Origin of the sequence: Paenibacillus konkukensis (assembly GCF_023523925.1) — a bacterium.
Lineage (GTDB): Bacteria > Bacillota > Bacilli > Paenibacillales > NBRC-103111 > Paenibacillus_S > Paenibacillus_S doosanensis.
Map to the genome: position 1 here is coordinate 7692966 of NZ_CP027059.1, position 57671 is coordinate 7750636.

General features: G+C 53.5%; 52 protein-coding genes, 1 tRNA gene and 1 pseudogene (1 of these 54 only partly in view). 45 read left to right on the forward strand and 9 right to left on the reverse strand.

From position 1 onward, the window contains the following. Together SK3146_RS33680 and SK3146_RS33685 are read left to right on the forward strand one after the other, a co-directional pair. On the forward strand, positions 1-122 hold the 3' portion of the coding sequence (locus tag SK3146_RS33680) for a helix-turn-helix transcriptional regulator (protein ID WP_249862897.1). It extends 706 nt beyond the left edge of the window; only the last 122 of its 828 coding nucleotides appear in the window; its start codon lies beyond the left edge, outside the window; it ends in the stop codon at positions 120-122. Positions 123-258: 136 nt separating this feature from the next. Next, positions 259-654, forward strand: a complete 396-nt coding sequence (locus SK3146_RS33685; RefSeq protein WP_249862898.1) for a VOC family protein — start codon at positions 259-261, stop codon at positions 652-654. A gap of 214 nt (positions 655-868) precedes the next feature. Here SK3146_RS33685 and SK3146_RS33690 read toward each other — a convergent pair whose 3' ends face one another. Then, positions 869-1909: a sensor histidine kinase gene (locus SK3146_RS33690; RefSeq protein ID WP_249862899.1), complete on the reverse strand. Its 1041-nt coding sequence runs from the start codon at positions 1907-1909 to the stop codon at positions 869-871. After that, positions 1906-2607, reverse strand: a complete 702-nt coding sequence (locus tag SK3146_RS33695) for a response regulator transcription factor (protein WP_249862900.1) — start codon at positions 2605-2607, stop codon at positions 1906-1908. The genes SK3146_RS33690 and SK3146_RS33695 overlap by 4 nt, the downstream gene beginning before the upstream one ends. A 225-nt stretch (positions 2608-2832) precedes the next feature. On the opposite strand from SK3146_RS33695, the gene SK3146_RS33700 reads away from it, so the two are divergent. The 8 genes from SK3146_RS33700 (at position 2833) to SK3146_RS33730 (ending at position 9019) form a co-directional block, all read left to right on the forward strand. Beyond that, complete coding sequence (locus SK3146_RS33700; protein ID WP_024982794.1) at positions 2833-4134, forward strand: IS1380 family transposase; 1302 nt, start codon at positions 2833-2835, stop codon at positions 4132-4134. A gap of 253 nt (positions 4135-4387) precedes the next feature. Beyond that, the gene (locus SK3146_RS33705; RefSeq protein WP_249862901.1) at positions 4388-5500 is read left to right on the forward strand and encodes a tetratricopeptide repeat-containing glycosyltransferase family 2 protein; all 1113 of its coding nucleotides are present in this window, start codon (positions 4388-4390) and stop codon (positions 5498-5500) included. Next, positions 5487-6347 carry a glycosyltransferase family 2 protein gene (locus tag SK3146_RS35205; protein ID WP_349655176.1) on the forward strand — a complete coding sequence of 287 codons (861 nt, stop codon included), beginning with the start codon at positions 5487-5489 and terminating at the stop codon, positions 6345-6347. Before SK3146_RS33705 ends, SK3146_RS35205 begins: the two co-directional genes overlap by 14 nt. 14 nt (positions 6348-6361) lie before the next feature. Then, positions 6362-7048, forward strand: a complete 687-nt coding sequence (locus tag SK3146_RS35210) for a glycosyltransferase (protein WP_349655177.1) — start codon at positions 6362-6364, stop codon at positions 7046-7048. A gap of 25 nt (positions 7049-7073) precedes the next feature. Beyond that, complete coding sequence (locus SK3146_RS33715; RefSeq protein ID WP_249862902.1) at positions 7074-7940, forward strand: hypothetical protein; 867 nt, start codon at positions 7074-7076, stop codon at positions 7938-7940. Positions 7941-7944: 4 nt separating this feature from the next. Continuing rightward, positions 7945-8691: a class I SAM-dependent methyltransferase gene (locus SK3146_RS33720; protein ID WP_249862903.1), complete on the forward strand. Its 747-nt coding sequence runs from the start codon at positions 7945-7947 to the stop codon at positions 8689-8691. Between the two features lie 78 nt (positions 8692-8769). Then, positions 8770-8931: a hypothetical protein gene (locus SK3146_RS33725; RefSeq protein WP_249862904.1), complete on the forward strand. Its 162-nt coding sequence runs from the start codon at positions 8770-8772 to the stop codon at positions 8929-8931. A gap of 14 nt (positions 8932-8945) precedes the next feature. Continuing rightward, positions 8946-9019, forward strand: a tRNA-Arg gene (locus SK3146_RS33730). Between the two features lie 85 nt (positions 9020-9104). Here SK3146_RS33730 and SK3146_RS33735 read toward each other — a convergent pair. The 3 genes from SK3146_RS33735 to SK3146_RS33745 all read right to left on the reverse strand — a co-directional run bounded on the left by SK3146_RS33735 (position 9105) and on the right by SK3146_RS33745 (position 9905). After that, the gene (locus tag SK3146_RS33735; RefSeq protein ID WP_249862905.1) at positions 9105-9284 is read right to left on the reverse strand and encodes a hypothetical protein; all 180 of its coding nucleotides are present in this window, start codon (positions 9282-9284) and stop codon (positions 9105-9107) included. A 58-nt stretch (positions 9285-9342) separates the two neighbouring features. Beyond that, positions 9343-9519 carry a DUF4025 domain-containing protein gene (locus SK3146_RS33740; RefSeq protein WP_249862906.1) on the reverse strand — a complete coding sequence of 59 codons (177 nt, stop codon included), beginning with the start codon at positions 9517-9519 and terminating at the stop codon, positions 9343-9345. 80 nt (positions 9520-9599) lie between these two features. Continuing rightward, positions 9600-9905, reverse strand: coding sequence for a hypothetical protein (locus tag SK3146_RS33745; protein WP_249862907.1), 306 nt, complete (start codon positions 9903-9905; stop codon positions 9600-9602). A gap of 149 nt (positions 9906-10054) precedes the next feature. On the opposite strand from SK3146_RS33745, the gene SK3146_RS33750 reads away from it, so the two are divergent. Then, a complete protein-coding gene (locus SK3146_RS33750) occupies positions 10055-12319 on the forward strand; it encodes a PAS domain S-box protein (protein WP_249862908.1) in 2265 nt (754 codons plus the stop codon). A 90-nt stretch (positions 12320-12409) separates the two neighbouring features. Then, positions 12410-13330: an aldo/keto reductase gene (locus SK3146_RS33755; protein ID WP_249862909.1), complete on the forward strand. Its 921-nt coding sequence runs from the start codon at positions 12410-12412 to the stop codon at positions 13328-13330. 437 nt (positions 13331-13767) lie between these two features. Here the strand turns inward: SK3146_RS33755 and SK3146_RS33760 are convergent, their stop codons facing one another. After that, a complete protein-coding gene (locus tag SK3146_RS33760) occupies positions 13768-13911 on the reverse strand; it encodes a hypothetical protein (protein ID WP_249862910.1) in 144 nt (47 codons plus the stop codon). A 277-nt stretch (positions 13912-14188) separates the two neighbouring features. Here SK3146_RS33760 and SK3146_RS33765 point away from each other — a divergent pair, with 277 nt between their 5' ends. The 3 genes from SK3146_RS33765 to SK3146_RS33775 all read left to right on the forward strand — a co-directional run bounded on the left by SK3146_RS33765 (position 14189) and on the right by SK3146_RS33775 (position 16807). Continuing rightward, the gene (locus SK3146_RS33765) at positions 14189-14557 is read left to right on the forward strand and encodes a helix-turn-helix domain-containing protein (protein WP_249862911.1); all 369 of its coding nucleotides are present in this window, start codon (positions 14189-14191) and stop codon (positions 14555-14557) included. Between the two features lie 93 nt (positions 14558-14650). Next, entirely contained in the window at positions 14651-16039 is a 1389-nt protein-coding gene (gene fumC, locus SK3146_RS33770) for a class II fumarate hydratase (protein ID WP_249862912.1), read from the forward strand. A 135-nt stretch (positions 16040-16174) separates the two neighbouring features. Then, entirely contained in the window at positions 16175-16807 is a 633-nt protein-coding gene (locus SK3146_RS33775) for an NUDIX hydrolase (protein ID WP_249862913.1), read from the forward strand. Between the two features lie 171 nt (positions 16808-16978). On the opposite strand, the gene SK3146_RS33780 is transcribed toward SK3146_RS33775, so the two are convergent. Next, positions 16979-17245, reverse strand: a complete 267-nt coding sequence (locus SK3146_RS33780; RefSeq protein ID WP_249862914.1) for a YpbS family protein — start codon at positions 17243-17245, stop codon at positions 16979-16981. Positions 17246-17659: 414 nt separating this feature from the next. Between SK3146_RS33780 and rocD the strand changes: the two genes are divergently transcribed. From rocD to SK3146_RS33815, 7 genes and pseudogenes are all read left to right on the forward strand, one after another. Beyond that, positions 17660-18853, forward strand: coding sequence for an ornithine--oxo-acid transaminase (rocD, locus tag SK3146_RS33785; RefSeq protein ID WP_249862915.1), 1194 nt, complete (start codon positions 17660-17662; stop codon positions 18851-18853). Between the two features lie 22 nt (positions 18854-18875). Continuing rightward, positions 18876-20425 (forward strand): annotated as a pseudogene (gene pruA / locus SK3146_RS33790) (L-glutamate gamma-semialdehyde dehydrogenase). 72 nt (positions 20426-20497) lie between these two features. After that, a complete protein-coding gene (locus SK3146_RS33795) occupies positions 20498-21421 on the forward strand; it encodes a proline dehydrogenase family protein (protein WP_249862916.1) in 924 nt (307 codons plus the stop codon). Between the two features lie 35 nt (positions 21422-21456). Beyond that, entirely contained in the window at positions 21457-22386 is a 930-nt protein-coding gene (gene rocF, locus SK3146_RS33800; RefSeq protein ID WP_249862917.1) for an arginase, read from the forward strand. Between the two features lie 393 nt (positions 22387-22779). After that, positions 22780-24582 (forward strand): ATP-binding cassette domain-containing protein, encoded by a 1803-nt coding sequence (locus tag SK3146_RS33805; RefSeq protein ID WP_249862918.1) that lies wholly within the window; start codon positions 22780-22782, stop codon positions 24580-24582. 23 nt (positions 24583-24605) lie between these two features. Beyond that, positions 24606-26450 carry an ABC transporter ATP-binding protein gene (locus SK3146_RS33810; protein WP_249862919.1) on the forward strand — a complete coding sequence of 615 codons (1845 nt, stop codon included), beginning with the start codon at positions 24606-24608 and terminating at the stop codon, positions 26448-26450. Positions 26451-26530: 80 nt separating this feature from the next. Continuing rightward, positions 26531-27016, forward strand: a complete 486-nt coding sequence (locus tag SK3146_RS33815) for an NUDIX hydrolase (protein ID WP_249862920.1) — start codon at positions 26531-26533, stop codon at positions 27014-27016. 114 nt (positions 27017-27130) lie between these two features. Here SK3146_RS33815 and SK3146_RS33820 read toward each other — a convergent pair whose 3' ends face one another. Beyond that, positions 27131-30055: a glycoside hydrolase family 38 N-terminal domain-containing protein gene (locus SK3146_RS33820; protein ID WP_249862921.1), complete on the reverse strand. Its 2925-nt coding sequence runs from the start codon at positions 30053-30055 to the stop codon at positions 27131-27133. Between the two features lie 313 nt (positions 30056-30368). Next, positions 30369-31481, reverse strand: coding sequence for a GntR family transcriptional regulator (locus tag SK3146_RS33825; RefSeq protein WP_249862922.1), 1113 nt, complete (start codon positions 31479-31481; stop codon positions 30369-30371). 300 nt (positions 31482-31781) lie between these two features. Between SK3146_RS33825 and SK3146_RS33830 the strand changes: the two genes are divergently transcribed. The 23 genes from SK3146_RS33830 (at position 31782) to SK3146_RS33935 (ending at position 57586) form a co-directional block, all read left to right on the forward strand. After that, positions 31782-32702: a histidine kinase dimerization/phospho-acceptor domain-containing protein gene (locus SK3146_RS33830; RefSeq protein ID WP_249862923.1), complete on the forward strand. Its 921-nt coding sequence runs from the start codon at positions 31782-31784 to the stop codon at positions 32700-32702. A gap of 1 nt (position 32703) precedes the next feature. Beyond that, positions 32704-33180, forward strand: a complete 477-nt coding sequence (locus SK3146_RS33835; protein WP_249862924.1) for a sensor histidine kinase — start codon at positions 32704-32706, stop codon at positions 33178-33180. A gap of 75 nt (positions 33181-33255) precedes the next feature. Next, positions 33256-33459, forward strand: a complete 204-nt coding sequence (locus tag SK3146_RS33840; protein ID WP_249862925.1) for a VOC family protein — start codon at positions 33256-33258, stop codon at positions 33457-33459. Between the two features lie 45 nt (positions 33460-33504). Then, positions 33505-33756, forward strand: coding sequence for a YolD-like family protein (locus tag SK3146_RS33845; protein ID WP_249862926.1), 252 nt, complete (start codon positions 33505-33507; stop codon positions 33754-33756). Between the two features lie 300 nt (positions 33757-34056). After that, positions 34057-35601 carry an ATP-binding protein gene (locus SK3146_RS33850; RefSeq protein ID WP_249862927.1) on the forward strand — a complete coding sequence of 515 codons (1545 nt, stop codon included), beginning with the start codon at positions 34057-34059 and terminating at the stop codon, positions 35599-35601. 456 nt (positions 35602-36057) lie between these two features. After that, positions 36058-38373: a helix-turn-helix domain-containing protein gene (locus SK3146_RS33855; RefSeq protein WP_249862928.1), complete on the forward strand. Its 2316-nt coding sequence runs from the start codon at positions 36058-36060 to the stop codon at positions 38371-38373. Between the two features lie 157 nt (positions 38374-38530). Beyond that, a complete protein-coding gene (locus tag SK3146_RS33860; protein WP_249862929.1) occupies positions 38531-39481 on the forward strand; it encodes an ABC transporter permease in 951 nt (316 codons plus the stop codon). Between the two features lie 15 nt (positions 39482-39496). Beyond that, positions 39497-40363 (forward strand): carbohydrate ABC transporter permease, encoded by an 867-nt coding sequence (locus SK3146_RS33865; RefSeq protein WP_249862930.1) that lies wholly within the window; start codon positions 39497-39499, stop codon positions 40361-40363. A 37-nt stretch (positions 40364-40400) separates the two neighbouring features. Further along, positions 40401-41936 carry an extracellular solute-binding protein gene (locus SK3146_RS33870; protein ID WP_249862931.1) on the forward strand — a complete coding sequence of 512 codons (1536 nt, stop codon included), beginning with the start codon at positions 40401-40403 and terminating at the stop codon, positions 41934-41936. Positions 41937-42006: 70 nt separating this feature from the next. After that, positions 42007-43437 carry a sulfatase family protein gene (locus tag SK3146_RS33875; RefSeq protein ID WP_249862932.1) on the forward strand — a complete coding sequence of 477 codons (1431 nt, stop codon included), beginning with the start codon at positions 42007-42009 and terminating at the stop codon, positions 43435-43437. Between the two features lie 108 nt (positions 43438-43545). Then, on the forward strand, positions 43546-44460 hold the full coding sequence (locus SK3146_RS33880) for a Rossmann-fold NAD(P)-binding domain-containing protein (RefSeq protein ID WP_249862933.1): 915 nt from the start codon (positions 43546-43548) through the stop codon (positions 44458-44460). A 344-nt stretch (positions 44461-44804) separates the two neighbouring features. Beyond that, complete coding sequence (locus SK3146_RS33885) at positions 44805-44981, forward strand: hypothetical protein (protein ID WP_249862934.1); 177 nt, start codon at positions 44805-44807, stop codon at positions 44979-44981. Continuing rightward, positions 44974-45153 (forward strand): hypothetical protein, encoded by a 180-nt coding sequence (locus SK3146_RS33890; protein WP_249862935.1) that lies wholly within the window; start codon positions 44974-44976, stop codon positions 45151-45153. The genes SK3146_RS33885 and SK3146_RS33890 overlap by 8 nt, the downstream gene beginning before the upstream one ends. 133 nt (positions 45154-45286) lie before the next feature. Continuing rightward, entirely contained in the window at positions 45287-46300 is a 1014-nt protein-coding gene (locus tag SK3146_RS33895) for a S66 family peptidase (protein WP_249862936.1), read from the forward strand. Between the two features lie 59 nt (positions 46301-46359). Next, positions 46360-46605 (forward strand): DUF6953 family protein, encoded by a 246-nt coding sequence (locus SK3146_RS33900; protein WP_249866523.1) that lies wholly within the window; start codon positions 46360-46362, stop codon positions 46603-46605. Between the two features lie 387 nt (positions 46606-46992). After that, positions 46993-47661 (forward strand): HAD family hydrolase, encoded by a 669-nt coding sequence (locus SK3146_RS33905; protein WP_249862937.1) that lies wholly within the window; start codon positions 46993-46995, stop codon positions 47659-47661. 125 nt (positions 47662-47786) lie between these two features. Then, positions 47787-52322, forward strand: a complete 4536-nt coding sequence (locus SK3146_RS33910; protein ID WP_249862938.1) for a DEAD/DEAH box helicase — start codon at positions 47787-47789, stop codon at positions 52320-52322. Between the two features lie 117 nt (positions 52323-52439). Continuing rightward, complete coding sequence (locus SK3146_RS33915; RefSeq protein WP_249862939.1) at positions 52440-52784, forward strand: helix-turn-helix domain-containing protein; 345 nt, start codon at positions 52440-52442, stop codon at positions 52782-52784. Further along, the gene (locus SK3146_RS33920; protein WP_249862940.1) at positions 52781-53461 is read left to right on the forward strand and encodes an ImmA/IrrE family metallo-endopeptidase; all 681 of its coding nucleotides are present in this window, start codon (positions 52781-52783) and stop codon (positions 53459-53461) included. The genes SK3146_RS33915 and SK3146_RS33920 overlap by 4 nt, the downstream gene beginning before the upstream one ends. Before the next feature lie 82 nt (positions 53462-53543). Next, positions 53544-55940 (forward strand): PolC-type DNA polymerase III family protein, encoded by a 2397-nt coding sequence (locus SK3146_RS33925; protein WP_249862941.1) that lies wholly within the window; start codon positions 53544-53546, stop codon positions 55938-55940. Between the two features lie 370 nt (positions 55941-56310). Beyond that, positions 56311-56469 carry a GNAT family N-acetyltransferase gene (locus tag SK3146_RS35385; protein WP_434006924.1) on the forward strand — a complete coding sequence of 53 codons (159 nt, stop codon included), beginning with the start codon at positions 56311-56313 and terminating at the stop codon, positions 56467-56469. Positions 56470-56614: 145 nt separating this feature from the next. Next, positions 56615-56965, forward strand: coding sequence for a low molecular weight protein tyrosine phosphatase family protein (locus SK3146_RS33930; RefSeq protein WP_249866524.1), 351 nt, complete (start codon positions 56615-56617; stop codon positions 56963-56965). A 246-nt stretch (positions 56966-57211) separates the two neighbouring features. Beyond that, positions 57212-57586, forward strand: a complete 375-nt coding sequence (locus tag SK3146_RS33935; RefSeq protein ID WP_249862942.1) for a hypothetical protein — start codon at positions 57212-57214, stop codon at positions 57584-57586. Positions 57587-57671 lie beyond the last annotated feature (85 nt).

Here is a 57671-nt window from a genome sequence, read left to right on the forward strand (position 1 = left end):
GATATTTCGACCAGTCCCATTTTAATCATGATTTTCGCGCTTTCTCCGGGATAACCCCGGGTGAGTACCGGACCCTCCGGGGACCCTTCCGCAACCATGTGCCGATTCGGGAAGGCGGGTAAAATTTTTACAATCGATCTTGCCTCCGTATTGGTATTATGAAGGGGAACGATCCGATGACGGGGCGAGAAAAGCTGCGGATGGAGCTCCTGAGCCCGCCTTCGCTCCCCGACTTCGGACGGAATGGAGGGAAAGAGAATGAAATTGACGAATGACGGTTTTCCATCGGTACGGCCTTATTGCATTGTGGAGGGGGGAGAGCATTTTATCGCCTTCCTTGTCCGTTCTTTCGATGCGGAGGAGATGAAACGGCACCTGACGCCGTCCGGTGACAAGATCATGCATGCAGAGATTCGGATCGGGGACTCACTAATAGCAGCATCAGATGCCAGCGAGGCATGTCAGCAGGCCCCGAATACGATTCATTTGTATGTGCGGGACACGGACGACTGTTACCGTCGCGCGCTCGAAGCGGGTGCGCGTTCTCTGAATCCGCCTGCGGACAAGGAGTACGGGGAACGAAGCGCTGGGATCGTCGACCCGTTCGGGAATACATGGTTTCTGGCTACGCCGCTTGGGCCGCGCAGTGAGTAAGCGAAGATAAGACAACCCCACAAAGAGGGGCCGTTGCTTCAAGTGGCAGGCATCCGCCTCGCTGCATTCCTGTAAAAGCAGCTACACAAAAAAAGGCTGGACGAAAAATCTTGTGTTTTCTCGCCCAACCTTTTTATTTTGGGGACTTATTGGACAGCCCTTTTATTAGTGAATTGGCGCGGTAGACCTAAAGTCGAAGAGAATAATTCCCGTTCTAAACTATAGGCAGCGTAAAGCTGAAAGTTGTTACGATATTCGGAGTGCTTTCTACCCATATTGTACCGCCATGATTTTCAATTGTTTTTTTGCATATGGCAAGCCCAAGTCCTGCGCCGCCATAATGGCGAGAGCGTGATTTCTCGGCGCGGTAAAATTGCTCAAATACATACGGCAAATCCTCCGGCGATAAGCCGGAACCGTTATCTGACACCGATACGGTCAAATATCGATCATCGGCGTTTGCCAGAACGGTAATTGCTCCGTTTTCCCCGACATAACGTTTGGCATTTGCAATCAGGTTATCAAACACTTGAGATAGACTGTTTTCAGATGCAAGAATCTCAACCTTTGGGAATGGACGAACAATTTCAAACCGTATTTGGCAGTCGGTAAATTCTACCTCGTAGGGTCTAAGGATCGCTTCGAGCAATTCTTCCGAGTTTCGTCTGCATAAATTTTGGATGCCACCGCTCAGCTCGAGCCTGGAATATTGAAAGAGATTTTCAATCTGGTTATCCAGGCATTCGGTTTTGTTCTTAATGACAGCGATATACCGGCTGAATTTTTCCCGGTCACGGACAATACCGTCTTCGAGGCCCTCGACATAGCCGCGAATCGAAGAAAGTGGCGTGCGCAAATCGTGAGATATACTGGCAATGAGCTCTTTACGGGAATGTTCAAGAGCGGCTTGCCTTCTCAGGGATTCTTTAAGCTGCACTCGCATTTGCTCGAACGCCTGACAATACCTACCCATTTCATTGTTTTTCTTGTATTGGATTTCATAATCCAGGTCACCGGACATGATTTTTTCCGTTGCTTGATGAAGCTCTTCCAGAGGCTTGAGAACGCTGCGTATGATAATGCTGGAAACAATCGAGGTACAGGCAATAAGCAAGACACTCTGAGCGACGATGAGCGCTAACGCGTTTTCCACCCCGCCGCTTTTACTGCTCCCTTCAGCCAAGAACACAAGTACAGGGATAACGACCGTTGCTTCAAAAGCAAGAACCAGTTTCGTACGAATCCCAAATCTCATTTTTTACCTCCGTCAAACCGATAACCGACACCCCAAACGGTTTTAATATATTGCGGGTTTGAAAGGTTGATTTCAATTTTTTCGCGTATTTTCTTGATGTGTACCGTTACCGTGTTCAAGTCGCCAATATGGTTGAATCCCCAGACGTTCTCAATGATTTGCTCTCTGGTAAGCACCTGACCGGGATGCAAAGCCAAGAGACGTAATATTTCGAACTCTTTCGCCGTAAATTCAATGGGCTTGCCGTTCATGGCGACCGTGTAGCCTTTCAGGTCAATCTCCATCTTATTGAATCGCAGCAGTTCTTTCGGCGTTTCCGCGGACGAGAGCATATGGTAACGCCGAAGCTGTGCCTTGACCCGCGCGACAACCTCTCCGGGACTGAATGGCTTTACGATATAATCGTCGGCCCCCAGTCCCAAGCCTACAATCTTATCAACATCCGCTTTTTTGGCGCTCAGCATAATGATGGGAACATTGGATTCGGAGCGGATGGTCCGGCAGACCTCCATACCGTCAAGTACAGGGAGCATGATGTCCAATACCACCAGATTCGGCTGGTGGGTTCGGAACATTTCTACTGCTTCCTTACCGTTCGTGCTGATCATAACGCTGTACCGTTCTTCTTCCAAATAATCCTTAATGAGTTCTGCAAGCTCCACTTCATCATCGACCACCATAATTTTCATGTCTACCATAAATCGACTCCTTCCCGGGAACCTTATGTTAACAGATCTTTTTTGCGAAAAATTAGAATGCTCCCTGTATAAAATATCGTGATATAGGCGGCAATCACCGCAACATTAATTATAACCCTGAATTTCGAAAGTACTGCGCATTAAAAACATAAAAAGGGCTCCAAATCTTTGGTAGAATGGTGTTTGTCCAGGACAACATCACCCAAAGAGAGGAGCACCTTTTAGGTGAAGTCTACCACACCGGTCAGCAAAATCAAGAGCGAATTTTCGCTGCAGAACGCCACGAGTTTCGGCGGCGTCAAAATCTTTTTGGCCTATCTCGAAAAAATCAAGCTCGCCGAGGCCATGCAGCGCCTTTCCGGCGGCAAAGCGCACAACGCCATTTTTCCTGTTCATCGCATCCTGCTCTATCTAATGGTTGGCTGGATGCTGGGCTGCGGGCGTATTTTTCATTTCCGCAAGTTACAGCACGATGTGTTGCTTTGTCGTTTTCTGGGAGGCCGTCTGCCGCATCACAGTTTGCTGTACAAGGAGCTCGCGCGTCTGGGCAGATCCTGCCCGCAGCTCCCGACGGAACTGCGCAAGCTGAATATGGAAATCATTCATCTCTGCTTGCCGTCCAAGCCAATCCTTGATCTGGACTCCTCGGTGGAGACGGTATACGGGGAGCAGGCCGGCGCGGCCAAAGGCACCAATCCGCATAAGCCCGGACGAAACAGCTACCATCCGTTGCTGGCTTTTGAAGGGCAAACCCACTTGAATCTGAATGCGAGGCTTCGCCCCGGCAACACGCATTCTTCAACCGACGCAATCGACTTTTTGCAGCAAACCTTCGCACTGCTCGGCGAGCGCCAAGTGGCGTACGCCCGGTTCGACAAAGGCTTTGGCGGCGAGGATTTCTACCAACTGTGGGAAGGCCGCAAGATCGGTTACGTCGGCAAAATGAAATGGACCAAACGCCTCGCAAGCGACGTGGCGGCTTGTCGCTACTGGACGCGCTATGTCGACGAGGACTGGATCATCGAGGGCATCACTTTGATTTACAAAGCTACGTCCTGGAAAAAGCCCCGTCGCGTAGCGGTCATTCGTAAGACGCAAGTCTGCGAAGACGGTCAAGGCCGCATCGTATTCGACGAGGACTGGCAGTATGAAGCGATTGTAACCAACCTGGAGTGGGAACCAATTGACCTATGGCGCTTTTACAACCAGCGTTGCTGCATGGAAAATTACATCAAAGAGGCGAAAGACGGTTTTTCCATGGACCGGATCGCGACCAGTGATTTTGAAGCGAATGAAGTCGATCTGCTGATCAAGTTGCTGGCCTACAATTTGTTCGAACGCTTTAAGCGCGATTGTTGCGAACCGATGCATCAGGGTTATACGATTGCAAGATTCCGACTGGAGTTCTTTCATTGCGCGGCGACGCTTGTTCGGCATAGTCGCGCGGTCGTGCTCAAGCTGATCAAGGATTTCGACGGTCGTCATGCATGGAAACGAATCGAAGCCAAAGTGGTTCAATTGGAGTGACGGCTTCCAACATTTCACATGGAAAACAACAATGCCCCTTTCTGGGGAGGGGGGAGTTATCCCCATGTGGATATTGGTTTCAAAATTTCGCTGGTCCCACTCCCACTTATTCACAGTTGTTGATCCGCTCCTGGATGATCGCCACCGCATTCTTATGCGCTTTCGAAATTCAGGTTTAAATTCTAAACTGTTTTTTTTGAATATATTTGAATATATATGTAGAAACGGACTTCGGAAGGTTAGGAGGGATCGTGTGATTACGGTCAGCCTTTGCATGATCGTCAAAAATGAGGAGGATGTCATCGGGCGCTGCTTATCCTCCGTCGCCTCGGCTGTGGACGAAATCATCATTGTCGACACGGGGTCTACTGATCGCACGAAGGAGATCGCCGGTTCCTTTGTGCAGCGCATCTACGATTTTGAGTGGATTGATGATTTCGCAGCCGCGCGAAATTATGCGTTTGGCTTGGCGACAAAAGATTACATTTTATGGCTGGATGCGGACGATGTGATCCAGAGAGATCAGCTTGCCGCATTCGTATCGCTGAAGGAAACGCTTGATCCGTCTGTCGATTCCGTCACTATGGCGTATCACCTTGCTTTTGACGAATTCGGCAACGTGACCTCGAGCGTCCGGCGCAACCGACTTGTGAAGAGAAGCAACAACTTTCGGTGGATCGGCGCGGTTCACGAGTACTTGGAAGTATGGGGACAAATTTACAACAGCGATATTGCCGTCACCCATAGCAGCCTTCGCCACGACAGCGATCGCAACATAAATATTTACGAGCGCAGATTGGCCGCAGGGGAGCAGTTCTCTCCGCGCGATTTGTATTACTATGCCAACGAGCTTCTTGACCACAGCAAGCCGGAGATGGCGACTCGCTATTACGAGCAGTTTCTCGCCACAGGAAAAGGGTGGATCGAGGACAACATCTCCGCTTGCGGCAAATTGGCGGACTGCTATCATCAGCTCGGAAATGAGCAGCTGGAATTCGAATCCGCATTACGCTCTTTTCGATATGACCGCCCGCGTCCTGAATTTTGCTGTCGGCTGGGCTACCACTTTTTGAACAAACAAGAATTTCAAACCGCGATCTTCTGGTATAACCTGGCCACATTGTTCGAACCGTCGGAGCAGCAGATGGGTTTTCGTAACGAGGCATGCTCAACCTGGCTTCCTCATTTGCAGCTGTGCTTGTGTTACGATCGAATCGGCGAATACAAGCTGGCTTATCTGCATAACGAGCGGGCGCGCCGCTACCGGCCCAAAGACCGGAGCATACTGCATAACAAATCGTATTTGGAAGGCGTACTGAAAAACAGCGAATCGATAGGCCGAGGAGAAGCATATGACGGAAAGTAAAAAAAAGGTGTTGGTCGGCAGTCCGATTCATCAGAAGCCGGCGATTTTGCACGAATTTTTAAGTTCGCTGCTTCGTCTTAAGCAGGAAAACGTCGAGCTCTCTTATCTTTTCGTCGACGATAACGAAGACCCGCAATCAACGGAGCTTCTTCACCGGTTTGTCGAGGATGCCAAGCGGGTGTTCATCATTTATTCGGACCAGAGAAACAATTATGAGTGCAACGAAACGACGCATGTATGGCACGACACTTTAATATGGAAGGTTGCCGAATTTAAAAACGCAATGATTGAGCATGCAGTGAATCTCCAGTACGATTACTTATTTTTGATCGATTCCGATTTGGTTTTGCACCCGGATACGATCGAACATTTGGCAGCAGCGGGGAAAGATATCGTCTCGGAAATTTTCTGGACCCGGTGGCAGCCAGGCGCTTCCATGCAGCCTCAAGTATGGCTTCATGACGAATATAAGCTGTGGGAATATCGGCCGGGAGAGTATCTGAGCAGCGAGGACATCGCCGCGCGTACGGCTGCATTTATCGCCAAGCTAAGGATTCCGGGGATCTATGAGGTGGGCGGCTTGGGCGCTTGCACGTTAATCAGCCGGCATGCCCTGTTGTCCGGTGTCCATTTCAAGCCGATTAAAAACCTCTCCTTCTGGGGGAGGACCGGCACTTTTGCATTCGGGCAGCGGCTCTCGGATTTTCGTTATTCGTCGACACGCATTATCCTGCGCTGCATTTGTATAGGGATTCCGATTTGGAACGAGTGGAAGCGTTCAAGAGGGAAGCTGGGATTGCAGCCGGCGACCGTAATCCGCTTCCCGCCTTCCTGGGTACGGAGGTGAGGCGGACGCAGAAATTGACATTATCCATGGTCGTTAAAAATGAAGCGGACCGGTTTCTGAAAGAGGCGTTGTCGGAGCATCGGAAATATATCGACGAGGCGGTAATTATCGATGACGGCAGTACGGACGGTACGGCCGAGCTTTGTCTCGAAATGCTGCATGGAATCCCTGTAAAGCTCATCCGGAATGAGCAATCCAAATTCAGCAATGAGATCGAATTGCGCAAGCAGCAATGGGAGGAGACGCTGGCAACGAATCCGGATTGGATTCTGAATCTGGACGCGGACGAAATATTCGAGCGAAAATTTGCCGACAGCGTCCGCCGGTTGATCGAGGACTCCGGTACCGATTTGTTTTGCTTTCGGCTGTATGATTTCTGGAATGCGACGCATTACCGGGAAGACCATTTATGGCGGTCGCACTTTTTTTACCGTCCGTTCTTGCTTCGTTACCGGAGCGACAGAACGTACACGTGGAAGGAAACGCAGCAGCACTGCGGCAGATTTCCGGAGAACATCTTTGCACTCCCTCATCGTTTATCCGACTTGCGGTTGAAGCATCTGGGCTGGTCCGAATCCAGTCACCGGCGGGAAAAGTATGAACGGTACTTGAAGCTCGATCCCGATGCCAAGTTCGGGTGGAAAGAACAGTACATGTCGATTCTGGATGAAAATCCGAATTTGATCGAGTGGATGGAATAATCGGGTCCTTGGGAGGGTGCAAACGTTGTCTTTGAACATCATTCATACGATGCCGCTGCTGATCCGCAGCGACGATGCGCTCGGTTACGATGTTGCGATGCTGCGCCGTGCGGCCGAAAGCTTGCGGGCGTCCGACGATCACACGCTTGTCGTATATAATCAGGGCGGCTTAAGCAATGCGCAGCTGTCCGGGCTGTTCGGCGCATTCGGCTTGGCTCCCGTTATACTGGGCGACGGCGCCAATGTCGGGATCGCGCAAGCGAGGCAGAGCTGTTTCCGCTACGTTTGGGATCGATTTAAGGAAGTGCCCTATATTTCTGAAATTCATGTCGATATGGCATTTCCTAGAAATTGGCATGTGCCGCTCATCGCATATTTGGAATCTTCCGACGATCCCTTAGTTTGTCCGGGCATACTGACGTCCGGCGGCGAGCTGCAGCCTCTCGGCCTGTACGGCACGGTGCCGCAACAGACGGACGAATTGATCGCGTATTTGGAGAGCTTATCGAGGAACGAGATCAGAGAAGGCTTCGTGCATCCCGTCGTTCACAAGTCCGCCGCTCTGCGCGAAGTGGGCGGGTACGACACCCGGTTTATGAAAGGGAAGCAGGGGTATGAGGACGACAGCTTGCTCGTCGGCTACTCCTTTTATATGGGAACGCGGAATCGGTGGAAGCCGAAATGCTGCTTGCATTCATGGGTGTATCACGCCACGATGGCGCAAAGAATGTCGCTGCCTGACAGACATGCGGATTTTACGTTAAATGAAACAGGCTTATTTCAAAAGTACGGCGCTTACGGGCTGGAGCAGCTGTCGGCGCTTTATCCGAACTCGAAGGTATTCGAGCAGCTGCTGCAAAAATTCGTGCCGCAGGGCAACGGACGGGAGTGAAAGGATGTCTGACCAGCAGAAGAAAGTGTGGGACGGGATTTGGTCGGGGAATGTTTCGTATTCGTGGGACCCGCTCAGTCAATCCATATATGAAACGATGCGGGAGCTGGCCGGCGATTTCCGCGACAAGGATATACTGGAGGCGGGCTCGGGAAGCGGCAAAATTTCGCTGCGTCTGGCCGGAGAGGGAGCGCGCGTGACATTGGTCGATTACTCGGAAAAAGCTCTCGCCAACAGCAGGGCCGCGTTTCGCAGTGCAGGCTGCGAAGGGAGCTTCGTGTTGTCGGACATCCGATGCATGGAGGTGTCCGGGCAGAGCAACGATCTTACCTGGAATGCGGGGGTGCTGGAGCATTTTACTTCGGATGAGAAGGTAGCCATTCTGCGCGAAATGGCCAGGGTGACCCGGCCCGGAGGCATGGTCGTTACGCTAACTCCTTATGCCAAATGTTTGCCGTATCGCGCCGGCAAAGCGTATGGCGAGCGTCAAGGGACGTGGATGTACGGTATCGAGGAGCCGGTGCTGACCGTCGAAGACGAATTCCGGAGGAGCGGCATCGAATGGATCGGAGAAACGAATATCGGATTTCTCAATAGTTTGGACTTTCTGGATTATATACCGGAGGCGCAGCCGGTCAAGCAAGCGATACGGCAATGGTATGAGACGCTGCCGGCAGAAGAACAGCGGCTGTTTCCGGGATATTTGCTCGTCAGCGCAGGGAAGGTACGGGCTTTTGGCGGTACAGCGTGATCCAATTGCAAGCACGGATATGAACAAGACGGCCAATCATTGCTTGCTTTCAAGGAGAGGCGTCTCTCTTCCGCATGAGTGAAACTGGCCAGCGGATTTATTCCAGGCGATATGTCGGCATATCGCCTGAACCTGCCTAAAGCCCGATTTTCGGTACGCGCTATGGGCCATTCCGGTTTCCCAATGTTGGACGACGAACGCGTACCGGCCTTGACAACCATTTCTTATATGTTACAATAAGCAAATGAACTTATGTGCCCTTAGCTCAGCTGGATAGAGCGTTTGACTACGAATCAAAAGGCCGGGAGTTCGAATCTCTCAGGGCACGTCAAAAAAACTGATTTCGCATCATGCGAAATCAGTTTTTTTCTTTTTCAGCCTCTCGCAAGCTCCAGGCTTGCCGGGGCAATGATTTATTCGCTCAAATCAGACTCGTTTTCGTTAACAGCAGAGGAGGTAGCATTTGCATTCTCTGCGTTGTTTTGCAGCAGGGAAGATAATTGTTCTACTTGCTGCTGCTGTTCAGCATCCTCAGCGCTAGCTTTGGCGGCGTTCAGACCGTGCTGAACCGCGTCGTTTTGATTCTCAGCCATTCGAAATCACCTCCTCGTTCATCTGCATACTAGTATGTCACGATCGAGGAGGAGGTATTCATTGGTTCTCATTTCGCTTAGCTTCGCCGGATTCGCTGCCGGAGACATCCATCGTGCCGTTCTCAAGCTGCACGACACCGTCGCTGGTTCCCGCCGCATACACATCGTTTAATTGTTCTTTGGTGACCGATTGCCCTTGCTTAGCGGTCGAGCGTTGAGACGATTGGGGAGACATAAATGGAATCGCCGCCTTCGATTAAATTGTAGTTACGTTCGTTAATGTCTCTCTCGCTCAAACACTTTATGCGAATTTACTCAAATTTGAGTTCCGGGAAAATGCGAAGCCGCGCCGATTCCGAAAATCAGGAAGATGAGAAGGAAAAATATAATGTAGAGGACGATGACGATAACGGCAAGGAGCAAGGAGGCTCTGGCGTAATTTTTTTTGTTGGGATTGGTATGATCTCCGAAGGCCCATACGAACAGCATAATGATGTTTACGATGGGAATGGCGCATAAGATGAAGGTCAAGATCCAATGCTTCACAGAGACTACAGGCGCTTGCGCCGACGCAGGGGGGACATAACTTCCTTGGGTCGGATTAGTCAGTTCAGAGTTCAATACAATCACTCCTTTGGATAATAAAATTATACCTGCCATAGTTTGACAGATGTTGTAACTTTATAAAAATAGTTAGGAGGAAAAGCACATTATTTGAAGAAGATAATGTAGTAATATAGTAAAATAACCGGATAAAAGAGGTACATGCCATGAATGAACCGCAAAAGGAACAAGATTGGACGGATAAGACGGCCTTATCGCTGGAACCGTCTCTACACGTCAATGACACGCTGTTCCGTAATGCGTTTGATTATGCTGCAATCGGAATGGCATTGATCGATCTGAACGGAAGATGGCTCAAAGTGAACCGCTCCCTATGCGGAATTATCGGTTATTCGGAACAAGAGCTGTTATCGACGGATTATCAAAGCTTGACGCATCCCGACGATCTGGAATTAAATCTTGAACATATGAGACGGCTGCTGTCTGGAGATTGGGTAAGCTTTCAGATGGAAAAGCGTTTTTTTCATAAAACGGGCAAAGTGATCTGGATTCTGCTTCATGTATCGCTCGTTCGCTCTCCTCAGGGAAAGCCGCTCTGCACGATTGCACAAATTCAAGATATTAGCTCCCGCAAGCAATTAGAACAAAAATACAAATCGCTGATCGAGTACAACCCTGCCGGGATTTGCTCTCTGGATATGGAGGGCCGGATCGACGGGCTGAATCCCGCCATGGAGAAAATCATCGGGTACGAGGCTTCCGAGCTGCTGCATACGTCGTTCAAATCGATTATTGCCGGCGAAAAGGACCAGCTGCATATTTTCCAGAACGGTACGGACGGAGAGCAGCTTAATACGGAAATCGCGCTGACTCATAAGATGGGCCATCAAGTTTATTTGGGGGCCAAGGACGTGCCTATCATTGTGGACGGGCGCATCGTCGGATTTTATATCATAGCCCGGGACATCACCGAATTGAAGAAGACGAAGGAATCTTTGGCCGTGCTGCAGCAGGATCTGCAGGATGTGGTGCGCAAGCAGCAGGGAATGACCTTTAAATTCAAAAAGCTCGACGGCCGCTTCATTCATACGCTGTGCGACGGGGAGCTCGTATTCCGCCTCGGGCTGACGCCGGAGAAGGTGGTCGGCAAGGAGCTGAGCGAGTTTGTTTCCGCGGATATCGCCGAGGTGAAGGAGCGCTACTACGAACGAGCGTGGAGCGGCGAAGAGCATGTGCTGTACGAAGGCCAGATTAACCAAATTACATACATCGCCTCGCTGCGGCCTATTAAAAGAGATGAGCAGGTCGTAGAGGTTATCGCTTCCTGTATCGATATCACCGAGCGCAAACGGGCGGAAGAGGACTTGCTGACAACCAAAGAAATGCTGGAGTCTCTTATTACGAATACTTCCGATGCGATCGACGTCATCGATTTACAGTTTAACGTGCTGCAGGTCAATCATGCTTTTGAGAAAATATACGGTTTTGGCGTCGAGGAAATCGTAGGCAAGCCGCTTTGCATTATTCCGGAGGATAAGCAAGAGGAAGCGGCGCAGCTGATGGAGCGATTGCTGTCGGGGCAGGAGGTTACCGATTTTGAAACGGTGCGGCTGCATAAGAACGGAACCCCGCTTCATATCAGTCTGACGATCTCTCCGATCAAAAACGCGGAAGGCGACACAGTAGCGATCGCCGGTATATCCAGGGACATTACCGAGCGGAAAAAGACGGAGGAGTTTCTAAGAAAATCGGACAGACTGTCTGTCGTAGGGCAGTTGGCGGCAGGGCTTGCGCACGAGATTCGAAATCCGCTCACCTCATTAAAAGGGTTTCTCCAGCTTATGCGCGAGAGAGGCCCGAATCAGGATCATTATTATGAAATTATGAGCGCCGAGCTGAATCGAATTAATTTTATCGTGAGCGAGTTTCTGATTATAGCGAAGCCGCAGGTCATTCAATACGAAATGTATTCGCTGAACCAGCTGATTCATACGGTGATTCAACTGCTGGAACCGGAAGCGACGATGAATAACGTCCGCATGTCGGTGAAGATGACCGATGATCCGATTATGATTTATTGTTCCGAGATTCAGATGAAGCAAGTGTTTATCAATTTATTGAAAAATGCGATAGAGGCTATGCAAGCCGGAGGAGAGGTACGGGTAGAAGCTTACGTCGAGCGGCAGCAGGTGCATCTTAGGGTGGTCGACAACGGAGCGGGAATTCCCCGCGAGCGGCTGGCGTCGCTTGGAGAGCCGTTCTACACGACGAAGGAAAAAGGAACCGGCCTCGGACTTATGATGTGTTTTAAAATTATCGAAGCGCATCAGGGCACGATTCAGATCAACAGCCAAATTCATGAGGGAACGGAAGTGGATATTGCGCTTCCGCTTGCAGCGCAGCAGCAGGGGGGCCGCGAGGAGCGGTGGAAAAACTCGATCAAAGCGGTGCCGGGAAGAACGCCGGTCTAGCAGCAAAAGCGCTTACGTGGTATGCTAGGGTGGACAGCAGGAAGTTGTAAAATACATACAAAGGAGTTGGAACCATTGCAATTGATTACGTTGGGAAAAAGCAAACTGCAAGTATCGCCGATTACATTCGGATGTTGGGAATTGGGAGGCGGTCCGTGGGAGTTTACAAGCGACGAAAATAACATTCAAGCGATTCGGGCCGCATTTGAGATGGGCATCACGACTTTCGATACGGCGGAGGGCTACGGCGCAGGACATTCCGAGGAAATTGTCGGGTTGGCGCTGGAAGGAAGCAGGCAGCAGTGCGTTATCTCGACGAAGGTAAGCCGCGCCAATCTCGCGCCGGCCGACGTACGCCGCTCTGCAGAGGCGAGCTTGAAACGGCTTAAATCCGATTTTATCGATATTTATTATATTCATTGGCCAAGCTACGAGATTCCGGTGTCGGAAACGCTGTCCGAATTCCAGAAGCTCAAAGATGAAGGCTTGATCCGGGCGATCGGCGTATCGAATTTTTCCCTGGAGCAGTTGAAGGAAGCGGCCGGTTTCGCGCAAATCGACGTGATTCAGCCGGAATACAGCCTGCTGCACCGCGCCATTGAGGAAGACATCGTTCCTTACTGTCTCGAAAATGAGATCGGTATCATGAGCTACAGCTCGATTGCCAAAGGCCTTTTAACCGGGGCGTTCCATCTGGGCGGCAAAACGCTGGATGAAAACGATTTCCGAAGCACGCGGAGGTTGTTCCTGCCCGAGCATTTGAAAATGGAAGAAGAACTCATCCTTTTGCTCAAGCAAATTGCCGACGCCAAAGGAAAGGCCGTCTCGCAAATCGCTATCAGCTGGCTGCTGCATCAAAAGGCGCTGACTACGGCGATTGTCGGTTCGCAAAGCATCAAGCACATGAAAGAAAACGTGGAAGCCGCCGAAATTAAGCTGACCGCCGATGAGCTGACCGCCTTGGACGCCGTGAGCCGTAAAGTTATCGCCGGCATCGATGCAACGCCGTAACTTAAGGAGAGTTCTTCTATAATAGATTGTATCTGCATCTTGCAACCTTGCTCACATACTAATTGGAGATGACCTCTAACCGGGGCTTCTCCAAGCTCTGTGACCGCGTTCGAATATAGGTTTTATCGTCACATAAATGTTTATTGTTGCGCTGACGTTTCAGCGATTTAAACATCCCAACAGGGTAAAAAACGGTGTGTCTCTAAAACAATGAAAGCCCTACCTCTCTTCCATCCTTGCGGCTCCGAAGACCGCGCCAGTGTGAATCAGTAAACACGCAACAAATTCTTAGGGTTCATGGGAATTTGAATTGTTTTTAAGAAGCGGAGGATGAAACCAAAATGAACTGAGGAACTTCATTATGAGGTTGCTTGAAAATGATACATTCAATTATAATACCACGGATGATACGAGAAAGCAAGAACTATATTATCAATTTACGAAAACCATTGCTTTCGATATCCTGGCGCTTGCCCTAAAGGTAATTTCATACCGACAATCGTACCGCGCGCTTCCTTGGCATTGATTTTTAACCCGTAATTTTTGCCGTAAGCCAATCGAATCCGATTATGCACATTCATAATTCCATTGCCTGACCTTTGATTTCTGCCCGCTCATTCCGTGCAGTCGTATAGCGTCACCAACAATCTTCCCTATTTTAAATATTGGTGCCATTTCACCACGCGCATCGGTTCGTTTGATTTGTTCCAATGGCTGGACATACCGCTTTATATAAAGGTCGGCAATGCCGAGCAGATGACAACATGGTTTCATGAGCTTGTTGCGTTGCGCGAGGATTCTGCTTTAACATCCCGGCTTCGTGAAAAGGCAATTCTGCTGCAAATGATTGCCTGTTACTTGGAGTCTGTTCCTATCCATATTTTGCAGCAGCGCAGCGAGGAAATCGAAAGACTGGACCAACTGCAGAAATACATCGAACGTAATTTGCATAAAAGCATTACTGTGGAACAACTGGCCGAAGCCGTTCACTTTCACCCCAACTACTTGATCAAATATTTCAAAAAGCACTTCGGCATGCCGCCGGCTAGATATATGCAGCGCAAACGGATGGATAAGGCCAAGTTTCTGCTGACCACAACTTCGCAGAGCATGAAAGAAGTCGCCCAGCAGAGCGGTTTTGAAAGTACGAATCATTTTACAAAAAGCTTTCGCAAGGAAACAGGCTTTCCTCCGACGGAGTATCGGAAAAATGTAAAGGGCCTGTAGCGGACTTTTTCACCGCCGTTTTTTGGGGCGGACGATGAGTAGACGATCCCGCTATTTGGCAAAATATGAAGGTAGAACAGGGAGGTGCCTTTTGTGAAATATAGAGTGGAAAGAGATACGATGGGGGAAATCCAGGTTCCCGCCGATAAGCTATGGGGAGCCCAAACCCAGCGCAGCAGCGAAAACTTTCGGATCGGGACGGAACGGATGCCGCTAGAGGTGATTCAGGCTTTCGCTGTGCTGAAAAAATCCGCGGCCAAGGTCAACCGCGAGTTGGGCAAGCTCGATGCCGATAAGGCGGATGCGATCATCCAGTCGGCGGACGAAATTTTGCAGGGACGATGGGACGATCATTTCCCGCTTGTCGTCTGGCAGACCGGGAGCGGGACGCAGTCCAACATGAACGTGAACGAGGTGATAGCGCATCGGGGCAACCAGCTGCTGGAGGCGCGGGGAAGCGAGAAGCGGATTCATCCGAACGACGATGTGAACAAATCGCAGAGCTCCAACGATACGTTCCCGACCGCTCTGCATATTGCCGGCGTGCTCGCCGTCGAGGAGCGGCTACTCCCCGCGCTGGAGAAGCTGAAGGAGACGCTGCGCGCGAAAATGGAGCAGTTCGCCGACGTGATCAAAATCGGCCGCACGCATCTGCAGGACGCTACGCCCCTTACGCTGGGTCAGGAGATCAGCGGCTGGCATGCGATGCTGGAGAAGGCGGGCCGAATGATAGCGGACAGCGTTCATGCGATGAAGGAGTTGGCCATAGGAGGGACGGCCGTCGGCACCGGGCTTAACGCGCATCCGCAATTCGGCGAGATGACTGCGGCGGAGATTAGCCGGGAGACCGGGAAGACGTTCGTCTCCGCCGAAAACAAGTTCCATGCGCTGACCAGCCACGATCAAGCCGTCTTCGTCCACGGCGCGCTGAAGGCGCTGGCCGCCGATTTGATGAAAATCGCCAACGACGTGCGCTGGCTGGCTAGCGGGCCGCGCAGCGGCATCGGGGAGCTGACGATACCCGAGAATGAGCCGGGCAGCTCCATCATGCCGGGAAAAGTCAATCCGACGCAGAGCGAAGCGATGACGATGGTCGCGTGTCAGGTAATGGGCAATGATGCGGTCATCGGCTTTGCGGCGAGCCAGGGCAACTTCGAACTGAACGTATTTAAGCCGGTGATCATTCACAACTTCCTGCAATCGGCAAGATTGCTGACCGATACGATAGTATCGTTCAACGACCATTGCGCGGTCGGAATCGAGCCGAACCGGGAAGTGATCGACCGTCATCTGCGGCAATCGCTGATGCTGGTTACGGCGCTGAATCCTCACATCGGCTATGAGAAAGCTGCGAAGATCGCGAAGAAGGCGCACAGCGAAAAGCTGACGCTGCGGGAAGCGGCCGTTCAAAGCGGATTTTTGACGGCGGAGCAGTTCGATGAGTACGTGCGGCCGGAGGAGATGGTGGGGCCGAAAGCCTAGCGTCTCGCACAACGGGACGGATTGCACGCATTTCACCGGTCGCGGCGCCCGGCTCGTAGCCTCTGGTGGCGGAAGGAATCCGCAAGATGCTACAATAACTCCTGTATACCCAGAACGAGCAGAGGAGCTTGGTTAATGGCAAAGCAGGAGCAGGAGCGTTTTGATATATTCGATGAAACGATGAAGCCGATCGGCACCGCGACCCGGAAGGAGGTTCATGCCAAAGGCTTATGGCATCAGACCTTCCACTGCTGGATCGTCACCCGCACGGGCGAAGAGACCCGGATTTTATTCCAAATGCGGCATCCGGATAAGGATACGTATCCGAATTTGCTGGATATTTCCTGCGCCGGTCATCTTATGGCCGGAGAACGGGTCGAAGACGGGGTGCGGGAGCTGGAGGAAGAGCTTGGGGTTGTTGCTTCGTTCGAGCGGCTAAAATCATGCGGAGTCTATCGCGAAGAGCGGATCATTGCCGCGGATACAATCGACCGCGAATGGTACCATGTATTCATGCTTGCGTCCGATCAGCCGCTGGCTTCGTACCGCCTTCAGGAAGACGAGGTGACCGGGCTCTACAGCATTCCTTTGTCCTGTGTGGGCGATTTAGCCCGGGGCCGGTCCGATTTCGAGATTCGGGCGGCCGGGGTGGAACCGGATGAGAGCGGCAAGCTGCAGGCGGTCGAACGTACGTTCCGCAAACGGGATTTCGTCCCGCATGAGCCCGGATATTTTGAGCTTGTGCTGCGGGAGGCGCAGCGCCTTTGAGCGCAGCTTCACCGAAGCTTGCTCCAGGACGAGCGGGTTTGCAGTAAAAAAACGAAAAGCTTTGAGCAGAAAAGGGATGCCTTTTGCTGTTCAAAGCTTTTTTGGTTTGACCGGATCGGCGGGCGGATAGAGATATCCCGTCGTCCCATGCAGGGGAGCGACGGACTTCGCTTATTGCGCCGATAGCTTGCGCTGGACGTATGCTGCCACCATCTCGCTCGTTACGTACGGTCTTGTCGGGGATATCCCGCGCTGGGCATGATCGTTGATCCGTGCCGTGATCCGGTTAATCTCGTCGGTCGTGAATGCCTCTCCCGAGGCGCAGAGCGCGACGGCTTGCTCAATGGCGGCTTCGCGCGCGTCGTCCATTCTTTGGAACGCTTCGAGATGGGAATGCATTTTACGGGTGTGGGCGGTAATCTGTTCGTGTACGCTCATGGGGAAAACTCCTTCATCCAATATAATACGATCCGGACGGGCCGATGGTAGTTATGATACTACGTATCGCGACATTCAGGCAAGTCAACGGCATACGATCCATCCGCGTCTCCAAGTTCGGTAAACCTATCGGTCAAAGGCCGCGCATTCAGCGAGGCGCTTCCGGACGGCACGGGACAAAAGGGAAGGAGCTGTTTTGCGTAAAACCGGGCATGCGCCCAACCCAATTGCATAGGCTAATCATAAGATAGGTATGAACATTGTCTGCATTATTATCAGAATATTCAAATATAACCAAGCCTATCGCAATGGTTTCCATTCCTATTCAGCCTTGCTGCAAGGAAAGCGGGGGTAACGCCCGCTCTCAATGCTCCGCTCAGCCGGAATCCGGGAAAAGAGGTGGAAGCTTGTCCAATGAGAAGAAGCCAAGAGATTATTCGAAAGACGGAAAAGTACGGGGCGGCTAATTATCATCCGCTCCCTGTTGTTATCGCTCACGGGGAAGGCGTGTGGGTACGCGATGTATCGGGCAAAAGGTACATGGATATGCTCAGCGGATATTCCGCGCTGAACCAGGGACATCGCCATCCCAAAATCATTCAGGCATTGAAGGAACAAGCGGATAAAGTGACCTTGACGTCGCGCGCATTTCATAACGAGCGGATGGGAGATTTGCTGGAACTGCTCGGCGCCATTACGGGAAAAGAAGCGTTTCTCCCGATGAATACGGGAGCGGAAGCGGTGGAGACGGCGATGAAGATGGCCCGGCGATGGGCGTATCAAGTGAAGGGTGTCCCCGAAGATGAGGCTGAAATTATCGTATGCGAAGGAAATTTTCACGGCAGAACGATTGCGGCGACCTCCTGTTCAAGCTCGCCGGAATACCGGCATCAGTTCGGTCCGTTCACGCCGGGCTTTCGCGTCATTCCTTACGGGGATTCGGCGGCCTTGGAGCAGGCGATAAGTTCCCGTACGGCGGCGTTTCTCGTCGAGCCGATTCAGGGAGAAGCCGGCATTCGCATCCCGCGGGAGGGCTACTTGAAAGAGTGCGCCGCATGCTGCCGGGACCGCCGGGTGCTGCTAATGGCCGATGAAATCCAGACAGGGCTCGGCCGGACCGGCCAGTGGTTCGCCTCGGACTGGGAGGACGTCGTGCCGGACGCGTACATTATCGGCAAGGCGCTGGGCGGAGGCGTCATGCCGATATCCGGCGTAGCCGCCGACCGGGACCTGATGCAGGTGTTCGAGCCCGGATCTCACGGCTCTACCTTCGGGGGCAACCCGCTTGCCTGCGCGGTGGCCATTGCTTCGCTGAAGGTGCTGCACGAGGAGAATTTGCCGCAGCGGTCGCGCGAGCTAGGCGAATACATGCTGGCAAAGCTGCGGGCCGAAGTGCATGCGCCGTGCGTTCTCGACATTCGCGGCAGGGGATTGTTCATCGGGATCGAGCTTGCCGGGGAAGCGAGAACGTACAGCGAAAGGCTGATGAATTTGGGGCTGCTGACCAAAGAAACCCATCATACGATATTACGGCTCGCTCCGCCGCTTATTATTACGGAGGAGCAAATCGATTGGGCCGTCAGCAAAGTGAAGGCGGTCTTACCATAACGATCAGGAGGGAGCGATCGGCATGAAACCTTATCAACCGGAACCGTTGACGGACTTCACCCGTCCGGAGGAAAGCCGCAGGCTGGAGGAAGCGCTCGGCCAAGTGCAATCGGAGCTCGGCCGCACTTACCCGCTTCTTATCGGGGGGAGGCGATAGAGACGGAGGATGTGCTCGTATCGCTCAACCCGTCTCGCAGCGATCAGATTATCGGGAAGGTCGCGAAGGCGGACCGATCATGGGCCGAGAAGGCGATTCAGTCTGCAGCGCAGACTTTTCGATCGTGGTCGAAGACTCCGGCGGTGCAGCGCGCCGAATATTTGCTTAAGGGAGCGGCGACGCTTAGGCGGCGGAAGCATGAATTCAACGCATGGCTGATGCTCGAAGCCGGCAAAAGCCGGGTTGAGGCGGATGCGGATACGGCGGAGGCCATCGATTTCCTGGAATATTACGCCCGCCAGATGATCGCGCTGTCCGGGCGGGGAGAGAAGGAGCTCATCCCGCTGGCCGGCGAGCATAACGAGCTGCATTATATTCCGCTCGGCGTCGGCATCGTCATTCCGCCGTGGAACTTTCCGCTGGCCATCATGGCCGGCATGACGACCGCTGCGGTCGTTGCAGGCAATACGGTCGTTCTCAAGCCGTCCAGTCAAACGCCGGTGATCGCGGCCAAATTCGTCGAGCTGATGTACGGCTGCGGTTTGCCGTCCGGAGTGATCCAATTTGCTCCCGGCAGCGGCAGCGAAATCGGGGAGTACTTGGTAGAGCATCCGCTCGCCCAGTTCGTATCCTTCACAGGCTCGCGCGACGTCGGCGTCCGCATCCAGGAGCTGTCCGCACGCGTCGCGCCGGGCCAAATCTGGCTCAAGAGATTTGTCGGCGAGCTTGGCGGCAAAGACTCCATTCTCGTCGACGCCGAGGCCGATCTGGAAGCGGCGGCCCGAGGGATCGTCGCCTCCGCCTTCGGTTATTCCGGCCAAAAATGCTCGGCTTGCTCCAGAGCCATCGTTCACCAGGACGTGTACGAGACGGTGCTGAGCCGCTGCAAGGAATTGACGCAAGCTCTGAAGGTGGGCGATGTGACGGATATGACCGTCGATACGGGACCGGTCATCGACCGGGCATCTTTTCAAAAGATCATGGGCTATATCGATATAGCCAAAGGAGAGGGGCGCATCGTGACCGGAGGCAAAGCGCTCCCGCTGCAGGGCTATTTTATCGAGCCGACGATTGTGGCGGATGCGGCCCGCGATTCGCGGATCATGCAGGAGGAAATATTCGGTCCGGTGGTGGCGTTCGCTTCCTGCAAGGATTTTGAGGAAGGGCTCGCGATGGTTAACGATAGCGAATACGGTCTGACCGGTTCCGTGTACTCGAACAACCGGGAGCATATCGCGCGGGCCAAAGCCGAGTTTCATGTCGGCAATCTGTACATTAACCGCAAATGCACAGGGGCGGTCGTCGGTGTTCATCCTTTCGGCGGATTTAATATGTCGGGCACGGATTCCAAAGCCGGCGGTCCGGATTATCTGCTATTGTTTACTCAGTCGAAGGCGATTTCCGAGCTGCTGTAGAAGCGTCGGCATTCGCTTTTGGGGTCAACCGCATAACCGGATTTCTAATGCAAGGGGGCCAGGAGTATGCGAATGAATGCCTGGTTTCGCCGCACCGTGCTCCGCGTCGCGGAGCTGAGGCGGGTGAAGTCCACATTTGAACGATATGGAATGCGTATGGGGGTACGGCGGTTTGTCGCAGCCGAAACGTTAACGGGCGCCCTGGAGCGCGTGCGCGATATGAACCGTCAAGGTCTGGCCGCAACGCTCGATTATTTGGGCGAAAGCGTAGAAGATCCGCTTGTCGCGGAGAAGGCCGCCAATCAAATTATCGAGATGCTCCGCATGATCGACGAGCGCAAGCTGGACGCCAATGTGTCCCTGAAGCTGACTCAGCTCGGCTGCTTGCTGGACCCTGACGCCTGCTTGAAGCATATGGAGCGGATCGCGGCGGCGGCCGGCTATTACCGGAATTTTGTCCGCATCGATATGGAGGACTCCACGCTTACGGATCTGACGCTGGGCATGACGGGCAAGCTCGTCGAACGATTCGGACACGAGCATGTCGGAACGGTGCTGCAGGCTTATTTGTACCGTTCTCCGGGCGATTTGAAGCGGCTCGGGGAATGGAAGTCGAATGTCCGCATCGTCAAGGGGGCCTATAAGGAGGACGCGCGGATTGCGTTTCCCCAGAAGCGCGATGTCGACCTCCAGTACGTGGAGATGGTTAAAGCGCATATGAACGCCGGACATTATACGGCGGTTGCGACGCATGACGCCGGCATCATTCAGACGGTTAAATCGTACGCTGCCGGGAAGGGAATCTCCAGCAAGCGCTTTGAGTTCCAGATGCTCTACGGCATTGCGGGCGGATTGCAGCGCCAGTTGGCGAATCAGGGCTATCGGGTACGCATCTACACGCCGTTCGGGAGCGAGTGGTATCCGTATTTCACCCGCAGAATAGCGGAACGGCCGGCCAACCTGCTGTTCGTGCTGAAGGGGATGCTGCGCAAGTGAACTGGCGTTTGCCGACCGGAGGAGAGTGAAGCAGAATGAATGATTCGCAAGCCGTTCATGTGATCGGCGCGCCGCTCGATTTGGGAGCGGGCTGCCGAGGCTGCCGGATGGGGCCCGATGCGATCCGCTGCGCCGGACTGCTAACCCGTTTGCGGCAGCAAGGGCGCATGGTTCAAGACTTGGGCGACGTGACACTGACGGAGCGGGAGAAGCTGTCCGCCGATTCCGCCGGCGGCCATCCCAAAGCGAAATATATCGATGAAATCGTCCGATTTAACCGCCGGCTTCACCGCAAGACGGCGGCGTCGGTGGAGGCCGGTGCGATCCCTCTCATACTCGGAGGGGATCACAGCATCGCCGCCGGAACGATAGCCGGCGCGGCGCGGCATAAACGCATCGGCGTGCTCTGGTTCGACGCCCACGGGGACTTGAACACGGTTCAGACCAGTCCTTCCGGCAACGTTCACGGCATGCCGCTTGCGGCGATGCTCGGCTATGGTTATCCAGCTCTAAAGCATATAGGCGGGAAGAGACCCAAAGTGCGTCCGGAGCATCTCGTGCTTATCGGCACGCGTTCGCTCGATACGGGGGAGCAGGAGCTGATTCAGCGCGCCGGCATCCGCATGTATGCCAGCAGGGAGCTTCATAGGCTCGGCATGTCGGAGGTTGTCCGTCAAGCTTTGGCGGCGGCCGGTGAAGGCACGGACGGGATTCATGTCAGCTTCGATCTGGACGGCCTGGACCCTGGGGAAGCGCCGGGGGTGGGAACGCCGGTTTCGGCGGGAATGCGGCTTACGGAGGCGCTGGAGGCTATGAGGGTGATTGCCGCCTCCGGATTGCTGGTAAGCGCCGAATTCGTCGAGGTGAATCCGGCGCTCGATCTGCGGAGCAAAACCGCTCACGCCGCCGTCGAGCTGATCTGCAGCTTGCTTGGTTCCGATACGATGGAAGAGAAGAGCCGTTAGCCGAAAGCCGAAGCAGAGCTGAATCGACTCCGGAATAAATTTACAAAACCGTCTCAGGCCCGGCCCGGGACGGTTTTTGTTCTTGTTTAGGAAATGATGCGCAGCAATTTCCTGTGGATATCCGGGTTCTCCCCGAAAGTAAAGTCTACCCATAGAACGATCCCAGAGGAATGGTTAGACGCCGATCCAGCTTAGGCTGGATGCGGACGGAATAAGCTTCAGAGCATCACGTCACTTTTAGGGGATTTGTTCTGCGCCCAGCGAACGCTCAATTGCTTAGCGGTGATAGCCTCGGCCGACTTTTATATTCGAAGTCCGATGGCAAGAAAAAGCTTGCGCTTCCGTATTTTTATGGTAATATAGATGTTCCTTGGAAAAATAATCCTATGCGAGGTGACCTGTATAGTATCTTTATTTTTCTCCCGCTTACGGGCGGTTTCTGCGTTTCTCAGACATGCCGACGCCGGGGCCGTCAGAATCAAGCCTGTTGCAGACGCTGTCCAACTGCTTCTGATGCCCGTGCAGCTGCTTCTGACCAAAGCGATGGTCGATCGGCTGCCAAACTGGAGCTCGCCATCAGGGAAGCATGAGCTGGCCGCTGCCGCTGTGCTGCTCGCGACCGTGATGATCGTACAAGCCTTCGTCGGCCGAGCCTCTCTCCTGTCGCACAGCAGGCTGAGCGAAATCGGCGCTTACGAGGTGGAACACGCGGTTCTCGCCAAGTCTGCCAAGCTCCCGCTGGCTTTATTGGAATCTTCGCATGTCAAAGACCTTCGCCTACGCGCCATGCGCGCTTCACCCGACAATCTGTTTATGCAGAGCAACCAATACATCCTTCAGATCATTCAAGTCATCATTCTTCTGCTCATCCTGTTATTTTACGGACATTGGCCGATCGTCCTGCTTTATTGCATCGTTTTGCCGGTTCAATTGAAGCTCCGCTCCTATGCGGCGAGAGTGACGGAGCAGTTGGGGCAAGAGCAAATTCCGCAGCGGAGAGCGGCAATGTATTTGGCGCAGCTGCTGACGGACCGGCGTCCGGCGCAAGAGATCCGCTTGCTTGGCACAGGAGACCGGTTTCGCTCCGATTGGTTGCGGTTACATGCGGAGTTTGCGCGGCGAATGATAAACCGGACGAGCAAAGAGCAGTTGACCTTGGCTCCATCCGAGCTGCTTGTGACGCTGGCTGTCGGCTTGTCGGCGGCGCTAGTTCTCGCGGCCTCGCTTCGGGAAGGGAGATCGGCGGGGGATGTGACGCTGCTGCTGCAGGCGACTGTCATGCTTGGAGGCTTATGGCCCGGCTTGCTCAATCTTCAAGCGGGGCTGAAGACGCTCGGCATGCGCTGGGACGATTTGCAGCAGTATCGGGAGCTGCAAGAAGATAAGGTGTTCGGGCTTGAAGTTTCGGCCGCCGCAGAAGGTAGCGATCGGTCCCGGGAAAGGAACGGCGAACATGAAGTCCGGTCGCTTCGGGCGGAAAGGCTGTGCTTTACTTATCCGCAGCAGGAAGAGCCGGCGCTGGACGCCGTAACGTTCCAAGTCGAAGCGGGAGAGAAAATCGCCGTCGTCGGAGAGAACGGTTCGGGAAAAACGACCCTCATCAAGCTGCTGCTGGGATTATACGAGGCTGATTCGGGCGGCGTCATATGGACTGACGCTTCAGGCGAAAGGCGCAGCGCGAGTGAAGCGCGGCATTCGTTCACGGCGGTTCTGCAGGATTTTTCCAAAATGCATCTGCTTGTTCGAGAGCATGTAGGTCTCGGGAGAGTGGAGCGTCTCCATGACGACGAGGCTCTACTGGAAGCGCTGCGGCAGGCCGGCGCGGGGAATTGGGGTCTCGAGCTCGATGAGAGAACCGGCCCCGAGTTCGGAGGCCGGGAGCTGTCCGGCGGCCAATGGCAGGCACTGGCTGCGGCGCGGGCTTATTTCCGAGGCGGCAGCGTGCTCTTCTTCGATGAACCGACCTCTGCGCTCGACCCGCTGGCCGAAAAAAAAGCGATGGAGGTATTCATGGTTGCTGCGGGCCAGCGTACCGCCTTCCTGGTAACGCATCGGATGGGGGCCGCCAGAATGGCGGATCGGATTTTCGTTATGAAGCAGGGACGGCTTGTCGAGCAAGGCACGCATGAGGAGCTGCTGCGGCTTCGCGGGGAGTACGAGCGATTATATCGGCTTCAGGCTTCCTGGTATGTATAAGGGCGTGGGAGGAAAGAGTTACTATGATAAAAGGAAACGGCGGTACATACGGCGTTCTGCAGCTGCTGTTCCGCATCGGGAAACGGATGCCCTTCCTTACGGCTTTATGGCTGACCGTCCCGATTGCGACAGGTATGCTGGTTGTTCCCCTGATGACTTCTCAAAAGCATATGATCGATATGGCCGCAGCGGCGCTGACCGGCAGCGGAGAAGACTTGGCTGCTTCCGTTGCGCCGATGGTGCTGTTGTTCATAGGGGTATCCGTCCTTCAGGTGCTGGGCGGCGCGCTGCGCAAGGTGACGGACGAGATGATGAACCGTCGCGCGGAAGGATACGTGCAATCGGAGATATTTACGGTTGCGACCGGCGTTTCGCTGGAACGGTTTGAACAGCCTGCGTTTTACGACCGCCTGTATCGCGCGCAATCGGCGGCAGGGGGCGAGCTGATCGGGATGCTGCGCAACGGCGTCGATGCGGCGCAGCGCATCGCCCAACTGGCCGGACTGGCGCTAGTGGCGGCTCAAGCGCACTGGACTGCGGCGCTTATCCTTGTTTTGATGAACGGAACGATTTTATATTTCCGGCTGAAGCTGGAGCTTGCCCGCAGACGGCTGGATAAACAGCTGACCGCCGAGGGACGCATGTCGGATGAGATGATGAAACGGTTGACGGATACGGCCGTGTTGAAAGAAGCCAAGCTGTTCGGTTCCGCAGATTATTTGCTCGGTCAATGGGCTGCAAATACGAAAGCGCAGCGATCCCGCAGGTTCGCGATGGGACGCAAAGAGAATAAGATGGCCGCGTGGGTATCTCTTGTTCATATAGCGGGGGCGTTTCTCACCTTGGGCGTTCTGCTGCTTCTTCCGTCGCCCGCCGGAACGGTCTCGCCGGGAATCGTCGCCGTCGTCTTCCAGGCGATATTCCAATCTCAAGGAGCCACTCTGACTTTGTCGTGGCCCTTAAGCAAAATGATCATGCAAAGCGGCAAAGCGGAGGAATTGGCCGCCTTTTTGAATGAAAAGGGGGATCGGCAAGGCGGATCGTCGCCCCATCGATTGACCGTGGAACCGGTGCGGGAGGTGCGCTTGGAGCAAGTGTCTTACCGTTATCCGAATGCCGCCAAGGAGACGCTTCACGCGATCGATGTGACGATTCGGGCCGGGGAAACGATAGCCCTGGTCGGCGACAACGGGGCCGGGAAGTCGACGCTGCTGAAGGTTCTGCTCGGTCTGTACAAACCGTCCGCAGGACGCGTACGGTGGAACGATGCCGATATTGCGGAGGAGCCGCATGCTTGCGAGGCGGTGTGGGGCCGTGTCAGCGCCGTGCTTCAGGAGAACGAACGGTATCCATTCCGCTTGCGCGACCATGTGACGCTCGGCAGCGGCCGGCGCGCGGTTCCGTGCGACGACCGGGAGATCAAGCAGGTGCTGGAGGCAGTCGGGCTCGGCGGGCTGATCGGGGATTCGTCCGCTTTGGACGCTCCGCTCGGGCAGCTGTCGGAAGGCGGACGCGAGCTGTCGGGAGGCCAGTGGCAGAGGCTGGCTATAGCCCGGGCTATGCTGCGCGGAGGCGAGCTGATCGTTCTCGACGAACCGACGGCGGCGATCGATCCGGCGAACGAAGCCGAGCTGTTTCGGCAGTTTCGCCGTCTCAGCGGCGGCAAAACGTCGATTGTCATCTCTCACCGGCTTGGCTGGGCCCGATATGCCGATCGCATCTTGGTGCTGGATCAAGGTCGCTTGCTTGAAGACGGAACGCATGAACAATTGATGTCGCTGAACGGGAAGTATGCCGCTCTGTTCACGGAGCAGGCGTATTGGTATCGAAATGAAGACGATTCAGAGGCTTCCAAAGCTGCGTATTAGCGTTCAAACGCATGTAGACGCTTGTAAAAATCGCCGCCGGTTTAAGCCGTCCGGCAGCTGAAGAGGAGAGTCGACCGATAATGATGTTCGTTAATGCGAGAGCTCTGATCGAAAGAACGACGGAAGGTACTACGCAACTTGTCATTCAGCTGAGGAATAAGACCGGCGAACCTGCGCTTTGGGAGCTGCCCGGAGGGCGGATTGAACCCTTCGAATCGTTGACCGCCGCGCTCAGGAGGGAGGTCATGGAAGAAACCGGCCTGACGGTCGTGGAAATCGAGGGAGAGCGGACGCGTATCGATACTCGAGGAATCAATCCGCAGTTTGAAGTGGAATGCATCCAGCCTTTCGCCGCATATCAGACGATCCAAGGGCCGATCGATTCGGTCGGCTTCTACTTTCGCTGCAAAGCGGAAGGCGAGCTGCTGGAGGCAGGCGACGAGACGCTGCAGGCGCAATGGATCGACCGGGAGCGTCTGGAACGTATGTTTCATGAAAATCCGCTCCAATTCGCCAATGTGGATAGGGCGGGCATCATGTATTATTTGCGGCAAACGAAGGGCTAGGCCGATTCGCGGGAATGCCGAGAGTTTAATATATACCGGAACAAAAACCTCCAAGCCCGCAATTGAAGGCTGGAGGTTCGTTTTGTTTTTACCGCATCGCAATGTTTAAGTTTTCTACAGCGATAAGCGGACGGTTATGATCTCAAAGGGCTTGAAGCGAAGGCGAACCTTCCCGTCATCCGATACCGCAAGCTCTCGCTCGGGCTGCTCCAGCATATTCGTCCGGCGGGCGGAGCGGACCGGGAAGCCGAGCTGCAGCTCGCATTCCGTCAAGGTGCGGTACGCCTCGTACATGCGGATGATGACGTCGCCGGAGCCGTCCTCGGTCGGTTTAACGGTATCGATCACGATATTGGCCCGATCCGCCGCGCAGAGCGAATGCGAACCGGCATCTCCCGGGCGGGCCGTCGCCGGACAGTTCAACTCGTAGGCGTGACGCACGACGCCGCTGTCCAGGAAGCTGCCGTTCCACGGATAGAACGCGTAAGCGAACTCGTGCTCTCCCAGATCGGCCTGCGGGTCCGGGGCCGTCGAAGCCCTTAGCAGCGTCAGGCTCATCGTGCCGCCGAGAACGCTCATTCCGTACTTGCCGTCGTTCATTACGGCGCAGCCGCGGGCTTCTTCCGCCAGCGCCGCCCATTTGAAGTGGGAAACTTCGAACCGGTCCGCATCATGCGGCCTGGAACGATGAGTCGGCCGTTTCATATAACCGAACTGAGTTTCGAATATCGCCTCGCTGGCGTGAACGGTCGTAGGAAAATCGACCTTCAGCAGCTTATGCTTTTCCTGCCAATCGATCTTCGTACGGAACAGGATGACCCGGCTTCCTGCAGTCAGCACGATATGTTGGCGCAAAGTCGAGCGATGAAGCTTCCTTGTTATTTCTACTGTCGTTGTGAGCGGGCCGTCGGCCAGCTTGCGGATAACCGCAGGATCGTCCAGCCCGATTTCGCCCAGCTCATAGGTGCGGTCAATCTCCCAGGCGTCAAAGCGCGGCGGGGTATCTTTATACATGCGGAAATCGTTGCCGGGTCCGGCGGTCAGCTCCATGCCTCGCTCTTTGTCCCAGACGCTGATCATCCGGCCGTACTCGTCGAGCTCGATACGCAGCAGATCATGCTCAAGGATGCGCTCGCCGGTGCTGGGGGCGGCTAAGTCTTTCGTTTCGTCCTCCTTTTCCGCACGGGTGATCGTGACCCAGCCGCAAGGAGGAAGCTCCACGCGAGCCAGCCGATGGCCGTTGCTATCCTGCTGTGCCGCCAAGGTTTGGCCGTTCGCATCTGCGGCTCCGCTCCAGCCTTGGGGAAGCGCGATGACGGCACTGCGTGCCCAGGACAGCGAGTTAAAGACGGACAGCGCGGACTCGGACTCCGCCGCTTGCGGGACGGACAATGCGTCCTGGGCTTCGGCGGCAATGCTGCCGGAAGTCCGGATGACCCGGCCGAAATCCTGCTCGGCCTCCGCATGCACACGGGCGATGGAAGTTCCGGGCAGTATATCGTGGAACTGATTTAGCAGCAGCGTCTTCCACAGCGCATCCATCTGCTCAAGCGGATAACGCCATTGGCGGAGAAGTACTGCCGCCGTCCCCCATAATTCGGCTTCGCGCAGGGCGAATTCGCCGCGCCGGTTGCCCTGCTTGGTCTTGGCCTGCGTCGTGTAGGTTCCGCGATGCGCCGGATAGTACAGCTCTCCGACATAGCGGGCGGAAGAGAAGCCCTGCCGCTCCAAATCTTTGAAATATTCGATAGGCGAAGTCAGCTTCACCTTCGGTACGCCCTCCAAATCGGCGCAGCGGCGCAAATATTCGAGCTCGTCGCGGGTCGCCCCGCCGCCGCCGTCCCCATAGCCGAATTGGGCGAGGCGGGAGTTGATGCCGTCCTTCTGCACCCGCTGATTCCAGTTGTCGATGAGGACCGACGGCTTTGTCTCCAGATGGTAGTCCATAAAATGTACCAACACCTCCGAACCGTCTATGCCTTCCCACAAAAACGTATTGTACGGGAACGGATCGGCAAAATTGTTATAAGTTTGTCCCATTTTGACGGAAGCAAAATAACGAATGCCGCAGCCTTTCATAATTTGCGGCAGCGAGCCGGAGTAGCCGAACACATCCGGCATCCACAGCATCTCATTGTCGACTCCGAATTGCTCGCGGAAAAAACGCTTGCCGTGGATAAATTGCCGAATCAGACTTTCACCGGAAGTCAAATTCGTATCGGCTTCCAGCCACATCCCGCCTTCCGGTATTAGCTGACCGCGCCGAACCGCCTGAACTAGGCGTTCATACAGTTCTGGATACAGATGCTGCACGATTTGATACAGATAAGGCTGGCTCTGCGTATAAATATATTCTGGATATTCCTCCATAAGTGCAAGTTGGTTGGAGATCGTTCTTGCGATCTTGCGTTTGGTTTCCTCAATCGGCCACAGCCAGGCTACATCCAGATGGGATTGGCCCATCATGTACAAGGTCGGCGTCGTCGAACCGTTCGTACAGGCAAGCAGCGGCTTAAGCGCCGGATGCTCGCGGCGAATGTCGGCCATGAGCTCCGCTTCGTCGGCATCCAGGTCAATGACGGCGGCTATGCGGGCCAGTACCCGGTCGATCTCGGCCGCGCGGAGCGAATGTTCGTCCACGCTGCAGCGAATTTGATACAGAGTGTCCACGTCGATCAGAAATTGATACAGATCCTCGCGCCAAATGCCGATACCGGAGCTGCCCATAACCGGGCGAGCCTCTTGATGACCCGCATACCCTTCGACGTAAATTTCATAGGCTTCGCCTTCGTTAGCCTCTCGCGACAGCGTAATATAAAAATGCCGCTTGTCGATGGAACCGGCAATGATACCGTTTACATAAACGGTGCATTCCGCTCCTATATTCAGATTCAGCATAAGACGCTGGCCCTCGGCGGCTTGCGGGGCGGCAACGGTTGTCCGAAACCAGTAATAACCCCATTTCTCCCCCCATGAGTCGCCTTGTACGACGTCTCGGTAAGCATCCGGCGGATAAGCCTTCGCCTCGTCTATAGTCATGCAGCCTTTCGCCGGAAAGCCGCGGAAGCTAACTTCCCCAATTGCCGGTACGAAACCGCATCGCGGGCTTTCATCCAATTCTCCACCTTCAAATTCCACTCTCTTTTTAAGGCCACAATAGTTCCTCCTAGCGGTTATTTTATTAGTTTGTATTATCTGTATTAATACAATAAAATACTCTGCAAACATTATAGAAGGGGAGAGAAGCGGTGTCAATAACGATTTGGTTTCGGGCTTGCGGGAAGCGCGTCCGCTGTTTTATGCCGAAAGCGCAGGCTGCCGGCAACCTGCGCTTCTTATTCAAAATGCCGGTCTACAAACTGTTCGCGGGTTTCACCGAGCTGCCTAAGTACAGTGAGGAGGAACAGGTGTGACCGATGACGGCGGGGCGTTCAATGCCCTGTATCATCTGCATGAGCTGTTTAGCGGCGGTACGACCCATGTCATAAAACGGCTGATTCATGCCGGTAAGATTCAGACGGAGACGGTAATTAATATTCGCCGCGTCGTAGGTGACGACGGATATCTGCTCCGGTACGCGGTATCCGAGCTTCTCCAGGGAGATCAGGGCCGCTTCGGCGATCTGGTCGTTGGCGCAGAATACGGCGGTGAACTTCATCTCCTTCATCTTCCGCTCGAAGGCGCTGCAGTACGCTTCGAATTCGAGTTTGAAATCTTCGTTTTCCGTAGGGATAAACACGTCAAGCCGTTCGGAGAACTCGCAGCCGAGATCGGCATGCGCCTGCTGGAATCCGAGCCAGCGCTCGTTCATCGTCGTCAAATTCGAATTGCGCACGAACAGAATGTTTCGATGCCCATGCTCGAACAGCAGCCGGGTCAGCTTATAGGAGCCGATCTGATTGTCGCTGGTTACGTAAGGAACATCCATATCGTAGGCGTACCGGTCCAAAAACACGGTTTGAATGCCGTTATCGGACAGCATGCGCACCAGCTGCGCATTTTTATTCGGCCGGCCGTGCTCGACAATCGGGCACATGATAAGCCCGTCGACCTTTTTGGCGACCAGTCCCTTCACCATCGATTCGAGCTTGGCGGAGCTGCCCTCGTCGCTGGAGGAAAGCAGGCTGTATCCGTACTGGTGCACTTCGTCGTCAATGCCGCGCAAGGCGCTCGCCCAAACGGGATTTTCGATACCGACGACGAACGCGGCGATTAAGCCGGAACGGACTGACGAAGACGGCGGAGCGGCCTCCGGCATGCCTCCCGCGAATGTGCCGCGTCGGCTGTCCCGGGTGAGCAGTCCTTCCTGAGCCAGCTCCTTGATCGCTTTCTCGACGGTGTTGACGCTGGTGCCGTAATGGGCGGCGAAATCTCGGCTGGACGGGAGCTTCTCCCCCGGCTGCCAAGAACCGCTGCGCACCCGGTTGCGAATGTCGGCTTTAATTCTCTCGTAAGCGTATTTCATTTTATATGCGGCGGCCCCTTTTTATCGTTAGCTTAGGTTATTTGAATCTATCGTACGAAATTGTATCAACTGTGTCAAATTAATGATTCGGTTAGAGAAATATTTATTTCATTTTAACGCTGTCTTAATCTATAAATGGATAATTAAGGATATGGTTTTAAAGTTTATAGCAGCGGATGTGATGAAGGGATGACGTTCCGTTTTCGATTAACTTTAGTATACGCCAGGATTGTAACGCTTTCCTTGCTGTTGTTGGCGCTTGGGCTCTATGGGGCTTTGCGGTGGTACCTGTACGACGAGATGAATCAAACTCTCCGGAAGGGGCTGGAATCGGTTCAGCATCACGCCGAATACAGCGCTGTATATTCAGCTTCGGGCTGGAACGGTGTCGTGCAGTTGGACGATGCAGCCATCTCTCCCGATCTTTATGTTCAATGGATCGACGTCACGAACGGAACGAGAGTTCAATCCGCTAATGTAAAAACAACTCTGTTGCCTTACTCGATCCGATCGCTGAATCAAGAGAAAGAAGGATATTTTCACCTTGATACGGTTGACGGAACATCCTTCTATATTTATAGCAAGCCGTTATGGCGCAGCGGGAGCCTCGTCGCCGTACTGCAGATCGCCCGCGATGCGGAGCTTATTAGCGGGCTGCTTACTATCGCCCGGCGGGTGCTGTTCGCGCTGATTACGATCATTACGGCTTTGGCTTTCTGCGCGTGCTGGATGGCCTCCGGAGAAGCGCTCAAGCCGCTCAGGGAGCTGATCTCAGCGATGAGAACGGCTCGTCGTAACGGGAAAGCGAACATAGCGCTTCGCTACAACGGTCCCCGCGACGAAATTCGCACATTGTACGAGCTGACGGCCGGACTGATGGACCGGCTGGAAGGAGCCGCCGGCAAACTGGCTCGCGCCGCTTCCGGTCAAAAGCGGCTGATCGCGGACGCATCGCATGAGCTGCGTACGCCGCTTACGTCCATCCGCGGAAATTCCGAGCTGCTGCGCAAGATGTGGACATCGCTCTCCGGGCAGCCCGAACGGCCGCTTGAAGCCGAGACGTGGACGCTTTCTTTGGAGGCGCTGGATGATATTACGGAGCAAACGGGTAAAATGTCCGCCCTCGTTAGCGACATGCTGTCTTTGGCGAGAGCGGATGCGGACACAGGCGCGCAGGAGAACCGTCAGGTCATTCCATTAAAACCGATTCGATCGCGTTGACATGCAATTTCAATATGGCTGCAGCCAGGTAGAGTGGAGGACCTTTGGGCTCGATACCCTGGAATCCGTCTACGTTCTCGGCCATTCGGACGATTTGCAGCAACTGCTGACGATTCTGGTGAAAAATGGTTTTCAATTTACGGCAGAGGGCTGGGTACAACTGAGCGCAGAGAGAACGGAAGACGAAATAGTCATCTCGGTTCAAGATACGGGCATCGGAATGGATGCCGAGCAGCAAGCGCAGCTGTTCGAACCGTTTTATCGAGCCGATGCGTCGAGAGGGATCACCGCGGGAAGCGGGCTCGGATTGGCGCTGGCCCAACGGATTGCCGAGGCGCATCAAGGCGAGCTGTGCTGCTCGAGTTTTCCGGGAGCGGGTTCGGTTTTCACGTTCAGGATGCCAATCTGCGTTACAACGAGAAAGAAGCGGGGGCGGCAGGAATGCGCTAGCCCGATCTCGAATTATAAAGAGTTATGAGTGAAGGAGCGTGATGGCTGTGATTCGCGGCATTTATGAAACGCATTTGCAAGTTTCCGAATCGCCCCGAAGCCCGTGTTCGGCAGAGACGGTTCGGAACCGATCGTTCATGCGTCGGACCCCGCTGCATCGATCTATTTCGACGATCCCGATGGCAATGAGCTGGAGTTTTATGCCAGAATCCCGGGAGAGCCGAGACGGTTGTCCGCGACGGCGCTATTAAGCGAATGGACGAGCGCACGAAATCATGAAGAGAGCGGCGAGCAGAAACCCAAGTGATCGTTTTTCACCGCGCTTTAAGTAATTATAAGAGGGGAGCACAGGATGGCAAAATCAAAAGTACCTAAAAGGCCGACGCGGGATGAATTTGTATTAGAGGAGCTGGGAAATCAACTGACCGAAGCTTTTTATGAAAAATCGGAAATCGTATTGACCGTATGGGGATGGGAAGAAGCCGTCCGCGGCCAAATCGATAAAATGGACCCCCGAACGGGCAAAGTACATATTGAACAAGCCGACGGGATAGTGAAAGTACCGTTTATGGACATTATGAGCGTTGATTATCCAAGAGACTAAACGAATTGAAAAAGGGCCGCTTCTGATTAACCTTTAAAAAGGTTGAACTCCAGGCTCTTTTTTATCAATTTACTTTAACGGTGCGAAGCGTTACAACAATAAAAACATGCTGAAGCTCAAAATTTTCATAGCTTGCCGGAAGCTGTCGTCGTGCGGGAGCTTCCCTCCGAAATGCTTCGTTCTATTCGGGCAGTCGTTCTTTTGATAGAATGAAGACGTGCTTCTTCCCGGCAAAAAGGGAGCAAGCGCAGCGGCCAGCAACAAACAACCACAGAACGGATGACGGAGGTAGGCACAAGGATGCAAAGAGAAGAAGAACTGCGAGAGAAAAAAAGAAGCGATCTTCATTTGAGCCAACTGGCCTCGGTAGGGCAAATCGCCGCAGGCATTGCGCATGAGGTCAAAAACCCGTTAACGGCGGTCAAGGGCTTCCTGCAATTATTAAAAGAACGCAACGAAAAGCAATATATCGAAATTGCCCAGGCAGAGCTGGAGAATGCGATCGGCATTTTGCAAAATCTGCTCCATGTCTCCAAGCCGGATTTGGACGACGAGCCATTCGAGACGATCGATCTGACCGCAGAGCTGGAATCGCTGATGCAGCTGTTCCAGGATCAGTTTTACCGGGTTCAGGTGTTGACCGATCTCAACAACCCCGGCAGCTACATTTTTGCTAAAAAAAACCAATTGAAAAAAGTGTTTTTCAATTTGCTGAAAAACGCCTTCGAAGCGATTCCCGGCGAGGGGACGATTTCGATCGGACATAGAGCGACGGAAGAGAAGATCATTGTTTACATAAAAGACAGCGGAACCGGAATTCCGGAGAAGCAGCTGGAGTTATTGGGAACGCCTTTTTTTACGACGAAGGAAAATGGGTCGGGCATGGGGCTGGCTCTGGTATTCTCCGTCATTTATCAGCATAACGGCGAAATCGAGGTCGAGAGCGGAGAAAATATCGGCACGACCTTCACGATTACCTTCCCGAGGGCGACAGGAAGCATGAAGAGAAAAGAGGTAGTCCAATTGGAACTGGAACAGGCAGCTACATTGAAGGAATATCTTACGGTCAACCGGGAAAAGTTTGAACAACGCCTATTGATGGAAGCCGTCAATGTAAGGGATAAAATCGATGAGATTATGGAGATCGGCAATATCAATTTATTGGATAACGCTCATAAGCTGGTGCTTTATATCGTGGAAAACAAGCAGCATGAGGTCATCTCTTTTGCGAAGCTGGAGGGTATGACCTGGGCCAAGCATTCTTTGACGCTGGCTTTCAAATTGGAGTGGATTCAGGCGGTGCGGCGAGTGCTGTGGGATTTTCTGTACAATTTCGACCGGACGAATCATTATCTCGCCGAGAGAGAGCAGTTCTACAATCAGGAAAAACAGATTAACGAGCTGATGGATTTGTTCCATACCCATTTGTTCCTCAGCTATTCCCAGTTGAAGGACGATCTTATTCGTGCGCAGCGGGAAATGGTGGAGGATTTGTCCGTACCGATTATTCCGCTCACCAAATCGACTTCGATCCTGCCTCTAATAGGCCAAGTCGATGCAACCCGGGCCGAGATTATTGAAGAAAAAGTGTTTTTGCAGATCGGCCAGCATCCTATCGACACGCTGATCATCGATTTGTCCGGCGTTGTCAGCATGGAGGCCGCCGTTATCGCGCAAATTCTGGGCGTCATTCAAGGCATTAAAATGATGGGTTGTCAGACGGTCATCACCGGTTTAAGGCCGGAAATCGTAAAATTAATGATCCGCTCGAATTTATCCTTCGAAAGCAGCGCGATCACGAAAGGAACGCTGCAGCAGGCGATCGAGGATTATTTTGCAAGATAACCGATTGGCCGGTTTTTCGGGCCCATAGACGCATGCGATCTATGGGCTTTTGTGCTTGTTTAGGAAATGATGCGCAGCCATATCCTGTGGAAATCCGGGGGCTCCCCCGAAAGTAAAGTCTACCCTACCCATAGAACGATCCCAGAGGAAGGGTTAGACGCGGACGGAATAAGCTTCAGAGCATCACGTCACTACCCTGGAAATTACTCTTGGTACCCCATTTCCATTGTCTGTGGTGCCGCGTCGGCGGCATGGATGGCTTTTGGGGGATTTGTTCTGCTTAAGGGATATGATATCCATTGAAAGACGGCGGGCTGGCGCCAATTGCCGTGCTCGTGGACGAGCATTACGGATGAAGGGCGACGGACGTCTTTTTTTCGTGATTCCAACGCTTACGGCTGTGTTATAATAGGGAGGCCAATAGACCAACAGACCAAAGACATAGGGGGGTCTTGCATGAAGCGGACGGTGTTTATCCGCCTGTTGTTTCATTTGACGATCGCAATGGTCGTAATTACTCTGCTTGTAGGCGCGCTTGTATACCGGTACACGAACATGATGCTTAAGGAAGAAGTGCTCGGCACCAATACGGAGCTGCTGGACCAAACGAGGAAAATTGTCGAGCAGGCGCTCGGCGAGGTGCAGCAGATGGCCAGCTCGCTGGCGCTGAATTCCGAGGTGCAGAAATCGGTCTGGCTGCCGTGGAACTTGGAGGAAGAATACCGTTTTTTAAAAAGCACGAGCGATTTGTTTACAGACCGGATCAATTCCTCGAATTATTTGCATTCGATCTATTTGTACAGCGCGATTAATCAGAAACTGATTTTCGGCTCGGGAATTACCGATCTATCGGACTTCGCTTACCGCGAGGGACTGCAGCGGTTTCTCGGCAATCGAAGCGCTTCGGCTTGGGAGGCGGCCAGTCTGGATTCGGCGAGCGGGTCCGACAATGTCATTTCTTTCTACTTTACGGTTCCTATTCTCGATGTGCAGAAAAAAGGCGCGCTCCTGATCAATTTGAAGGAGGACGTGCTCTATAACGCCGTCGTCAACACGAACAAGCGCAAACTCGGCAATGTCGCCATTTTGAATTCCGAGGGAGAGGTGCTCTCCTATAACGACAAAGACCGGCTACTGACCCGCTTTGACCAGGCGGATATCGAGCGTATCCAGCGGGAGAAGGAAGGCTATTTCATCGAAACGATAGGCGGGGTGCCTACGCTGGTGTCGTATATGACTTCTTCATTTAACGGCTGGGTCTATCTCACCTTGAACCCGTACGACGAAGTGTTTAAGCGTTCCAAGGAAGTGATCCGCACCACGCTGATCATTTCGCTGATTGCGCTGCTGCTCGGCATTGTCTTGATGGTGCTCGTATCGCGGACGTATTACAGACCGGTTAAACGGATGGTTCAAGCCATTTCGGCCCATATGGACAAGCCTCTGCCCGGCGTGCCGTACAAGGACGAGTTCGGGTTTATCGGGGAATCGATCAATCATTTGTTTAACGAGAACGAGGAATTCAAAGCGAAGTTCCGCGGTCAGGAGATGATTCTGCGGGATCATGTACTGGTGAACCTGCTGTCGGGCAAAGGGACGGACCCCGATGAGATGCTTCGCCAGCTGCAGTATTATCAGCTTGGACTGGACCCGGAGCAGTTTATTGTGCTGGTCGTGCGAATTCATTTGGAAGAAGCCGGCGACGCGTCGGAGAACGCGGAACAGGTCCGCAACCTGATGCATTTTCAAATCCGTACGATTTGCGAGGAAACGATGGCCGCTTACGGCAAGGGCGTATATGTCAGCCAATTCCATAAGCATGATGTGATAATTATGAATACAGGTCAGTGGGAGGAGCATAATCAGGCGCTGGAAAAGGCCAAGGAGCTTGCTCACCGGATGATCGCCGGGGTTACGGGGCAAATGGAGGGAGTCGCTTTGACCGTAGGAATCGGCGGCAATTACCGCAAAGTATCCGACATCTCGCTGTCGTATAACGAAGCGGTAGAGGCGCTGTTGTACGAACAGCTCGCCGGCGTAGGCAGTATTTTATCCATTCACGATATGCAGGTGAACCGCGCCAGCCGCAATCGCTTTATCGCCTATCGGAATCAGGTGGACAAGCTGCTCGCCGATCTGAAGACCGGCAGTCTGGATAAGGCGCTGCAAACGAAGGATCAAATTATCGATCAGCTGCATCGCGATACGCAGTTCGGCTTCTCCTACAAGCATATGATGCTGACGCATCTGCTCAATTCTCTGGTTGCGGTGCGGGTGGAGCTCGTGCAGAAGGACGATTCGCATGAAGAGGAGCGGCGATGGTACGCCGATTTTGCCAAACTGCAAAATTTGGATGAGATCCGCGGCTGGATCGGCCTCGTTCTGGAGCAAACGGCGGGGGAGCTTCAAAGCAAAAGGGAGAACAAAAACGTCGAGGTCATTGAGAAGCTGGTCGATTATATCCGGCAGCATTACCGCGAGCCGATCGGTTTGCAGACGTTGGCGGATCTGGTGTTCATGAACGGCAACTATTTGTCCAAAGTGTTCAAAGAGGTTACCGGCCAGACTTTTATGGATTTCTTAACGGAAATTCGTTTCGCAGAGGCTTGCCGGATGCTGGACGATACGGAACGCAATATTAATGAAATCGCCGAGCTCACCGGCTTCGGGCAGAAGCAGAACCTGATCCGCACCTTTAAAAAGATGACCGGTCAGACTCCGACAGAATACCGAAATCGCGAGGTCATGGAGCGGTTGAACGAGGAAAACTGAACGATTGATACCAATCCGATCGATTGATACCGGGCCAATGGCGACGGATGAAACCGTTATCTAATATTGAAGCTTGAGCGCTCCCGCGTTTTCTTACTATGATGAGGTTGTTCCCAAGCCAAGGGATAACATAGAAGAGAGGAAGGGGGTCTTAAGCATGGCTGTATCGGCGACTACGATTCAGACCAAAGCGGCGGTTCGCAAACGAACTTTATGGAAGCGCATACTTGCAAGCCGCTATTTGTACTTGATGCTGCTGCCGGCGATCGTTTACTACGGTTTGTTTCATTATTACCCGATGTACGGAGCTCTGATCGCGTTCAAGCAGTTCAGTATCACGAAGGGGATCATGGGGAGTCCGTGGGCAGGCTTCAAGCATTTCGAGTACTTGTTCGGTCTGGATAAGTTCTGGCAGGTGTTCTGGAATACGATCATCATTAGTTTGTACCGGCTCGTATTCGGGTTTCCGCTGCCGCTGGTGATGGCCATTCTGCTGAATGAAGCGAGGAAACTGGCGTTTAAGCGGACGGTGCAGACGATCGTGTATTTGCCGCACTTTATTTCCTGGGTGATCATGGGAGGCTTGCTGATCAGTCTGCTGTCCACCGACAGCGGAGTCGTCAACAATGTCATCCGATCGTTCGGAGGAGAACCGGTCGGCTTTCTGACCGATGAGCGCTATTTCCGCGGCACGTTGGTATGGTCGATGATCTGGAAAGAGTTCGGATGGAATACGATCATTTATATGGCAGCGCTTTCAGGGGTGAATCCGCAGCTGTATGAAGCCGCATTGATGGACGGCGCGAACCGTTTCAGACAAATTTGGCATATTACGCTGCCGTCGATTCGCGGGACGATTGTCATTTTGCTCATCTTAAGAATCGGCAGTCTGATGGAGGCCGGCTTCGAGCAAATTTTCGTGCTGTATCACACCGGGGTGTACAATGTGGCGGACATTATCGACACGTATGTATACCGGATCGGGCTGACGGAAGGACGGTTCAGCATCGCTGCGGCGGTCGGATTGTTCAAGTCGGCGATCAACTTCGTCCTGCTCGTTATAGCCAACCGGCTGTCGAGAATGATGGGAGAACAAGGAATTTATTAATTCAGGGGGATTCATATGGCACATTCCGGTTGGGGCAGCAGGCTGTTCGACGGCCTGAACGTCATCCTTCTATCGCTGGTTGCGCTGCTGACGCTGTATCCGTTCTGGGATTCGCTCATCGTGTCCATCACGCCGCTGAACGAAAGCGCCGCCGCCAGCGTTCATTTGTACCCGAAGACAATTACGCTTGAAGCCTACCAATACTTGCTGAAGCTGGAGCAGCTGTGGACTTCTTATAAGATTAGTATTCTTATTACAATACTTGGAACTGTAATCAGTATGCTGGCAACGACACTGGCCGCTTACGCGCTTTCGAAGAAGGATCTTCCGGGCGTTCGCCCTATTATGTTCGCTATCGTCTTTACGATGATGTTCAGCGGCGGCATTATTCCGAATTATCTTGTCGTCAAGCAGCTAGGTATGCTCAATTCCGTATGGGCGATGATGATTCCGGCAGCTATTCAAACGTATAATCTGATTATTATGCGCAGCTTTTTCGCATCCGTTCCCGAGAGCTTGGAGGAGTCCGCCAAAATCGACGGCTGCAACGACTTCGGCATTTTGCTGCGGATTGTTATCCCGCTTTCCATGCCGGCTATCGCTACGATCTCGCTTTTTTATGCGGTGACGAAGTGGAATGAGTTTTTTACAGCCGTTATGTATATAACGGACAAGGATATATGGCCTCTGCAGTTGTTCCTGCGCTCTATGCTGATCGATAACGAAGCGGCGTTCCAATCGGGCGGAGACAGTCCGTTCCTGCTCGGTCAATCGATCAAAATGGCCACTATTATGATATCCGCCATTCCGGTGATGATGATCTATCCGTTTTTTCAACGGTTTTTCGTGCAAGGGGTTACATTGGGCGCAGTCAAAGAATAGCCCGCAAATGCATGTACTTATGGGGGAGGATATGATAATGAACGTTTGGAAAAAAGGAATGCTCGTTACGCTTACGGCCGTGCTGCCGTTGTCGGCGGCGGCATGCAGCAGCGGGGGAACGGATACGAAGCAAGCGGGAGACGGCAAGTCGAGCGATAAGCCGACCAAGATCGTATTCCTGACGCCCGGCGACAACGCTGCCATGGGGATTAAGTCCGGCGATCGGATCGTGGCGGAGATCAATAAGCGTCTGAACATCGATCTCGAAGTGAAGTTCGTTCCGGAGAACGGATACGAGAAAATCAACGTCGCTATGGCTACCGGCGACCTGCCCGATGTAGTGACGATCAATTATCCGTCGCCGTCGCTCAATCAATGGATCGACGAAGGGATGCTGGTCCCGCTGAACGATTATTTGCCGTCCATGCCTACGATTAAGGAGAAGCTCGATAAAAATTTGCAATGGACGGCGGTCAACGGCAAATATTACGGATACCCGTTCATTGAAGAGCGCGCCAATACGGCGTTGACTTACCGGGCCGATTGGCTTGACACCTTGGGGCTTAAACCGCCAAAGACGCTGGACGAGTTTTATCAGACGTTGAAGGCCATCGCGACCAAGGACCCGGACAAAAACGGGAAAAACGATACGTACGGATTGACAGGCCAGAAGAGCACCGGCTTTAATACTTCGTTCAACTTCGTCTTCTATGCTTACGGGATGCCGCACGGCGATTGGGTGCTCGATGATGCGGGCAAGGTCGTGCCGATCTTCGAGCACCCGGCGTTCAAGCAGGGGGTTCAATATTTGCGCAAGCTGTGGGACGAGAAGCTGATCGATCCGGAATTTTTGCTTAACGATACGCAGCAGCGCGAGCAAAAGTTTTATCAAGGCAAGGTAGGATTTATGGCGGCTCCATTATTCCGTCACGTCAACAGAATCGAGACGAGCCTGCAAAAGGTGAATCCGGAAGGCAAGCTCGGTTACTCCGCTCCGCCGGCAGGTCCCGACGGCAAGAGCGGGATGAACATTGCGGCTAAGACCGGCTTATTCACGGCCGTCACGAAAAATGCGAAAAATCCGGAAAAAGCGGCGAAGTTCATTGAGTTCATGCTGTCCAAGGAAGGGCGCGACCTGCTGGAGCTGGGTATCGAAGGCGTACATTACACGAAGCAAGGGGACAAAATCAACTATAACGAGGAAGAACGGGCCAAAGACGGGTTCGCCTCCAACGGTTGGTCGCATCCGCTGGCTTGGGGCAGCGTGATCTGGCCGCTCGGAGAATACTATTTGCCGCAGACGGAGCCTCAGGCCGATCGGGCCAGAGAGTCGGCGGACATTGCAACGAAAAGTATAGTTCCGAACTTGATCAATACGACCACACCCGAGGAAGTGGAGATGAGCGGCGTGCTGGGCGAACTGCTCAATCAATATTATATCGAAATGATTACCGGCAAACGCGACATTGATGCCGGACTGACGGAACTGTCCAAAAAATGGCGGGATCAAGGCGGCAATAAAGTGCTGGACGCCGTCAACAAAGCGTATCAGGCGCAGCAAAGCAAGAAGTAGGAGGGGCGGAAGGCTGCAGGGGCGGCCTTCCTTTTCATGTCCCAAGCCGATATAACGAGGAGGAATTAAGATGAATTCATTCGCTGCTTCGGAGAACAGCCGGCCTCATATCGTATTTATTCTTACGGACGATCAGGGAGCGTGGGCGCTTGGCTGCGCCGGCAACGACGAGATTCGGACGCCCAACCTGGACAGATTAGCCGCAGAGGGAACGCGGTTTTCCAACTTTTTTTGCACTTCTCCGGTTTGCTCTCCGGCCAGGGCGTCGCTGCTTACCGGAAGAATTCCTTCCCAGCACGGGGTCCATGACTGGATTCGGGGAGGCAATATCGGGGAACGGCCGATCGCCTATTTGCAGGGCCAGCCGGCGTATACCGAGATGTTGGCGGACAACGGGTATGTATGCGGGCTGAGCGGCAAATGGCATCTCGGCGACAGCATGCAGCCGCAAAAGGGCTTCAGTCACTGGTATGTGCATCAGACCGGAGGCAGCGCCTACTATGATGCGCCGATGATCCGCGACGGCAAGCTGATCCAAGAGCCCGGATATTTGACCGACGTCATTACGGACGATGCGCTGCAGTTTCTGGAGGGGCGGTCCGGCGAAGAGCAGGGGCCGTTCTACTTAAGCGTCCATTATACGGCGCCCCACAGCCCGTGGATCGACAACCATCCGCAGCAATATGTAGACTTGTACGAGGATTGCGCCTTCGACAGCTGCCCGCAGGAGCCGAAGCATCCATGGGCGATCCCGACGGCCCCGTGGTCGGACAATCAGCGGGAAAACCTGAAGGGCTATTTCGCAGCGGTGACGGCGATGGACCGGAACGTCGGGCGCATTCTGGATAAGCTGGAGCAGCTCGGCATCCGCGATCAGACGCTCGTGTGCTTCTTAAGCGACAACGGCTTCAACTGCGGACACCACGGCATATGGGGCAAAGGCAACGGCACGTTTCCGCAAAATATGTACGATACGTCGGTAAAAGTACCGGCGATCTTTAGCCAGCCGGGCCGCATCCCGCAGGGGCGCGTCTGTGACGGTCTGGTCAGCGGTTACGATTTCATGCCGACGCTGCTGGATTACGTCGGGCTGGACAATCCGGAGGCGGAGCGCCTGCCGGGCACGAGCTTCCTTCCGCTGCTGCTCGGCGAAGCGGAGCAAAACCGCGAAGATGTCGTCATCTTCGACGAATACGGTCCGGTGCGGATGATCCGCACGCGCGAGTGGAAGTACGTTCATCGCTATCCGTACGGACCGCATGAGCTGTACCATCTGGCGAGCGACCCGGATGAGCGGGTCAACCGCATCGACGACGCTTCGGCACAGGAGCAGCTGGCGAGGCTTAAGGCGAAGCTGGAGCGCTGGTTCGTCCGCTACGCCGATCCGGCTCGCGACGGGACGCGGGAGCCGGTCACCGGCTACGGACAGCTGGAGCTGGCCGGCCCGGACGGGGAGGGCAGGCCTTCTTATTTTGCCGGAGAAGCCCCCAAGCCGAGCTAAGCCGAGCGGAAGGCAGGACTGGTTCATATTGACAAAAACGCGCTGAAAACTTATTATGCATAAATACTCATTAACCATTATATTTATACATAATAGGAGGATGCAGCGATGAGTCATTTAATATCTTTGCAGGAATTCGACCGGGAGACGCTCTATTCGATCATCGAGCGCGGGCTTGATATCAAGAGGAATCCCCGAAAGTTCGACCATGCTTGCGAAAGAACCGGCCTGCTGATGCTGTTTCAGAAAACGTCGACTCGAACGAGTCTGTCATTTCAGTCGGGAATGGGGCAGATGGGCGGGTATACGGTGAATATGGATTGGGATGCGAGCAATTTCAGTCTCTCGCCGATCCGTTACGAGGCGCGGTATGTTTCCAGAAATTGCGATCTGATCGTGGCCAGGCTGAAGAAGCATGCCGATTTGCTGGAGCTTGCCGAGTATTCCCGCGTGCCGGTCATTAACGGCTGCTGCGATAAGTATCATCCTTGCCAAGCGTTGGCGGACTTGATGACGATCTATGAGGTCTGCGGGACTTTTTCCGGGATTACGGTCACGTATGTCGGCATTCACAATAATGTAGCCAATTCGCTTACGGCGGGCTGTGTCGCGCTCGGCGTGAAGCTGCTGCTCGTTACGCCTATCGTCAACGAAGCTTCCTGGGATGAAGCGCTGATGCAGAAGGCGCTGCGCAGCGATTATGTGGAACGGGTCGGCAGCTTGGCCGAGGCCGTTCCGCGCTCCCAATTCGTGTATACCGACACATGGATCGACATGGAATTTTTTGACGATCCGCAGTATCAGGAGGAGAAACGGCACAGAATACAGACGATGAGCCCGCTGCAGATCAATCCGCGCAATCTCGGCGGACACACTCCTTATATTATGCACGATATGCCGATCCACCCCGGATTGGAGATTGACGAGAGCTGTATCGAATCGGAGCGTTCGATCATTTATCAGCAGGCCGAGAACAGGATGCATGTCCAGAAAAGCTTGATGCTTCATCTGCTCCAAAAGTAACGGCTTTCTTTGACTGCCTAAGAGTAAGGTAAAAGTAACTTTTTTGACCTCGCTCTATGAGGCCGTCTTACTTTTTATATATGGAAAATATAGGATTGTGCTTTCCCCACAAGAACAGCTCTGAGCTGGTGCTCAGCAATCATCCGGAAATACGCTGAATTAGCCCCCGTTTGCAACTGAATCCGGCCATGCGGCCGTAATGACGGAACGGACCAACAAAAGTTCTTAGCACTCGACAAAACTTCCTATGTTCATCAATCTCTTAACTCTATAAAATAAAAGATAATGATCCGTATTCGGCATAAGCCACATCATTTTCATAGTTTGGATAGGGGGCATAGGGGATGGCTAAGCAGTCGTCGGGCAAAGCTTTGTTGAACAAGTATTTTGAGGAAGATACTCATACGCTGTTGAATTTAATAGAAAGCATGAGCGAGAAGTACCCAACGGACAGCGAACAATGGAAAAAGCTGAACTCGATTTGGGTTTCGACCGAAACGGTGAGGGAATGCCATGATTGAAAAATATACGCTGCTTAAAGAGCCGGACAAAACGATGTTCGTCTTCTTCAAAAACGATAAATATTACGGGCACATCATCAAAAACAAGACGGATAAAGCACCGGCCAAATTTATTTTCGAGACGGATAAATACGACTCTCTGGAGCAGTTGAAGGCCGACTATCCGATGTGACCGCACGAAAGCGAAGGCTGGGCGTAATCCGGCGCAGCCCGCTTAAAGCGCGCCGGATTCATCATAGCCGAACCGGGCTGTGAGGGCGGGGGCCTCATGACGTTAATATCGGATACTGCAGGGGGTATTACGTATGATTCAATATCCTGTACTGATAAAAGGAACGACCATTGGGGTGACGGCGCCCTCCTCAGGGGTTAGGGAAGAGCATCATGATATGGTCAAGCAGGCATGCGAACGGCTGCGCAAGGAGGGATACGATACGATCGTCGGGCCTACGGTTTGGACTCAGGATAAGGCGCGGTCTTCACCGGCGCATCGGCGTGCCGCAGAATGGGAAAACATGATGAACGACCCTAAGATCGGTCTCATCATCCCTCCGTGGGGCGGAGAGCTGTTGATTGAAATTTTGGAGCATTTGGATTTTGATCGGGCGCAGCCCAAATGGATACTGGGATATTCGGATATTAGCCTGCTGCTGCTGGCCATGACCTTACGCACCGGAATAGCGACGGCCCACGGTACGAACTTGATTGATTTGAGAGGAGAGCATTCGGATGAAACGACGGCGATGTGGCAGACCGTTCTGTCCGCGCAGCGGGGCCAGTCCGTTCTCCAGCGATCTTCTTCCAAGTTTCAAAAGCAATGGAGGCATACGTCTCCGTCTTCTTATGTTTTCCATCTGACGGAGCCGACCTGTTGGAAGAGTGTATCTCCCGGTCCGGTTCGCCTGACAGGCAGATTGCTCGGGGGATGCATCGACGTCATCCGTCATCTGATCGGCACACCGTATGGAGACGTGGCCGGTTTTCAGGATCGCCATATCCAGGGAGAGCCGATTCTGTGGTATCTTGAAAACTGCGAATTATCCGTACCGGATTTGCGCAGGTCGCTGGTGCATATGAAGCTGGCAGGGTGGTTCGATCGCTGCTGCGGGATTGTATTCGGCCGCAGCTCCGCCCCGTCCGAGACGGACGGTTATACGATGCGGGATGTGTATGCCGAGCTTTCCGAGGAGCTGGGAGTTCCGGTCGTTTACGATATCGACTGCGGTCATGTTCCGCCGCAAATCACATTGATCAACGGCGCTTATGCAGAAATAACGGCGGAAAACGGAAGCGGAACCGTCCTTCAGCATTTTGTGTAAGCTGCCGCTTGGCAGCGAGGCCGCGCCTGTGATACAATCGTTTTTTACAATTGAAACGAATGGCGGGCGATCCGATGACAGCGAGCGACATTGCCGAATGGATGCTGAAGAAGGTCGAATTCGACGGGATTTTGTATCAGCAGGATGCGGTGAATTATATTAGAACTCACTTCGGCGAAGAGTTTATTTATGTCAATGAGAACGGCAACGCCTCGATCTCCAAAGAGGTGAAGAAGCTGTTCAAAAAAATGCACCGCGGGCGGGTAGCCTGGGACAGAGACGGCTTTTTCTGGGGCTGGACTTAAGAAGTGCGGCCGGACGAATTGTCCCCGCTTGAGGGTTCGAAATAAAAAATCCGGCTGCAAGACCGGGTGCAGACTTCCATCGACCGCAGGGCGCGACGATATCCCCCTTAGGCCGCGACGAAATGACCATCATTTTTAAAAGCGAAACAAAATGGAAAAGCATTGGGTTTAACCACCTTATGCTTTTTTGTTGCAGGCGAGGATTTTTATAGTTTTAATGTAAAATTTTTACTATTACAAAAATGGATCGGTGGCCTGGTTATGCTTGTCTTTTCAATGAGGGAGCTGGAAAAAATAGATGGACAGCGCGTGCGGGTTCGTATATGATTGATTTAATTAAATAAAGTAGCGCAGTGGTAAAGCGATGGAGAGGCGGGTGGCAGATGGATGTATAAGGCGCTGTTTTTCGATTTCTATGGAACGTTAGTTCACGAGGATGACGCTGTTATCGACCGTATTTGCTCTGTGATAGCCGAGACGGCTGCAGAGGAGGCGACGATTCGCGACATACGCTCGCATTGGTGGAAACGGTTATCTTCCGATTTCCTCCGCTGTTATGGGCCGGATTTCCAAACGCAACGAGAGCTGGAGCTGCTGTCATTGCAGGACACACTGGAGCGTTTCGGTTCCGATGAGGATGCCCTAGCCTTAAGCGAGTCGCTATATGCCCATTGGAGCCGGCCTCCGGTCTTTCGGGATACGCTCGATTTTTTGCGGGATAATGCGCTTCCTGTTTATATTTTATCGAATATCGACCGCGCGGATATCGAATCGGCGGCAGCGTATAACGGACTGCGCTTCGATCATATCATTACCAGCGAGGACGCTCGCTCCTATAAGCCCCGTCCCGAGATGTTCGAAGCCGGGCTTGCGGCGTGCGGCTTGCAACCGGACGAAGTGCTGCATATCGGGGATTCGGCGACGAGCGACATCGCAGGCGCGTCCCGGCTCGGTATTGATGCGGCGTGGATCAACAGAACGAATAAGGCGCTGACCGGCGATGCGGTGCCGAAGTATGTGATCCGGTCTTTAACCGATTTGAATCGGATCATTTAAGTGGATTTACTATACAGCTTGCAGCGGAACGGGGATGATCGATTTTCGTTTCGGGTGAGCTGTATTTTTTTGGTATACTATTTGTAGTCGATTCACGAATGTGTGCGAAAAAAAGGAGAATTCAGATGCAGAGTACCGGAGGAATAGAAGTATTTCATCCGCTGATCGCCGGCTGGTTTACGGATCGGTTCGGGCAGCCGACCGACGTTCAAATTCGCTCCTGGAGGGCGATCTTGTCCGGAAAGCATACGCTGATCGCCGCCCCGACCGGGTCCGGCAAGACGCTGGCAGGGCTGCTGCCCTGTCTGAACCGGATACTGCTGGAACGAGAGTCGGCCGATCGCGGAGTGAAGCTGATCTATATTACGCCGCTCAAAGCTCTCAACAACGATATTCATCATCATGTCATCGGCTACATAGAGGAGCTGAAGCGAAGGGCGGAAGCGCTCGGGCTCGGCTGGAGCGGGCTCACCTCCGGCGTACGTACCGGAGACACTCCGCAGCATGCTCGTGCCGCGATGCTCCGAAATCCGCCGGACGTGCTTGTAACGACGCCGGAATCGTTATATTTGCTGCTGACCTCTCCCAAAGCGCGGATGATGCTGAAGACGGTCCGCTATTGCATCGTCGATGAAATCCATGATTTGGCGGCGGACCGGCGTGGACTGCATCTGTCTGTGACGCTGGAGCGACTGACCGAATGGACAGGGGCGTCGCCGCAGCGAATCGGCGTTTCCGCGACGCAGAAGCCGATCGGGCTGGTGGCCCGGTTTTTGGGCGGATACGAACCGGTCCCGGCAGGCGATCGGAGGGGGAGCGGCGGCGAAGAGACGGAAGCGACGGGAAGGGACGATCATACGGCGGAAAGCGCCCCGGAGGATTCCGGAGGGGATGGCGGGTATGCCCCGCGAGACGTGGAGATTATCGAGAGCCGGATGGACAAGCAGTTCCGTCTGCGCGTCACTGTTCCGGAGTATACGCATTTGACCAGAGACAAGCAGGAGGCGGTCTGGGGACCGCTTACCGACCATATTATGAAGCTGATCGAGGGCTGCCGATCCGTCTTGATTTTCGTGAACAACCGCAGGCTGTGCGAGCGGCTGACGCTCAGGCTGAACGAGCATGCCGGCCGCGAGATGGCCCGCTCCCATCACGGAAGCATTTCGCGCGAGCAGCGGCTGGAGGTGGAAGGCGCGCTCAAGGCCGGCGAGCTGCGCTGCCTGGTGGCCACCTCCTCGCTTGAGCTCGGCATCGACGTGGGGCATATCGATCTCGTCGTGCAGATCGATTCGCCGAAGAGCGCGGCAGCGGGCATCCAGCGGATCGGCCGGGCCGGCCACTCCGTCGGCGACGTCAGCCGCGGGGTAATCGTTGCCCGCACCCGCGGGCAGCTGCCGGAATGCGCGGCGCTGGCGCGCAGCATCGCCGCCAGAGAGATCGAGGACATCCGGATTCCGCGCGGCGCGCTGGATGTCCTGTGCCAGCAGGTCGTCGCCATGGTGGCGGCGGACGACTGGACCTTGCCTCAGCTGCGCAGCACGCTGGCGCGCAGCTACGGATACCACGGCTTCCCGCCGGAACGGCTCGAAGCCGTGCTCCAGGTGCTGGCCGGCTACTACCCGTTCGTCCGGCCGCTGGTGGATTGGGATCGGGAGAGGGGGCTGCTCTCCCGCCGCAGTTCGACCGCCATGGCGGCGATCATGGGCGCGGGCACGATTCCGCAGGGCAGCGCCTATCCTGTCCATCATGCCCACAGCCATATTCATCTCGGAGAGCTGGACGAGGAATATATTCACGAGAGCCGCGCGGGAGACGTATTCCAGCTCGGAACCAGCTCCTGGAGAATCCAGACGATTCGAAGCGACCGGGTCTATGTGGTGGAGGAAGCGGGCGGCAACAGCTTCAGCGAAATTCCGTTCTGGCGCGGAGAGGGGCAGGGCAGAAGCTTGGCGTTTTCCGAAGAGATAGGAAAGTTCATGGAAGATTTGGAGCGGCGGATGGATTCGGAAGAGAAGCAGGTTATTACCGGACTGCTAATGGAATCCCATCATATGGACGCCCGGGCGGCGGACGAATTGCTGCTGCTGCTCCATGCGCAAAAAGCCGCCGCGGCGCTGCCTACTCATCGCCGCATCGTTATCGAACAGTTTCAGGACGATATGAAGCAGCATCATCTGATTATTCACAGCTGGTTCGGCCGTACCTTTAACCGTACTTGGCAGCTGGCCATTCAGGCGTATGCCGAGCGCCGGCTGCCGTACCGCATCTATGCCAACGCCAAGGACAACGGCATCGAATTTGTCGTGGCCGACGGCGGGAACGGAGACGCGTTCAAGCTGCTGCCGCTGATCCGCGAGGTTACCTCGCATCATCTGGAGCGGCTGCTGCAAGAAGCGATTCCGGGCTCGCCGCAATTCGGCATCACGTTCCGGCGGCTGGCCGAGACATCCTTGCTGTTGTCGCGAAGCTTCCGGCGGATGCCGGCTTGGCAGAAACGGCTGCGCAGCGAAGAGCTGCTGCGGGAATCGCTGCCTTATGCGGAGCAGTTTCCTTTTATCCGCGAAGCGATCCGCATCTGCATGCAGGAGGAGCTGGACGTACACGGAGTGCGCGGGGCGCTCAGAAGCATCGAAACCGGCAAGCTGGAGGTTGTCGTTGCCCAAGGGGCTTATCCTTCACCGTTCGCCGCGTTATTCCTTGCCGATTTTATTAATGCGCAAATGTATGAATCCGATGCGGTCGGCAAAGACCTTCAAGCGAACTTGACCGGGCTGAACCGTTCACTGGCGGGACAATGGTTCGAGCCCTCGGACTCTATTACTGCTTCGAATAGCGACAAAGAAAATGCGGATGACGGAGCCTTAGCGGCCGTGGACTCGGAGGAGACGGAGCGGGTCGTCGTCGAAACGACGGATGACTGGACCCGATTGCTAAAAGAACGCGGAGAGTTTACTGAAGAGGAGCTCACGATAATCACCGGAGAGGGATCGGGCGCGGCGAGCAAACTGCATGAGCTGGAACGGGAAGGGAAAGTGCGAACCGTTCGTTTGGGGGTTGCGCGTGCGAACGACGAGCATGGGACGGTCTATTGGATCTGCGCCGACGAAGCCGACACCTATGCGCGGCTGGGCTCCGATCCGCTGGCCGGCCGGTTTATCGCGACAAGATATGTGGATCGGCAGGCTCGCTTCACGATAGGAGCGTTGCAGCGGCGCTACGGACTGGACGAGCGAACGCTTGGCGAGCTGATTCGCGGATGGGAGGCGGAAGGAAGGATCGAGCCCTCTTCCTATGAAGAAGGGCCGGAGGAGCGAGTGTGGCTCAACCGCCGCCTATTGATTCGGGAAGCGCGCAGGCAGGCGGCCTCCCTCCGTCAGTCCGTGGAAACGATAGATCCGGCGGTATATTGCTCGCGGCTGATGGAGCTGCAGCATGTGCAGTCTTATGCGCGGCTCAGCGGCGAGGAAGGACTAAAGCGGATCATCGGCCAGCTTCAGGGACTATTCCTTCCTCTATCCCAATGGGAGAGCTCGGTGTTCCCGCTTCGCCTGACCGATTACAAGAAAGAGCTGCTGGACCGGCTCTGCGCAGCCGGCGACGTATTGTGGATCGGACGAAAACAGGAGAAGGAGGGCCGCGTCGCCTTTTTCCTCACGGAGTCCCGCGAGCTTTACGGCCCGTTCCTTGAACAAGCCGATCCCCTGAACGGCGGCGCTGTTGAGCTTGATCCTGCCGGGGTTGAGGGTCTAGGGGAGCCGCCGTCCGACGGCAGCGCGGAGGACCGGGAGCTCATGGCGCTGCTAGGGCGCAAGGGTGCCAGCTTCCTGTCTGCGCTAAGCCGGGAGACAGGGCGGGTCCCTTCGGAGCTTACATCCCAATTGGTGGAGCTGGCATGGAAAGGTTTGGTCTCGAACGATCAATTCGCCCCGTTCAGGCTGAACGGCACGGCGAAGCCGGGCAAAGCGCGAACGGCCGCAGGCAAGGGATTCCAGTCGGGACTCGGCCGCTGGTATGCGCTCAGTTCGTTGAAGGAAGAGGCGAATTACGAACCGCCGGAAGCGATGATGGCTTGGATCAAGCAGATGTTGGAGATGTTCGGCTTGCTCACCAAGGAGCTTGCCGGATACTCTCCTTGGTCGTGGGAAGATCTTTATCCCCAGCTTAAGCAGTTGGAGAACTGGGGAATGCTGACCCGCGGATTATGGGTTCGCGATGTGAAAACGATGCAGTTTTCCACCAGGGAAAGGCTCGGCATCTTGCAGAGCCGTTCATGGACCGAAGGGAACCGGCCGGTCGTTCTTCCTTCGACGGACCCGTCCAATCCGTTCGGACTTCTCGTCAAATGGCCGGAGAAGGAAGGCATAGCTTTTGCCAGGAAAAAAGGCAGCGAACTCGTTATGCGCGGAGGCCGTTGGCTGTTGTGGATCGAAAATAACGGCAAGCGGATCTATACGATGGAGGAACTGCGGGGCGATGAGCTCGAGGAGCTGCTGCGGAGCGCCGCTGCGGATTATTTGCGGTATTCCGGCATCCGCAAGCTTGTCGTCGACAAGTGGAATGGCAAGCCTGTCAAACAGTCGGAGGCGGCCGATATTCTCCTTAAGCTGGGGGCCGAGAGCGACCGCGATTCGCTCGTCATTTGGCCGAGCAGCCTGCGGTAGGAAGCGGCTTAGCCGCTTCTGGGCGCTTGCCCCGGGAGAGGGGAATTCTTAAAGAGAAAAATGTTGACAATTCATTCAACATGGGTAATACTGGAAAGAGGAAAGGGGTAATACAACATGAGCGAATTCGGAGAGCTTCTAAGACAACTGCGCAAACAGCACAAAATTACCCAGCGCCGCCTTGCCGAACTGGTTGGCATCGACTTTACCTATATAAGCAAAATCGAAAGCGGCTCGATGGACCCGCCCGCAGAGGACAAGATTGTCAAAATCGCCGAAGTGCTCCATGTCTCGGCGGATGAGCTGATTTTGGCTGCCGACAAGGTCCCAAGCAGTTTTCAACGGCTAATTACAGAGAACAAAGATGTTCCGATGTTTTTAAGAAAAGCATCCAATCTTTCCCCGGCCCAATGGCAGCAGATTAAAGATATTATCGGAGAAAACGATGAGGAGGCCCAATGAGCAATAAATCCCGCTACATTACCAATGAGCAAATGGAGAGCGTCACGATGAGCATCCTTACGGATTACGGGTATGATCCCCATGATAAAGTGATCCGTCCGGTTCCGATCGAAGAATTGGTTGAATTTCATTTTGATTTGCAGATTATATGGGAGGCCATCGATCATTTGGACCAAGATGGGATGGTGATGGCGGCCATATTTCCTACGGAAAAACGGATTGTGCTTAATGAAACTCATCGCGAGTTATTTGACAGCAAGCTGGGAACCTATCATTTCACTTTGGCTCATGAATTGGGACATTGGGTTTTGCATACGACGCAAACTTCTTACAGGCTCCGCTCGCAGCACTCCTTTTCCCCGGAATCCGGTGACAGCCCTGTCTATTGCCGCAGTTTATCGCAAAAGCCGGCGATCGAAGTTCAGGCCGACCTGTTTGCCGGCTGCTTGCTCATGCCGCGTCCGATGTTGGAGAGGGCCGTAGGGCAGCTTCGAAGAATAGGGCGGATTCAGCTGTTCCATTTGTACAGGCTCGCCGATTGCTTCGGGGTTTCGATATCGGCGCTGACGGTGCGATTGGCTCAATTACAGCTTTTAATCGTTGGCCAAGAAGGCCAGATTACATGGTGCGGCGCGCCGAAAGAACAGAAGGCGGAACAGCTAATTATGGATTTCTGATTTTTTTTGCTCTAAAAGTTGAGTTGATAATCAACACAACATTTTTGGGGAATATTTCTTATTTGATGGGAGCTGAGATCAAATGGATAAGAATCAACGTATTGAGTTTGGCGTTATAGTCGCCGAGAGTAAAGCACAAGGGAATGAAACCGCGTCTCTCTTTTTCCGTCATATGAATGAGCAGGGATATGAGTTCATAGGATTAGTCGGGCAATATGGAATCCGGTCGCTTGTCTCTCTGGACCGATTGGCTCGTTCGTTCGGGATCAAGCCGTTATTAGGTCTTGAAGCTTTAATCGTCAAGAAGCGGGAGCGAACGCTAAGCGCCGCTGCGGAGCATGATACAGAAGATGATTATTTTTCGTGCTATATATACGCTCTAAGCTCGTTAGGCAAAAATCATTTATTCCGGCTGCTCTCATTATGGATGAAATACAAGCCTGGACGAATGGATGCGGACAAGCTGCAGCCACTTCGTACGGGAATGTTGGTCATGAACGGCTGCGACAAAGACGAGCTTTTGCATACAGTATTGCATCGGCCTGAGCAAGCAGAAGCCGTAGCCGCTTTTTATGATGCATTGATGATTAAACCTGCACCTTTGCTTCAAGGGGAACAAGGGGGCGCAGCCTGCTTCACCAGAGCGGATTACGAGCAGGCTAACCGGATCATTTACGAACTGGGGAAGCGGCTCGGCAAGCCGGTTATCGCCACGCTCAATGTACGGGTTCCCAATACAGGGGAATCGTTACCGACGCTGATCTCTACGGACGAAATGCTTCGAGAGTTCGCCTATTTAGGTGAGAAAGCGGCCTATGAGGTCGTAGTAGAGCAGCCGAACCGGTTGGCGGCCTTGTTTGAACATTACGATTTGCTGCCGACGAGACGCTTGTTTCCCGTTATAGAAAATAGCGCGCAGAAGCTGCGGTCCTTATGCTTTAAGGCGGCAGAAGATCAATACGGATCACCTTTGCTTGATCGGGTGAAAGAACGCCTGAATTCAGAGCTTGATTCCATCATCGACCACGAGTTCGCGTCCTGTTATCTCATTGCGGCGGAGGCGGCCGGACATGCGGCTCAGCATAAGCAACCTGTAGGAGCGAGAGGTTCTGCGGGGGCGAGCATCACAGCGTATTTTACCGGAATAACGGAGATCAATCCTTTGCCGCCCCATTATTTATGCAAATCTTGCAAGCGGGTGGAATGGATTGATGATGCGGGGAACGGTTTCGACTTAATCGATCGTACATGCCCGCAATGCGGAGGGATGATGCAAGGTGACGGGCATAACATCCCGCAGGAGATGTTTCTAGGCGTGCAAGGGGAGAAAGCTCCGAATATCGATTGGATCGTCGCTCCAGAATATCAAGCAGAAGCGGAAAATGAACTCAAGAGGAAATTTGGCAAGGAGAAAATAGTCTACCCCGGTACGACCGATCATCATCCGCAACCCGCAGGAGTCTATGTTGTACCGGACCATGTAGAGACGGAAGAGGTCACTCCCGTCATATATCAAGGTGCAGATTCAGAAATTCAGCGGGAGATGACCTACTTCGACTACCGGCTGCTTGATCCGATATGGTTCAGGCTTGACTTCATAAGCAATGATTACATGTCCGCTTTGCGCTTACTACAGGATCTGACAGGTGTTCATCCGCAAAACATTCCTATGAATGATCCTAAGGTGTTAAGCTTGTTCAGGCACACGGAAGAACTCGGCGTATCCGCACGTCAACTTCGCAGCAAAGTAGGAACCTACGGCATCCCGGAGATGAATGTCCCGTTTGTTCGTGACATGCTGGAGAAGGTACTGCCACATTCATTTTCCGAGCTTGTACAAATATCCGGATTGTCGCACGGCACCGGCACATGGGAAGACAATGCCTGGCCGCTTATTCAAAGCGGTGAAGGTACGATTCGCTCCGTTATAGGGTGTCGCGACAATGTAATGCTGGATTTGATTCACTATGGTATTGACAGGCAAACCGCCTTCGCAATTACGGATCGCGTTCGAAGAGGAGAAGGGCTGCTTCCTGACCAAGTGGAGCTGTTGGAGCGTCATTCCGTTCCGCATTGGTATCGCGACGCTCTTTCAAAAATAAAATACGCTTTTCCCAAAGCGCATGCAGTCTCCTATGTTATGCTAGCTCTCCGCTTGGCTTTCTATAAATTGTATTTTCCTCTGGAGTTTTATGCCGCATATTTTACGGTGAGAGTAAGAGACGACAATCTTTTTGATCTCATTTCGCAAGGGTATCGGGACATCGCCGAAAGACTGCAAACCATCGAAATCGCCATAGCTGCGAACGGCAGCGAATATCCACTGTCTGAAGACAAGTCGACCCTTGAGGTGGCGTTGGAAATGACGGCCCGGGGATTCCGTATGACCAGGGAGCCTCAGGACAATCCGGTTGTTTATTGGATACATGACGATACGGTCAAGAAACTGGCCGTGCCTCTGCAAAACTGTTCAATGTAATCGGTTCTGCAAAGATTTGTAATCAAGTTGTAATCTGACGTTCATCCGGGGATCATATTTTACGTCTATACTGTACCTATGACCCCCTTTTCATAATATATATCTTGAAGGCCTGCATCTCGTTGATGCGGGTCTCTTTTTTTTGCAGAAATATCCGTTAGCACGATAAATATTGAAGGAAAATGTATACCAAAGGCGAATATCATAGACTGTAAATCATAGCCAGAAAGTCGGTGAGGGAGCCAGACGAGACAACGTTTGTTTTCTAGAAGAACGGTAAGTTCTACGGACACATTCCAAAAAATAACGGATAAAGCCTCAGCGAATTTCAGTAGAGCGAATTGCTGCCTATATCAAACGAAACCCTGGGATCAGTACTGTCGCTGAGATTGACCAAATAATTGTGGGTACAGTACTTTGCGGCCATGATGGACGGCGCGGCACATTATACCACGTTGCTGTAGCCGAGGAGCATCGACGAAAGGGAATAGCAAAAGAGATGGTTGAAAGGAGCCTTTCATTGCTATAGGAAGCAGGAATTCATACAGCAGTTTTGTTTGCCCACTCGGAGAATGTGAATGCAGTAACACATTGGAGACATAGTGGATGGACGTTATTTTCTAATGTGCTGTATCACTCAAGGGAGTTCTAAACCATAAAGGAAGGTGAACTAAATAAAATTATTATTTATTTGCAGCAGGAACAAATGGCGAAGTCTAACGGCAGAAAAGATATTTCATGGAGTCAATGATTACGATGTGAGGTCAGCGGGAACAGAAGAGAATGCTCGTATTAAGGTGACTAGCGGGCATATTGGTTGGGCTGACCTTATATTCGTGATGGAAAAGAAACACATAAGAAGGTTGAATGCCAAGTTTGGACCGATGCTCGCGGGAAAAAAAGTCATTTGTTTAGATATTCCTGATGACTACAAATATATGGACGACGAGCTTATTGAAATCTTGTACTCCAGAGTCTCAGAATATATCGAACTGCCTTTTGAGCCAGTAACTGGCGATACCTGATCCGATGGCGGCTATGCGCGGGTCCCTAGACACGGTGAATCGCCGAAGGAGGAAGGGAGTAAAAGAACAAGGGGGCTACCGATCAAGGGAAAGCGGACGCACATCGAGTTACCGAGTTATTGAAAGCCGAAAAGATCGATGACGTCTATAAGATGGAATTTATAGGCCAACAATTAATAGGAGTAACACGATTGTGGAACGCCGATGAACAACTGTAAGCAGTATCTGTGAAGAGGGGGCAAATGAATGATTATTCCGGCATGCACTGTTTTGCTGTGGATATTGCAGGAGTTCAGCATATTGTTAACCCGTCCGGCTCAGTATCGTAAGCGGAGACCGATGGTGATGATGGCTGCCGGAGTTCTCGCGATGATTGCGGCGATCGTTTACTATGTGGTCGCGCAGCGTCCGCGGGTAGGGCCTATCGGCAATGGGCCGGATCTTCATCAAATATGGGTTGCATTTTTGTATTTGACGGCTTTGGGGGGATGTTTGTTTACAGCAGGCATCATCATATGGTCTGTCCATCGAAGCTGGAGAACAAAACAGGAAGCCGGATCGGCGGAATCTTTTCGGGAGCATGGTGAAAAGGAAGAGGAAGCGAGCGGAAACGATCAGTAAGAGCGCAAATGCACAGACGTATTTGCTGGGGCGACGATTAAGAAATCGAGCGGGCAACGGTGATCGAAAGGCATTTCCGTATGGC

Bases quoted from the DNA above. Each gene is read 5' to 3' on its own strand.
- SK3146_RS33845 (WP_249862926.1), top strand. From the start codon at position 33,505: ATGGCAAAATCAAAAGTACCTAAAAGGCCGACGCGGGATGAATTTGTA.
- SK3146_RS33885 (WP_249862934.1), top strand. From the start codon at position 44,805: ATGGCTAAGCAGTCGTCGGGCAAAGCTTTGTTGAACAAGTATTTTGAG.
- SK3146_RS33760 (WP_249862910.1), bottom strand. From the start codon at position 13,911: ATGAATGTGCATAATCGGATTCGATTGGCTTACGGCAAAAATTACGGG.
- SK3146_RS33750 (WP_249862908.1), top strand. From the start codon at position 10,055: ATGAATGAACCGCAAAAGGAACAAGATTGGACGGATAAGACGGCCTTA.
- SK3146_RS33865 (WP_249862930.1), top strand. From the start codon at position 39,497: ATGGCACATTCCGGTTGGGGCAGCAGGCTGTTCGACGGCCTGAACGTC.
- SK3146_RS33695 (WP_249862900.1), bottom strand. From the start codon at position 2,607: ATGGTAGACATGAAAATTATGGTGGTCGATGATGAAGTGGAGCTTGCA.
- SK3146_RS33890 (WP_249862935.1), top strand. From the start codon at position 44,974: ATGATTGAAAAATATACGCTGCTTAAAGAGCCGGACAAAACGATGTTC.
- SK3146_RS33915 (WP_249862939.1), top strand. From the start codon at position 52,440: ATGAGCGAATTCGGAGAGCTTCTAAGACAACTGCGCAAACAGCACAAA.
- SK3146_RS33685 (WP_249862898.1), top strand. From the start codon at position 259: ATGAAATTGACGAATGACGGTTTTCCATCGGTACGGCCTTATTGCATT.
- SK3146_RS33850 (WP_249862927.1), top strand. From the start codon at position 34,057: ATGCAAAGAGAAGAAGAACTGCGAGAGAAAAAAAGAAGCGATCTTCAT.
- rocD (WP_249862915.1), top strand. From the start codon at position 17,660: ATGAGAAGAAGCCAAGAGATTATTCGAAAGACGGAAAAGTACGGGGCG.
- SK3146_RS33895 (WP_249862936.1), top strand. From the start codon at position 45,287: ATGATTCAATATCCTGTACTGATAAAAGGAACGACCATTGGGGTGACG.
- SK3146_RS33735 (WP_249862905.1), bottom strand. From the start codon at position 9,284: ATGGCTGAGAATCAAAACGACGCGGTTCAGCACGGTCTGAACGCCGCC.
- SK3146_RS33830 (WP_249862923.1), top strand. From the start codon at position 31,782: ATGAATCAAACTCTCCGGAAGGGGCTGGAATCGGTTCAGCATCACGCC.
- SK3146_RS33815 (WP_249862920.1), top strand. From the start codon at position 26,531: ATGATGTTCGTTAATGCGAGAGCTCTGATCGAAAGAACGACGGAAGGT.
- SK3146_RS33910 (WP_249862938.1), top strand. From the start codon at position 47,787: ATGCAGAGTACCGGAGGAATAGAAGTATTTCATCCGCTGATCGCCGGC.
- SK3146_RS33720 (WP_249862903.1), top strand. From the start codon at position 7,945: ATGTCTGACCAGCAGAAGAAAGTGTGGGACGGGATTTGGTCGGGGAAT.
- SK3146_RS33775 (WP_249862913.1), top strand. From the start codon at position 16,175: ATGGCAAAGCAGGAGCAGGAGCGTTTTGATATATTCGATGAAACGATG.
- SK3146_RS33835 (WP_249862924.1), top strand. From the start codon at position 32,704: ATGCAATTTCAATATGGCTGCAGCCAGGTAGAGTGGAGGACCTTTGGG.
- SK3146_RS35205 (WP_349655176.1), top strand. From the start codon at position 5,487: ATGACGGAAAGTAAAAAAAAGGTGTTGGTCGGCAGTCCGATTCATCAG.
- rocF (WP_249862917.1), top strand. From the start codon at position 21,457: ATGAATGATTCGCAAGCCGTTCATGTGATCGGCGCGCCGCTCGATTTG.
- SK3146_RS33900 (WP_249866523.1), top strand. From the start codon at position 46,360: ATGGCGGGCGATCCGATGACAGCGAGCGACATTGCCGAATGGATGCTG.
- SK3146_RS33925 (WP_249862941.1), top strand. From the start codon at position 53,544: ATGGATAAGAATCAACGTATTGAGTTTGGCGTTATAGTCGCCGAGAGT.
- SK3146_RS33825 (WP_249862922.1), bottom strand. From the start codon at position 31,481: ATGAAATACGCTTACGAGAGAATTAAAGCCGACATTCGCAACCGGGTG.
- SK3146_RS33795 (WP_249862916.1), top strand. From the start codon at position 20,498: ATGAATGCCTGGTTTCGCCGCACCGTGCTCCGCGTCGCGGAGCTGAGG.
- SK3146_RS33920 (WP_249862940.1), top strand. From the start codon at position 52,781: ATGAGCAATAAATCCCGCTACATTACCAATGAGCAAATGGAGAGCGTC.
- SK3146_RS33820 (WP_249862921.1), bottom strand. From the start codon at position 30,055: ATGACTATAGACGAGGCGAAGGCTTATCCGCCGGATGCTTACCGAGAC.
- SK3146_RS33740 (WP_249862906.1), bottom strand. From the start codon at position 9,519: ATGTCTCCCCAATCGTCTCAACGCTCGACCGCTAAGCAAGGGCAATCG.
- SK3146_RS33870 (WP_249862931.1), top strand. From the start codon at position 40,401: ATGAACGTTTGGAAAAAAGGAATGCTCGTTACGCTTACGGCCGTGCTG.
- SK3146_RS33690 (WP_249862899.1), bottom strand. From the start codon at position 1,909: ATGAGATTTGGGATTCGTACGAAACTGGTTCTTGCTTTTGAAGCAACG.
- SK3146_RS33875 (WP_249862932.1), top strand. From the start codon at position 42,007: ATGAATTCATTCGCTGCTTCGGAGAACAGCCGGCCTCATATCGTATTT.
- SK3146_RS33880 (WP_249862933.1), top strand. From the start codon at position 43,546: ATGAGTCATTTAATATCTTTGCAGGAATTCGACCGGGAGACGCTCTAT.
- SK3146_RS33860 (WP_249862929.1), top strand. From the start codon at position 38,531: ATGGCTGTATCGGCGACTACGATTCAGACCAAAGCGGCGGTTCGCAAA.
- SK3146_RS33905 (WP_249862937.1), top strand. From the start codon at position 46,993: ATGTATAAGGCGCTGTTTTTCGATTTCTATGGAACGTTAGTTCACGAG.
- SK3146_RS33855 (WP_249862928.1), top strand. From the start codon at position 36,058: ATGAAGCGGACGGTGTTTATCCGCCTGTTGTTTCATTTGACGATCGCA.
- SK3146_RS33810 (WP_249862919.1), top strand. From the start codon at position 24,606: ATGATAAAAGGAAACGGCGGTACATACGGCGTTCTGCAGCTGCTGTTC.
- SK3146_RS33935 (WP_249862942.1), top strand. From the start codon at position 57,212: ATGATTATTCCGGCATGCACTGTTTTGCTGTGGATATTGCAGGAGTTC.
- SK3146_RS33780 (WP_249862914.1), bottom strand. From the start codon at position 17,245: ATGAGCGTACACGAACAGATTACCGCCCACACCCGTAAAATGCATTCC.